51 protein-coding genes, 1 tRNA gene and 1 other RNA gene (2 of these 53 only partly in view) are annotated in these 55,430 nt (G+C 59.7%); 22 read left to right on the forward strand and 31 right to left on the reverse strand.

Annotation, left to right across the window (positions count from 1 at the left end):
• The 3 genes from GQF02_RS08180 to GQF02_RS08190 all read right to left on the reverse strand — a co-directional run.
• Nucleotides 1–248, reverse strand: the 5' portion of a protein-coding gene (locus GQF02_RS08180) for a methyltransferase family protein (protein WP_160796271.1). Its footprint begins 211 nt before the window's first position; 248 of the gene's 459 nt are visible here — the first part of the coding sequence; the start codon lies at nucleotides 246–248; its stop codon lies beyond the left edge, outside the window.
• A gap of 95 nt (nucleotides 249–343) precedes the next feature.
• Entirely contained in the window at nucleotides 344–1,075 is a 732-nt protein-coding gene (locus GQF02_RS08185; RefSeq protein WP_124735868.1) for a peptidylprolyl isomerase, read from the reverse strand.
• Nucleotides 1,076–1,254: 179 nt separating this feature from the next.
• Nucleotides 1,255–1,470: an alkylphosphonate utilization protein gene (locus GQF02_RS08190; RefSeq protein ID WP_160796273.1), complete on the reverse strand. Its 216-nt coding sequence runs from the start codon at nucleotides 1,468–1,470 to the stop codon at nucleotides 1,255–1,257.
• A 242-nt stretch (nucleotides 1,471–1,712) separates the two neighbouring features.
• Here GQF02_RS08190 and GQF02_RS08195 point away from each other — a divergent pair, with 242 nt between their 5' ends.
• The 4 genes from GQF02_RS08195 (at nucleotide 1,713) to GQF02_RS08210 (ending at nucleotide 4,425) form a co-directional block, all read left to right on the forward strand.
• Complete coding sequence (locus tag GQF02_RS08195) at nucleotides 1,713–2,348, forward strand: hypothetical protein (protein ID WP_235930114.1); 636 nt, start codon at nucleotides 1,713–1,715, stop codon at nucleotides 2,346–2,348.
• The gene (gene arfB / locus GQF02_RS08200; protein WP_124735871.1) at nucleotides 2,348–2,752 is read left to right on the forward strand and encodes an alternative ribosome rescue aminoacyl-tRNA hydrolase ArfB; all 405 of its coding nucleotides are present in this window, start codon (nucleotides 2,348–2,350) and stop codon (nucleotides 2,750–2,752) included. The genes GQF02_RS08195 and arfB overlap by 1 nt, the downstream gene beginning before the upstream one ends.
• Before the next feature lie 100 nt (nucleotides 2,753–2,852).
• The gene (gene rarD, locus GQF02_RS08205) at nucleotides 2,853–3,773 is read left to right on the forward strand and encodes an EamA family transporter RarD (protein WP_160796277.1); all 921 of its coding nucleotides are present in this window, start codon (nucleotides 2,853–2,855) and stop codon (nucleotides 3,771–3,773) included.
• 25 nt (nucleotides 3,774–3,798) lie between these two features.
• Complete coding sequence (locus GQF02_RS08210; protein WP_160796279.1) at nucleotides 3,799–4,425, forward strand: phosphoribosyltransferase; 627 nt, start codon at nucleotides 3,799–3,801, stop codon at nucleotides 4,423–4,425.
• On the opposite strand, the gene GQF02_RS08215 is transcribed toward GQF02_RS08210, so the two are convergent.
• From GQF02_RS08215 to GQF02_RS08235, 5 genes are all read right to left on the reverse strand, one after another.
• The gene (locus GQF02_RS08215) at nucleotides 4,422–5,387 is read right to left on the reverse strand and encodes a YcjF family protein (protein ID WP_160796281.1); all 966 of its coding nucleotides are present in this window, start codon (nucleotides 5,385–5,387) and stop codon (nucleotides 4,422–4,424) included. The genes GQF02_RS08210 and GQF02_RS08215 overlap by 4 nt on opposite strands.
• A 74-nt stretch (nucleotides 5,388–5,461) precedes the next feature.
• Nucleotides 5,462–5,743 (reverse strand): hypothetical protein, encoded by a 282-nt coding sequence (locus GQF02_RS08220; RefSeq protein ID WP_124735875.1) that lies wholly within the window; start codon nucleotides 5,741–5,743, stop codon nucleotides 5,462–5,464.
• 263 nt (nucleotides 5,744–6,006) lie between these two features.
• Nucleotides 6,007–7,785 carry an ABC transporter transmembrane domain-containing protein gene (locus GQF02_RS08225; protein WP_160796283.1) on the reverse strand — a complete coding sequence of 593 codons (1,779 nt, stop codon included), beginning with the start codon at nucleotides 7,783–7,785 and terminating at the stop codon, nucleotides 6,007–6,009.
• A 99-nt stretch (nucleotides 7,786–7,884) separates the two neighbouring features.
• Nucleotides 7,885–7,969: transfer RNA gene (locus tag GQF02_RS08230), tRNA-Tyr, on the reverse strand.
• 79 nt (nucleotides 7,970–8,048) lie between these two features.
• The gene (locus GQF02_RS08235) at nucleotides 8,049–8,363 is read right to left on the reverse strand and encodes a hypothetical protein (protein ID WP_160796287.1); all 315 of its coding nucleotides are present in this window, start codon (nucleotides 8,361–8,363) and stop codon (nucleotides 8,049–8,051) included.
• A 207-nt stretch (nucleotides 8,364–8,570) separates the two neighbouring features.
• Here GQF02_RS08235 and GQF02_RS08240 point away from each other — a divergent pair, with 207 nt between their 5' ends.
• Entirely contained in the window at nucleotides 8,571–8,966 is a 396-nt protein-coding gene (locus tag GQF02_RS08240; protein WP_160796289.1) for a hypothetical protein, read from the forward strand.
• A gap of 16 nt (nucleotides 8,967–8,982) precedes the next feature.
• Here GQF02_RS08240 and GQF02_RS08245 read toward each other — a convergent pair whose 3' ends face one another.
• Complete coding sequence (locus GQF02_RS08245; protein WP_124735879.1) at nucleotides 8,983–10,236, reverse strand: Hsp70 family protein; 1,254 nt, start codon at nucleotides 10,234–10,236, stop codon at nucleotides 8,983–8,985.
• Between the two features lie 210 nt (nucleotides 10,237–10,446).
• Between GQF02_RS08245 and GQF02_RS08250 the strand changes: the two genes are divergently transcribed.
• Entirely contained in the window at nucleotides 10,447–10,983 is a 537-nt protein-coding gene (locus tag GQF02_RS08250; protein ID WP_160796291.1) for a Dps family protein, read from the forward strand.
• A gap of 419 nt (nucleotides 10,984–11,402) precedes the next feature.
• Here the strand turns inward: GQF02_RS08250 and GQF02_RS08255 are convergent, their stop codons facing one another.
• On the reverse strand, nucleotides 11,403–11,900 hold the full coding sequence (locus GQF02_RS08255) for a hypothetical protein (protein WP_160796293.1): 498 nt from the start codon (nucleotides 11,898–11,900) through the stop codon (nucleotides 11,403–11,405).
• Between the two features lie 89 nt (nucleotides 11,901–11,989).
• Between GQF02_RS08255 and sbcD the strand changes: the two genes are divergently transcribed.
• Together sbcD and GQF02_RS08265 are read left to right on the forward strand one after the other, a co-directional pair.
• A complete protein-coding gene (sbcD, locus tag GQF02_RS08260) occupies nucleotides 11,990–13,204 on the forward strand; it encodes an exonuclease subunit SbcD (RefSeq protein WP_160796295.1) in 1,215 nt (404 codons plus the stop codon).
• Nucleotides 13,201–16,617 (forward strand): AAA family ATPase, encoded by a 3,417-nt coding sequence (locus GQF02_RS08265; protein ID WP_160796297.1) that lies wholly within the window; start codon nucleotides 13,201–13,203, stop codon nucleotides 16,615–16,617. Before sbcD ends, GQF02_RS08265 begins: the two co-directional genes overlap by 4 nt.
• Here the strand turns inward: GQF02_RS08265 and GQF02_RS08270 are convergent.
• The 3 genes from GQF02_RS08270 to rluD are packed head-to-tail and all read right to left on the reverse strand — an operon-like array spanning nucleotide 16,614 to nucleotide 18,757.
• Nucleotides 16,614–16,856 (reverse strand): hypothetical protein, encoded by a 243-nt coding sequence (locus GQF02_RS08270; RefSeq protein ID WP_160796299.1) that lies wholly within the window; start codon nucleotides 16,854–16,856, stop codon nucleotides 16,614–16,616. The two genes, GQF02_RS08265 and GQF02_RS08270, sit on opposite strands and share 4 nt — an antisense overlap.
• 58 nt (nucleotides 16,857–16,914) lie before the next feature.
• Entirely contained in the window at nucleotides 16,915–17,679 is a 765-nt protein-coding gene (gene pgeF, locus GQF02_RS08275) for a peptidoglycan editing factor PgeF (protein WP_160796301.1), read from the reverse strand.
• Nucleotides 17,666–18,757: a 23S rRNA pseudouridine(1911/1915/1917) synthase RluD gene (gene rluD / locus GQF02_RS08280; RefSeq protein ID WP_124735886.1), complete on the reverse strand. Its 1,092-nt coding sequence runs from the start codon at nucleotides 18,755–18,757 to the stop codon at nucleotides 17,666–17,668. The genes pgeF and rluD overlap by 14 nt, the downstream gene beginning before the upstream one ends.
• Here rluD and GQF02_RS08285 point away from each other — a divergent pair.
• Together GQF02_RS08285 and GQF02_RS08290 are read left to right on the forward strand one after the other, a co-directional pair.
• Nucleotides 18,756–19,547 (forward strand): outer membrane protein assembly factor BamD, encoded by a 792-nt coding sequence (locus tag GQF02_RS08285; protein WP_124735887.1) that lies wholly within the window; start codon nucleotides 18,756–18,758, stop codon nucleotides 19,545–19,547. The genes rluD and GQF02_RS08285 overlap by 2 nt on opposite strands.
• Nucleotides 19,548–19,630: 83 nt before the next feature.
• Nucleotides 19,631–20,623: a zinc-dependent alcohol dehydrogenase family protein gene (locus tag GQF02_RS08290; protein ID WP_160796303.1), complete on the forward strand. Its 993-nt coding sequence runs from the start codon at nucleotides 19,631–19,633 to the stop codon at nucleotides 20,621–20,623.
• A gap of 67 nt (nucleotides 20,624–20,690) precedes the next feature.
• Here the strand turns inward: GQF02_RS08290 and GQF02_RS08295 are convergent, their stop codons facing one another.
• Complete coding sequence (locus GQF02_RS08295; RefSeq protein ID WP_124735889.1) at nucleotides 20,691–21,029, reverse strand: P-II family nitrogen regulator; 339 nt, start codon at nucleotides 21,027–21,029, stop codon at nucleotides 20,691–20,693.
• A 145-nt stretch (nucleotides 21,030–21,174) separates the two neighbouring features.
• On the opposite strand from GQF02_RS08295, the gene purL reads away from it, so the two are divergent.
• The 3 genes from purL to GQF02_RS08310 all read left to right on the forward strand — a co-directional run bounded on the left by purL (nucleotide 21,175) and on the right by GQF02_RS08310 (nucleotide 28,009).
• Nucleotides 21,175–25,131: a phosphoribosylformylglycinamidine synthase gene (purL, locus tag GQF02_RS08300; RefSeq protein WP_160796305.1), complete on the forward strand. Its 3,957-nt coding sequence runs from the start codon at nucleotides 21,175–21,177 to the stop codon at nucleotides 25,129–25,131.
• Between the two features lie 219 nt (nucleotides 25,132–25,350).
• Entirely contained in the window at nucleotides 25,351–27,618 is a 2,268-nt protein-coding gene (locus tag GQF02_RS08305; protein WP_328698605.1) for an EAL domain-containing protein, read from the forward strand.
• Nucleotides 27,619–27,814: 196 nt separating this feature from the next.
• On the forward strand, nucleotides 27,815–28,009 hold the full coding sequence (locus tag GQF02_RS08310; protein WP_160796309.1) for a hypothetical protein: 195 nt from the start codon (nucleotides 27,815–27,817) through the stop codon (nucleotides 28,007–28,009).
• A 782-nt stretch (nucleotides 28,010–28,791) separates the two neighbouring features.
• Here GQF02_RS08310 and GQF02_RS15825 read toward each other — a convergent pair.
• Complete coding sequence (locus tag GQF02_RS15825) at nucleotides 28,792–29,121, reverse strand: hypothetical protein (RefSeq protein WP_220789388.1); 330 nt, start codon at nucleotides 29,119–29,121, stop codon at nucleotides 28,792–28,794.
• Between the two features lie 120 nt (nucleotides 29,122–29,241).
• On the opposite strand from GQF02_RS15825, the gene GQF02_RS08320 reads away from it, so the two are divergent.
• On the forward strand, nucleotides 29,242–30,513 hold the full coding sequence (locus GQF02_RS08320) for a Rid family detoxifying hydrolase (RefSeq protein ID WP_160796311.1): 1,272 nt from the start codon (nucleotides 29,242–29,244) through the stop codon (nucleotides 30,511–30,513).
• Between the two features lie 167 nt (nucleotides 30,514–30,680).
• Here the strand turns inward: GQF02_RS08320 and GQF02_RS08325 are convergent, their stop codons facing one another.
• The 4 genes from GQF02_RS08325 to ilvA all read right to left on the reverse strand — a co-directional run bounded on the left by GQF02_RS08325 (nucleotide 30,681) and on the right by ilvA (nucleotide 34,770).
• On the reverse strand, nucleotides 30,681–31,925 hold the full coding sequence (locus GQF02_RS08325) for a tyrosine-type recombinase/integrase (RefSeq protein WP_160796314.1): 1,245 nt from the start codon (nucleotides 31,923–31,925) through the stop codon (nucleotides 30,681–30,683).
• Between the two features lie 164 nt (nucleotides 31,926–32,089).
• Nucleotides 32,090–32,454: a transfer-messenger RNA gene (ssrA, locus tag GQF02_RS08330) on the reverse strand.
• A gap of 57 nt (nucleotides 32,455–32,511) precedes the next feature.
• Nucleotides 32,512–33,162, reverse strand: a complete 651-nt coding sequence (locus tag GQF02_RS08335; protein ID WP_124736113.1) for an HAD family hydrolase — start codon at nucleotides 33,160–33,162, stop codon at nucleotides 32,512–32,514.
• Nucleotides 33,163–33,237: 75 nt separating this feature from the next.
• Complete coding sequence (gene ilvA, locus GQF02_RS08340; protein ID WP_160796316.1) at nucleotides 33,238–34,770, reverse strand: threonine ammonia-lyase, biosynthetic; 1,533 nt, start codon at nucleotides 34,768–34,770, stop codon at nucleotides 33,238–33,240.
• Nucleotides 34,771–34,947: 177 nt separating this feature from the next.
• On the opposite strand from ilvA, the gene GQF02_RS08345 reads away from it, so the two are divergent.
• From GQF02_RS08345 to GQF02_RS08365, 5 genes are all read left to right on the forward strand, one after another.
• Nucleotides 34,948–36,084, forward strand: a complete 1,137-nt coding sequence (locus tag GQF02_RS08345) for a D-alanyl-D-alanine carboxypeptidase family protein (RefSeq protein ID WP_124736111.1) — start codon at nucleotides 34,948–34,950, stop codon at nucleotides 36,082–36,084.
• 68 nt (nucleotides 36,085–36,152) lie between these two features.
• Nucleotides 36,153–36,419 carry an HP0495 family protein gene (locus GQF02_RS08350; protein WP_124736110.1) on the forward strand — a complete coding sequence of 89 codons (267 nt, stop codon included), beginning with the start codon at nucleotides 36,153–36,155 and terminating at the stop codon, nucleotides 36,417–36,419.
• Between the two features lie 2 nt (nucleotides 36,420–36,421).
• Complete coding sequence (gene lipB / locus GQF02_RS08355; RefSeq protein ID WP_124736118.1) at nucleotides 36,422–37,051, forward strand: lipoyl(octanoyl) transferase LipB; 630 nt, start codon at nucleotides 36,422–36,424, stop codon at nucleotides 37,049–37,051.
• Between the two features lie 69 nt (nucleotides 37,052–37,120).
• Nucleotides 37,121–38,068 (forward strand): lipoyl synthase, encoded by a 948-nt coding sequence (gene lipA, locus GQF02_RS08360; protein ID WP_160796318.1) that lies wholly within the window; start codon nucleotides 37,121–37,123, stop codon nucleotides 38,066–38,068.
• Nucleotides 38,069–38,232: 164 nt separating this feature from the next.
• Nucleotides 38,233–38,808: a lysophospholipid acyltransferase family protein gene (locus GQF02_RS08365; RefSeq protein ID WP_160796320.1), complete on the forward strand. Its 576-nt coding sequence runs from the start codon at nucleotides 38,233–38,235 to the stop codon at nucleotides 38,806–38,808.
• A 63-nt stretch (nucleotides 38,809–38,871) separates the two neighbouring features.
• Here the strand turns inward: GQF02_RS08365 and GQF02_RS08370 are convergent, their stop codons facing one another.
• The 3 genes from GQF02_RS08370 to GQF02_RS08380 all read right to left on the reverse strand — a co-directional run bounded on the left by GQF02_RS08370 (nucleotide 38,872) and on the right by GQF02_RS08380 (nucleotide 41,765).
• Nucleotides 38,872–39,474, reverse strand: coding sequence for an HD domain-containing protein (locus tag GQF02_RS08370; protein ID WP_160796322.1), 603 nt, complete (start codon nucleotides 39,472–39,474; stop codon nucleotides 38,872–38,874).
• On the reverse strand, nucleotides 39,475–40,725 hold the full coding sequence (gene pepT / locus GQF02_RS08375; RefSeq protein ID WP_160796324.1) for a peptidase T: 1,251 nt from the start codon (nucleotides 40,723–40,725) through the stop codon (nucleotides 39,475–39,477).
• A 95-nt stretch (nucleotides 40,726–40,820) separates the two neighbouring features.
• Nucleotides 40,821–41,765, reverse strand: a complete 945-nt coding sequence (locus tag GQF02_RS08380) for a nucleoside hydrolase (protein WP_160796326.1) — start codon at nucleotides 41,763–41,765, stop codon at nucleotides 40,821–40,823.
• 180 nt (nucleotides 41,766–41,945) lie between these two features.
• Between GQF02_RS08380 and dbpA the strand changes: the two genes are divergently transcribed.
• Nucleotides 41,946–43,325, forward strand: coding sequence for an ATP-dependent RNA helicase DbpA (gene dbpA, locus GQF02_RS08385; protein ID WP_124736104.1), 1,380 nt, complete (start codon nucleotides 41,946–41,948; stop codon nucleotides 43,323–43,325).
• Nucleotides 43,326–43,385: 60 nt separating this feature from the next.
• Here the strand turns inward: dbpA and GQF02_RS08390 are convergent, their stop codons facing one another.
• The gene (locus GQF02_RS08390) at nucleotides 43,386–44,759 is read right to left on the reverse strand and encodes an MATE family efflux transporter (protein WP_160796328.1); all 1,374 of its coding nucleotides are present in this window, start codon (nucleotides 44,757–44,759) and stop codon (nucleotides 43,386–43,388) included.
• A 169-nt stretch (nucleotides 44,760–44,928) separates the two neighbouring features.
• On the opposite strand from GQF02_RS08390, the gene GQF02_RS08395 reads away from it, so the two are divergent.
• Entirely contained in the window at nucleotides 44,929–45,690 is a 762-nt protein-coding gene (locus tag GQF02_RS08395; protein ID WP_160796330.1) for a sulfite exporter TauE/SafE family protein, read from the forward strand.
• Between the two features lie 63 nt (nucleotides 45,691–45,753).
• On the opposite strand, the gene GQF02_RS08400 is transcribed toward GQF02_RS08395, so the two are convergent.
• The 5 genes from GQF02_RS08400 to GQF02_RS08420 are packed head-to-tail and all read right to left on the reverse strand — an operon-like array spanning nucleotide 45,754 to nucleotide 51,970.
• The gene (locus GQF02_RS08400) at nucleotides 45,754–47,295 is read right to left on the reverse strand and encodes an amino acid permease (RefSeq protein WP_220789390.1); all 1,542 of its coding nucleotides are present in this window, start codon (nucleotides 47,293–47,295) and stop codon (nucleotides 45,754–45,756) included.
• Nucleotides 47,292–48,056 carry a gamma-glutamyl-gamma-aminobutyrate hydrolase family protein gene (locus GQF02_RS08405; RefSeq protein ID WP_160796331.1) on the reverse strand — a complete coding sequence of 255 codons (765 nt, stop codon included), beginning with the start codon at nucleotides 48,054–48,056 and terminating at the stop codon, nucleotides 47,292–47,294. Before GQF02_RS08405 ends, GQF02_RS08400 begins: the two co-directional genes overlap by 4 nt.
• On the reverse strand, nucleotides 48,049–49,215 hold the full coding sequence (locus GQF02_RS08410; protein WP_160796332.1) for an iron-containing alcohol dehydrogenase: 1,167 nt from the start codon (nucleotides 49,213–49,215) through the stop codon (nucleotides 48,049–48,051). Before GQF02_RS08410 ends, GQF02_RS08405 begins: the two co-directional genes overlap by 8 nt.
• A gap of 2 nt (nucleotides 49,216–49,217) precedes the next feature.
• On the reverse strand, nucleotides 49,218–50,603 hold the full coding sequence (locus tag GQF02_RS08415) for an aldehyde dehydrogenase family protein (protein ID WP_160796333.1): 1,386 nt from the start codon (nucleotides 50,601–50,603) through the stop codon (nucleotides 49,218–49,220).
• Nucleotides 50,603–51,970: a glutamine synthetase family protein gene (locus tag GQF02_RS08420; protein ID WP_160796335.1), complete on the reverse strand. Its 1,368-nt coding sequence runs from the start codon at nucleotides 51,968–51,970 to the stop codon at nucleotides 50,603–50,605. The genes GQF02_RS08415 and GQF02_RS08420 overlap by 1 nt, the downstream gene beginning before the upstream one ends.
• A gap of 119 nt (nucleotides 51,971–52,089) precedes the next feature.
• On the opposite strand from GQF02_RS08420, the gene GQF02_RS08425 reads away from it, so the two are divergent.
• Entirely contained in the window at nucleotides 52,090–52,938 is an 849-nt protein-coding gene (locus GQF02_RS08425; RefSeq protein WP_160796337.1) for a MurR/RpiR family transcriptional regulator, read from the forward strand.
• A 36-nt stretch (nucleotides 52,939–52,974) separates the two neighbouring features.
• Here GQF02_RS08425 and GQF02_RS08430 read toward each other — a convergent pair whose 3' ends face one another.
• The 3 genes in view from GQF02_RS08430 to GQF02_RS08440 are tightly spaced (at most 39 nt apart) and all read right to left on the reverse strand, a layout consistent with a single transcriptional unit that may run on beyond the window.
• Nucleotides 52,975–53,637, reverse strand: a complete 663-nt coding sequence (locus tag GQF02_RS08430) for an MOSC domain-containing protein (RefSeq protein ID WP_160796339.1) — start codon at nucleotides 53,635–53,637, stop codon at nucleotides 52,975–52,977.
• A 39-nt stretch (nucleotides 53,638–53,676) separates the two neighbouring features.
• Nucleotides 53,677–54,909 (reverse strand): multifunctional CCA addition/repair protein, encoded by a 1,233-nt coding sequence (locus GQF02_RS08435; RefSeq protein ID WP_160796341.1) that lies wholly within the window; start codon nucleotides 54,907–54,909, stop codon nucleotides 53,677–53,679.
• Nucleotides 54,906–55,430: the 3' portion of a complex I NDUFA9 subunit family protein gene (locus GQF02_RS08440; RefSeq protein WP_160796343.1), read on the reverse strand. 408 nt of this gene lie beyond the right edge of the window; only the last 525 of its 933 coding nucleotides appear in the window; its start codon lies beyond the right edge, outside the window — the gene reads right to left on this strand; it ends in the stop codon at nucleotides 54,906–54,908. Before GQF02_RS08440 ends, GQF02_RS08435 begins: the two co-directional genes overlap by 4 nt.

Here is a 55,430-nt window from a genome sequence, read left to right on the forward strand (position 1 = left end):
TAGATGCCGCTGCTGACCAGCGCCGATGCGCCATCGGGTTTACGCGGGTCTATGCTGGTGCGTGCCCGGATAAAGGCGGCGACACCGGCAAGCAGCAACAGGCTGCCGGACAAGGTTAGCGCCGCCACCGGATAAACGCCGGCCTCTATCCCGCGTATATCGGGGGTGGCGCGGGCCAATAGCCACATCAGTCCCGCCAAAAGCAAAAATAGCAGTGGTGGCGGGATTTTGAGCTCGAGTCTATCCATGTCGCTGGCTCCCTGATCGTATGGGCAGACTGTTTGCCCCAGACCAAAAAAACCGGGCACGCGGCCCGGTTGTTGTGTGTGCTTGTGCGTCAGCCTTACAGGCCTGGCATGGCAAAGCCTTCGATCTTGGCATTGCCGACCAGCTTGGCCAGGTACTCGTGCATAACCTTGCGGCCGGCCATTTCGTTCAGGTATTGCTGCAACTGCTCTTTCACTTCTTCAAAGCTGACCTTGCCGCCGGTTTGGCGTTCGTTCACCTGGATGATGTGGTGGCCGAACTGGGTGGCGACCAGTTCCGGTGCGATCTGGCCGGCTTCGGTATTGAATACGACCTGCTCGAACTCGGGTACCATCTGGCCGCGGCCGAACTGGCCGAGGCTGCCGCCTTGCTGGCCGGACGGGCAGCTGGAGTGCTCGCGTGCCAGATCGGCAAAGCGTTCAGGATGGGCGATGAGATCGGCCAGCACGCCTTCGGCTTTGGCGCGGGTCAGGCTGTTGGCCAGCTCGTCGCCGGCCAGCGGGAACAGGATGTGGCTGGCAACAGCACTTTCGCCTTGCTGGAAACGCTCGGGGTAGGTGTTGTAGAACTCGAGGCAGGCCGCTTCGTCGACCGGGCTAAACTGCAAGGTCTTGTCCAGCAGCGCGCCGATGGCTTCGCCATCATTGGCGGTGTCGATACCATTTTCACGGGCTTCTTGCAGCAGCAGTTCGTGCAGAATCAGTTGCTGAACGGCCGCGTCGCGCGGGCTTGGCGTATCGGCGTGGTTTTCCTGCTCGGCCTGAATCATAGCTTCGGTAATTTCAACGCCGTTTACGGTGATAGCCATCAGAGGCTCCTGTTCTTGTCTTTAGGGTGGGTGCAGCCATGGTGCTTGCTGCGGATTATTTTCGATAATGGGGTCGTTTGTGCAGATCTCAATACACGCGTCTTGCAAATCATGTGCTTTCTTGCAGATAGACAAAAAGCGCGCCGAGTGCGCGCTTTTTGTCTGTCTGCAAGCCTGGATCAGGCTTTTTTCAGGAAGCAGGTCTTGAGCATCAGGCCCTTGATCTTGTCGTTACGGCATTCGACATGCTCATCGTCGTCTTCATCGACGCGGATGTTCTTGAATACGGTGCCGCGCTTGATCACGGTGGAGGAACCCTTGACCTTGAGATCCTTGATAACCGATACGGTGTCGCCGCTGGCAAGCAAAGTGCCGTTGCTGTCTCTTACGTCCATGATGTGATTTCCTTGATGGGGCCGGTTTTCAATCGGGCATTATAGTCTTTGGTGCGGTGTTCACCAAGGCATTGCTATTAATGGTTATAACGCGCCACTTTGTCTGCCCGGATGACGCTTTGCCAGTGTAGACGCCAGCGCTGGTGTTTTGCCGGCGGGCGCGGTCGCCGCACTGGCGGATTGCCGGTATCATGCGGGTTTTCGCCCGTCAGGGCGTCGCAAGGATTTGAGGGATGGGTAGCATGAGTCAACAGCAGAACAATGCCAACGAGGTGTGGCGCAAGGTCAAGGCGCTGGAGCAGGTATTGAATGCCCAGCTGCCGGAAGCGATCGCGGCCGCCAAGCTTGGCAAGCCGGGCAAGATGTTGAGCGAAGTACAGAAAACGGCGGGCGAGCGTAGTGCGCTGGCCTTGAGTTTTCCGATTTTACAGCGCGAAAACCGCAAGGATGTCGAGGTGGCGTGGATCAATATCCAGATCAGCCTGTCCGGCAACGGTGTGCCGCACGCCGCGGTGGACCATGCACCCTTGGGTGCCGTGATGCATGTGGCGCACTGGGCATGCGAGTTCAGCTTTGATTACGACGCCTATATCGGCTTTCCGGCTGATGGCTGGCAGCCGTGGCGCAACCGGGAAGGGCGCTTGTTGAGCTGGGACGAGTCCGAGTCGCCGTTCGGTGATGAGTGGCTGTACTCGTTGCAACTGGATGCGGTCGATAGCGAGGCGGGTCTGGTCGAGTGTGTGGTAGCGCCGGCCATCGCCCTGTTGCAGGGCAAGGCGCTGGATGAGGCATTGCCGGCTACTTTGCCCGGTTTGTTGCGTTATCAGGATATTGACCTGGCTGACGGCGCACGCGACTTGCGTATTGCGCAGGCGTGATGCAGCGCTATCTGCTGCTGGAAACCGAAGTCGAGTTTTCGGCCATGCGTGCGCAAGGCGCAGGCGGACAGAATGTCAACAAGGTTTCCAGTGCAGTACAACTGCGTTTTGATGTGATGGCTTCCAGCTTGCCAGAAGGCATCAAGCTGCGCCTGCTGGCGCGGGCCGATTCGCGTTTGAGCCGCGACGGCGTATTGGTGATCAAGGCGCAGCAGCATCGCAGCCAGCCATTGAACCGCGCCGATGCACTGGCGCGCTTGCAGGCGCTGATCGATGAAGCGGCCCATGTGCCCAAGCTGCGTCATGCGACGCGGCCGACGCTGGGTTCGCGCAAGCGGCGCCTGGAAGGCAAGGCCAAGCGCGGCGCCGTCAAGGCGCTGCGCGGCAAGGTCGCCGGCGAGTGAGTTCTGTTGTGCCCTGAGTCGCGCTTGCTGTGTGCTGTTTTTTCTCGTGATAGCGGTGTCTGCCGGGCTTGCGGCGCTTGTCTTTTTTCAGAGTTTTTCCATGAATCCTCCTATTGGCCTGTCCGGCAGCGGCGTAGCCCTTTCGGTGCTGGCCTCGCTGCTGTTTGCCGTGTTGTCCGGCTATACCACCTTGCTGTCACCCTTGTCCGGCGAGGCTGTTTTTGCCTGGCGCATCATCTGGACTTTGCCGGGCGCCTTTCTGTTGCTGGTTTTGCGCCGGCAATGGCCGGCGTTTTGCCAGTTGTTGCAGCGCTTGCGCAGCGAGCCTCGCCTGTTGCTGGCCATGCCCTTGCTGGCCGGCTTGTTTGGCGTGCAGCAGTGGCTGTTTATGTGGGCACCTATCAATGGCGAGGCCATGTCGGTGGCGATGGGCTATTTCTTGCTACCCCTGACCATGGTGTTGTTCGGGCGCTGGCTGTATGGCGAGCATCTGTACCGCATGCAGTGGCTGGCGGTAGGCTTTGCCTTGCTCGGGGTGCTGCATGAATTGTGGCTGACCCGTGCCATTGCCTGGCCCACCTTGCTGGTCGCGCTGGGTTATCCACCTTATTTCGTATTGCGGCGCTGGGCACGGCTGGAGGCGCTGACCGGTTTTGCGCTGGAGATGGCGTTCTTGTTTCCGGTCGCTATCCTGATGTTGTGCTATCTGGGGCCGGCAAGTTATGGTGTGCTGGACGAGGCGCGCTTCTGGTTGCTTTTGCCGGGTCTGGGCTTGATCAGTACCGCAGCCTTGCTGTGCTATCTGGCATCCAGCCGCCTGTTGCCTTTGGGGATGATGGGCTTGCTGGGTTATGTGGAGCCGGTATTGCTGTTTTTGCTGGCTATCACGCTGTTGGGCGAGCCTTTGAGTGCCAATCGCCTGCTCACTTACGGGCCGATCTGGCTGGCCGTCGCTTTGACTGGCTTGAATATTTCGATCCGTCAGTTCGGCCTGCGCCTGCCGTGGCGGGGGCGCAGATAAGCAAGGCTATTTGGCGGGAGGGTGTATGCGCTTTGATGACAGGCTGGATGCCGCCCGGCAGTTGGCGCAGGCCTTGCTGGTTTACCGTGGCCAGCATCCGCTGGTACTGGCCATTCCGCGTGGCGCGGTGCCGATGGGGCGCGAGCTGGCAGATTTGCTGCAAGGCGATCTGGATGTGGTGCTGGTGCGCAAGCTGCATGCGCCGGGGGATGCCGAGTTCGCCATCGGTGCGCTAAGCGAAACGGGGCAGGTGGTGTTGATGCCCTGGGCCGGACGGGCGGGTGCCGATGCGCAGTGGATTGCGCAGCTGCGCGAGCTTGAGTCGGCCAAAATACGGGCACGGCGCGCGCGTTATACGCCACTGCGCCCATCCTTGCCGGTTGCTGGGCGCATCGTGATTGTGGTGGACGATGGCTTGGCGACCGGTGCCACCATGCTGGTGGCACTGGGTGCGCTGCGCTTGCAAGGTCCGGCACGGCTGGTGTGTGCCGTGCCGGTGGCGTCGCCGGACGCTTGTGCGCGGGTACGTGCGCATTGCGACGAGTTGGTGTGTTTGAGTGCGCCCGCCCAGTTTGCCTCGGTCGGGCAGTTTTACCGCGACTTCACCCAGGTGGAAGACGCCGAGGTCGAGCGCGTTCTGGCTGCGTCTTAGCGCCCCTTCACCAGGTTCATGATTTCGGCTGCATCCAGCGTGCCGGCGCGCTGGCGGATTTGCGGCAGGTACTGGCTTTGCATCTCTTTGGCCGGTCCTAACATGCCCTGAAAACTCTGCTGCAGTAGCGCCGTGCTCATCTGGCGGCCGCCGGCGTAATAGCGCTTGGCGATCTGGCCCAGTGCATAGGTGCTGGCAAAAGAAAATGCCATGCCGGTGCCTGCGCCGCCCAGTGTTTTCCCCCATTTTCCTGCCGCTTTGCCAAATAGCCCGCCTATCAGCTTGCGCCCGAATTGTTCCAGATATTGTGACGTCAGTCCGATGCCGACGGTGGACAAAAATTCGCGGATATGGCCCTGATCCAGCTCATAGCCATAGCGTTTGCCTATGCCGTACACCATCTTGATCTGCAGCGGAATAATGGCGACCGAGGCCCAGGATTGCGGCAGCAGTTCCAGCGCACCATTCAGAATGGCGTAGTTGAGGATGGAGCGGTCAAGCTCGGCTTCGTCTTGCGCATTGCTGCTGGCAGTTGGCGCGGCTTGCTGTTTTGCAGCGGCTGCGGCTGGCGGTGCCGCATACTGGCCGGCATCGGCAATGGCGTCGGCCTCCTGCTGGAAGGCAAGGCTGTCTGCATCCGCCAACTGCAGGCGGGCTTTCAAGTCCGCCAGGAAGGCGCGTTCGGCCTCGCTGGTACGCCCGTCGGCATCGCAAACGCACACCGCCATCTCGAAGGCAAACTGGCGTGCAGCCTGATCGTCCAGCTTGGAGCAGGCATCCGCGAGCGTGATCCGCTTGAATAACACGTCCTGATACAAGCGGGTGAGATCCATGCCCGAGCCTTGCCCCAGGGATTCGGCTAGCGCGCGTATATGTTCGCGCTCGCGTTCGTCGTTATCGCCGTCGGCAAAGGCGGCCAGCAGGGCGATGCTCAGGATGGCTTGTTGTTGTGCGCTGTTCATGGGATGTTCGGCCTGATAAGTTGATATCGCTTTGGCAAGTTAATACGGTAGCAGTTCCCGGTTGGCTTAATTGTTTAGCCTTGTGTACGGCCATGCCAAGCCCAGAAGTCTTTGACCCGGTGCTGCATAAAGTCTTGTGCGGCGCTTAAGTCGGCGCTGTCTGTCTCGTCGGTGATACGGTATACATCGGACGTTTGATTGCCGTTTTCGACCTCCAGCGTAATGCCGGACATTTCGGCCTGTTCGGCCAGATAGCTCAGATAGTCATTGATGGCCTGAACAAATTCGTCGCCGCGTGCTTGTCCGTCCAGCAGGGATTTAACGAAATTGTGGCCGTTGATAATGATTTTGCTCATGGCTTGCTCCTGGAGTGGCGTGCGCTTTCGCTATGCCGGATGCCCTGATGCTAGCAGCCGGATTTTGTGTTGCGCTGACGGATTCAGATGTGGGAAAAGCGCGCGCCAGGGCTTGACCCGGCGGCTTGAATCTGCCTGTTTGATGTGCTGTGCAAATTTTAATCGCCACTTGCGGGTGCATTGATTTATAAGGATTTTCTTCTGGCTTTGCCCCGCTATAAGGCTGCTTTTCCACAGAATCTGTGGAAAATTCCGCAGTGTGTTTAGGCCGGTTCATCGGCCTGTGCACCGAATTGCAGGGCAGCCAGCCGCGCATACAGGGGCGAACTTTGCAGCAAGGTGCGATGCGTGCCTTCGGCGATGATGCGCCCCTGATCCATGACCAGAATTCGGTCGGCCTGGCGCACGGTGGCCAGACGATGGGCGATGACCAGCGTGGTGCGTTTGGCGGCAGCGCGTTCCAGCGCCTGCTGCACCAGTTGTTCGGACTCGGCATCCAGTGCGCTGGTGGCTTCATCCAAAAGCAGGATGGGCGGGTTTTTCAGAATGGCGCGGGCGATGGCGATGCGCTGGCGCTGGCCGCCGGACAGGCGTACGCCGCGTTCGCCCAGATGACTGGCGTAGCCTTGCGGCAGACGCTGGATAAACTCGTCTGCTGCCGCTTCGCGTGCGGCAGCAAAGACTTCCTGATCGCTGGCTTCGGGTTTGCCGTAGCGTATATTTTCCAGCGCGCTCGTGGCAAAAATAACCGTGTCCTGCAAGACCACGCCCAGATGCTGGCGCAAGTCATTCAGGGCCAGGGTGCGCAAGTTGACGCCTTGCAGCTTGATCTGGCCTTGATCCGGGTCGTAAAAGCGCAGCAATAGCTGGAACAGGGTGGTTTTGCCCGCGCCGGAGGGGCCGACCAGCGCGACGCGCTCGCCCGGGTGGATGTGCAGGTTTAGCTGGTGTAGTGCCGGCGTGTCCGGGCGGGACGGATAGGCGAAACTGACGTTTTCCAGCCGGATGCCGTCGCCTGTTGCCGCGAGCGCGTGTGGCCGCTCGGGCGTCTGCACCGGGCTGTCCAGTGCCAGCAACTCCATCAGCCTTTCGGTGGCTCCGGCCGCGCGCTGGATATCGCCCCACACTTCGGCGATCGCACCGATGGCACCGGCGGTGACCACCGCATAGAGAACGAATTGCCCCAGTTCGCCCGGTGTCAGGCTGCCGTCTATCACCGCATGTGCGCCCAGCCACAGCACAAACACAATGGCACCGAAAACCAGCAGGATGACGACGGCAGTGAGTAGCGAGCGCGCGCGTATGCGGGCGAGTGCACTGTCGAATGCATGTTCTACCGCGCCATCAAAGCGTTGCGCCTCGTGCGCTTGCTGATTGAAAGCCTGTACGGTCGGGATGGCGTTGAGGATTTCGCCGGCCATGGCGCTGGCGTCTGCGATGCGGTCCTGGCTTGCGCGCGAGAGCTGGCGCACGCGCCGGCCGAACAGCATGATGGGCAGAATGACGAATAGCAGTGTGGTCAGGATATAGCCGGTGAGGCTGCTGCTGGTAATGAACAGCATGACGAGGCCGCCGGCCATCAATAGCAGGTTGCGCAAGCCCATGGACAGGCTGGTGCCGATGACGGTTTGCACCAGTGTGGTGTCGGTGGTCAGGCGTGACAGCACTTCGCCGGTCTGTGTGGTCTCGAAGTAAGCCGGGCTCATCCGGATTACATGGCGATAGATGGCACTGCGCAAATCGCTGGTGACGCGCTCGCCCAGCCAGGACACCAGATAAAAGCGCGCAGCCGTAGCGGTGGCAAGGACAGCGGAAACCGCGAACAGGGCGATAAAAACCGAGTTGATATGCCCTGCGCTCGCCGCGCTAAAGCCGCGGTCTATCATGTAGCGAAAAGCGACAGGCAATGCCAGTGTCGCACTGGCTGCAACCGTGAGTGCCAGCAGGGCGAGTATGGCGCGCAGGCGATAAGGACGCAAAAAAGGCAGTAGCGCCAATAAAGGGCTGATGCGGACGAGAGTGGGCTTGGGCGATTCTGGCATAGCGCTACTTTAACGGTGAACGCATGGGCGTGCTGTTAATTTGTAGCTGGGTGTTGTGAAACGGGTAGAGCTAAAGGCGCCGTGGTGGCCGGGTGAAACTGGTGGGGGGAGAAGGATTCGAACCTTCGAAGGCTGAGCCGTCAGATTTACAGTCTGATCCCTTTGACCGCTCGGGAATCCCCCCACAAGAGGACGCGAATAATAAATGGGTTTATATCAAACGTCAAGCGAATGTCGGTGATTCATGCCGAAGTGCTGCGCACTTAGCCCAGTGACGCGGGCAGGCGGCGAATATCGGCGACGCGGATGCGCTTGAGTTGTTCGACGGTAATTAGATGCAGCAGGATTTTGACCACTTTTTGCTGCTTGTTGCCGGTAATGGCGCGGTGCAGACGGGCTTCCAGTTCTTTGGCGTCTTCGCGCTTGCTCACCGCTTCGGGTAGCAGCAAGCGGATGGCGTCGTCGTCAATGGCGCGTGCGCCCATCGGGCTGGCTGCGGCATCGTTCGAGGCAAGGAAAATCATGTACTTGCCTTTTTGCGTCAGGGCGGCGCCCAGCAGTTTTACCGTTTGATCCATCGTGTTGGTCTTTCAAGTCGAATTTTGGAGCGCTAGGGTACACCGGCAGCGCCGTGCATGAAACCTTTAGTTTAGCGGGTGTTAAGGCAGGTTCCTGGCGACAAGAATCGGCTGTGCCTGCTAAAACGAAGCAGCTCCGCACTTTTAGCACTCAGGCAAAAACGGGCAGGAGCGTGCAAGTTGGCACCCGTGCAGGAGGTGGCTGCCATGAAAAAGCTGGTGTGGATAGTGTTTGTCAGCGCCTGGTGCCATGCCGAAGCTGCACCGCGCTGGGTCTTGCTTGGCGAAACTGCAAGCGGTAACCAGATTACCTTTGATCTGGAGACCTTCAGAAGTGGTGCACTTCCCGAGTTATGGCTACAGGTCGATCAGGCCAGCTGTCCGCCCAAAGGCCGGCGTCAGGATTGCCTGTTGCAGCAGAAAATCAAGGTCAACTGCAATAGTCAGGAGTTTGCCGTTGTCCACACCCGGGTGCGCAATCATCAGGGTAGCTTGCGCCATGATAGCGGCTTGGTGGGGGCCAAGTTTGAATCGGCCCCGCAAGGATCGATTGCCGCGTCGGTGGTGGCGCTGGCCTGTCACGTCGAGGGTTTAGCCGGCTAAGCTCTCGCTGCCAGGCTTACGCGAAGCGGCGCGCGGCATCCAGTGCCAAACCGCTGCCTATGCTGCCGTGCAGGTCGCCCTCGACGGCTTTGGCTTTGGGCAAAAGGGCGGCGATACGCTGTCTGAGCAGGGGGACACCACTGGCACCACCCGTGAAAAATACAGTGTCTACCGCATCGGGCGCGACCTGAGCCTGTGTGAGCACCTGCTTGACGGTGTGTTCTATGCTGTCGATCTGGCGGGTAATCGACTCGTCAAACTGGGCGCGGCTCAGGCTCAGGTTCAGGCCGTTCTCTATTTCATCCAGCTGCAAAAGCGTCTGTTCCTGACTGGAGAGTGCAATTTTGGCGTCCTCCACCTGCATGGCCAGCCAGTGACCGGCGCGCTTGGCAATCAGGGTAAACAGCCGGTCAAGCTTGTTCTGCTCCAGTGCTTCGGAATACACGCTTTGCAAGGAAGACAGTGCCTTGCGTGTATAGGCAAAGTTGATGGTGTGCCAGGTCGACAGATTGAAGTAGGCACTGGATGGCATCTCGGCCTGGCTTTTGAGCTTGCTGCGCAGGCCCAGTAGCGGCATGGCCGTGGCCAGACTCAGCTGCTTGTCGAAATCGGTGCCGCCGATGTGGACGCCGCAATTGGCCAAAATGTCATCTTGACGATCCAGCTTCAAGGCGGATTGTGGCGACAGGCGGATCAGGGTGAAGTCGGAGGTGCCGCCACCGATGTCCACAACCAGTACCAGCTCTTCACGACTGATACGGCTTTCGTAGTCGAAAGCGGCCGCAATCGGCTCGAATTGGAACTCGATATCGCTAAACCCGGCCTGGCGTGCAATCTGCGCCAGCGTGTCTTGTGCCAGTGCATCGGCGCGTGCATCGTCGTCGACAAAATACACCGGCCGGCCAAACACCGCCTGTTGCAAGGGACGGCCGGCCGAGCGTTCGGCACGTTGCTTGAGCTGGTCGATATACATCTGCAGCAAGTCCATAAAGCGCAGCGTACGTCCATGCACTTCGGTCTGGCCATCCATCAAGCTGGTGCCAAGCAGGCTCTTGAGCGAGCGCATCAGCCGGCCCTCGTAGCCTTCCAGATATTCGGCAATGCCGGCTCGCCCGACCGCGACCGAGTCTTCCTCAGTATTGAAAAACACCACAGAAGGGAGCGTGGTCTTGCCATCTTCCAGTGCCAGCAAGGCGGGGACGCCGGGGCGGTGCCAGCCGACGGTCGAGTTGGACGTGCCAAAATCCACGCCACAAGCATTGGTCATCATGAATACGTTTATATCGGTGCAAAATTTCGAGGCGCGCGAGTATAGCCCAATTCAGCGTCAAGGTCTGGCGGCGGCAAACCATTTGCACCGCTGCTATACCTTAAGGCATGCATTTTTATGCAATTAACCGCAAAAGACTGCATCTGGACTTGCTGTGCGTATCTGTTGATGCACATGGCGCGTGAAGATTTTTACGAAGAGAGGTAAGCGATGTCAGTAGCCAAGGGGCAGGGCGAGCGCACACGAGTTGCGCCAATTTCCACACCAACCGATCTGGGTAGTGACGCGACGCGCGATATCAGCGCAGCGATGAACCTGATTCTGGCCGATGTTTTTGCTTTGTATCTGAAAACCAAGAATTTTCACTGGCATGTCAGCGGGCCGCATTTTCGCGACTACCACCTGATGCTGGATGAGCAGGGTGATGAACTATACGGTATGACCGACCCGATTGCCGAGCGTGTGCGCAAGGTTGGTGGTCGGACCATGACCTCTATCGGCCATATCGCCCGCATCCAGCGGGTGCTGGATAATGATGCCGACTATGTGCATCCGCTGGATATGCTGGCCGAACTGTGCGACGACAGCAAAAATCTGGCTGCGCGTTTGCGTGAAGTCCATAGCGTATGCGACAAATACAACGATACGGCAACGGCCAGCCTGATCGAAAACTGGATAGATGCCGCCGAGCGGCGCACCTGGTTTTTGTTTGAAGCCAGCCGCCGCGGTGACGGTACCGGTCACTAAGCCGTTTTCGGGTTTGGCCAAAAGCGATAGCGGATTGATTCCGCTATCGCTTTTTTATGGTGATGTCCCAATTGCAAGTTGGTATATACGTCCTGCGATGCACGCTATCCATGCATCAGCCACCATTCCCCGTTAGGCTCGCGCCGGTGAAAAAGACGCTGGCGAGGTCTTAAGCTGGCCTCTGTTTGAGCGATTCGACGCTAGCGAATCGCGAGTTGGCCAGCGCCTCGGCAGCGTCTTTTACGCCGGGGTTTCGCGAGACTTCGGGGGCGCCGGGGATGCAAGGGGCCGGGCGCGTCCGGCCCCTGCCCGCATGCCGCGCGGAAGCGGCAAGCTAAACAGGTCCGCGCAGCGGACTCAAAACCCACTCCCCATTTGTGCCAACTTGTAATTGGGACATCGCCTTTTTTATTGTGTGCTCAAGGCTGTGGAACCTGATCCAGCAACAATAGTGCCGCGCGTTGCCAAGAACCGGCGTGCTCTTCTTTACTGTCTACGGTTTGCTCTGCCTGCCATGGCATTTGCGTACTGCCGCTTTTGCTTACGCTTAGTGTCAGGGTGTTGAGCGTGCGCTCTGCATAGCTTGTGTAAGGTTGTTGTGGCCAGTCCCAGTCTGCCATGCCGCCCCAGCCTCCGCCATAGCGGCCATAGCCCACGCCGATGCCGCTCTGCCATTGCGTTTGCGGTGTCAGTACGGTGCGGGTGCTGGCGCGAAAGCAGAATTGCCACTGCCCGCCTTGCGCAAGTGGCGTATAGCCGTGTAGCGACAGCAGCAGTTCCAGCCGCGCCTTGGCATCAAAGCCCAGCTGCACCGGTGCGGGGCAGGACAAGGAGGCGGTGGCCACCGGGGGTGGCGGCATGGTGTCGGCCAGCCCCCATAAGGGGGTCAAACATGGCAACAGAGCAAGGTATTTCATGGCGGGGCTCTTTATTGGTTTGTGTGCCCTGCAAGCATAGTGCCGATCCGGCCGTATAATCGATCCGACTATGAGTAAACGGGCGCGTAATGAAAATACTGCATACCTCGGACTGGCATCTGGGCCAGCATTTTATCGGCAAGACACGCCAGGCTGAGCATCAGGCGTTTCTTGCCTGGTTGCTGGAGCAAGTCAAGCTTTGCGCTGTCGATGTCGTGCTGGTCGCTGGCGATGTGTTTGATACCGGCGCGCCCCCTAGCTATGCGCGCGAGCTGTACAACGAATTCGTTGTTGGCCTGCATGCGAGTGGCGCCACGCTGGTGGTGCTGGGTGGCAACCACGACTCGGTGGCTACGCTGGGCGAGAGCAGATCGCTGTTGGCGCATCTGTCCACCCGGGTGGTTGCGGCAGTGGATATCGAGCGGCAGGTGCTGGTGTTGAACGGGCGTAATGGCCAGCCCGGCGCCGTTTTATGCGCCATCCCATTTATCCGTGCGCGCGATGTATTGCAAAGCCTGCCCGGGCAAAGTTCAGCGGACAAGCAGTTGTCCTTGCAGCAGGCGATACAGCGGCATTATCAGGCCGTGTATGCACTGGCCGTGGCGCAGCGACAGGTGCTGGGGCTGGATCTGCCTGTTATCGCCAGCGGCCATCTGACTACGGTGGGCGCGAGCGCCAGCGAGTCGGTGCGCGAAATCTATGTGGGCGCGCTGGAGGCATTTCCGACCAGTGCTTTTCCGCCAGCCGATTATATTGCGCTAGGCCATATCCACCGCCCGCAAAAAGTGGGTGGCTTCGAGCATATCCGCTATTGCGGCTCCCCCATTGCCCTGAGTTTTGACGAGGCGCACCAGCAAAAAGAAGTGCTGCTGGTTGAGCTGGATGCCAAGGGCTTGCAGTCGGTGACGCCTTTGGCTGTGCCGTGTTTTCAAGCCCTGTGTGCCGTTGCGGGGTCGCTGGAGAGTTTGCCTCACCAGATTGCCGCTGCTGCAACAAAGGCTACAGAAGGACAGACGGTGTGGCTGGAGGTCATGGTGCGTAGCGATGACTATCTGGCCGATTTGCATGGCCGCATCCAGAGCATGTGCGAAGGCTTGCCGGTGGACGTGTTGCGCATCCGGCGCGAGCGTGGCCAGAGTGCTTTAGCCTTGCAGCAGCAAGCGCGGGAGACGCTGGACGAACTCAGCCCGTCTGAGGTGTTCGAGCGGCGTCTGGCGCAGGAAGAGTTGCCGGATGCGCTCAAGGTCAGCCTGCAGGCGCGCTATGCGCTGCTTCTGGCCGAGCTGGCAGGGGAAGACGCATGAAGATACTTTCCTTGCGCCTGAAAAACCTTAATTCGCTGAAGGGGGAATGGAAGGTCGACTTTAACGCGCCCCCTTTCAAGGGTAACAGCCTGTTTGCCATTACCGGCCCGACCGGCGCCGGCAAAACCACCTTGCTGGATGCGATCTGTCTGGCGCTGTATCACGAAACGCCGCGCCTCAAGACACTGTCGGCCAGTGCCAACGAGCTGATGACGCGCCACACGGGTGATTGTCTGGCCGAGGTCGAGTTTGAAGTACAGGGCGAGGGTTATCGGGCATTCTGGAGCCAGCGTCGCGCGCGCGACAAGGCCAGAGGCGCGCTGCAGGCGCCAAAGGTCGAGCTTGCACGCGCCGACGGTACGATCTTGTCTACCCAAGTGGGTGACAAGCTGCGGCAGATTGTGGCCATCACCGGGCTGGATTTTGCCCGTTTTACCCGTTCCATGCTGTTGGCGCAGGGCGGTTTTGCCGCTTTTCTCAATGCCAGTGCCAACGAGCGTGCCGAACTGCTGGAAGAGCTGACCGGCAGTGAAATTTACGGCCGCATTTCCGAGCGCGCATTTGCACGCGCCCGTGATGCCAGGCTTGCGTTGGAGCAGTTAAAGCGCGATGCGGGTGCCGCCGATTTGCTGGATGAGAATGCGCGCAGTGTGCTGGAAGCCGAGGTCACGGCGCTGGTGCAGGAGGAAGCGGCGCTAGCGGCGGAGGCGGCCAGGCTGGATGCACAGCGCCAATGGCGCTTGCGTGTGACTCAGGCCGAGGCGGAAGAAGCCAGCGCCTTGCAGGGCTTGGACGAGGCGGATACGCAGGCAAGGCTTGCCGCGCCGGCGCTGGAGCGCCTGAGCCTGGGCGAGCCGGCCGAGGCGCTACGCCCGCTTTATCAGTCAATGACTCAGGCGCAAGCCGCCTGGCAGGCATTGACCGGCACGCAGGCGGAACTGGGCGAGCAGCAACTTGCGGCGCGTCATGCGTCTTTGCGCCTGCATGGTGAAGCATGGGCCCTGGCCGGAGCGCAGGCGGCGGCCGAGGCTGAGGCGCTGGCAGCACTGGCGCAAGACAGGCAGGCGCTGGAAGCGCAGATGGCCTTGAATGCAGTACATGCGCAATTGGGCGAGCTGATCCCCGTCTGGCGCGGCCTGTTTGCCGAGGGGCAAAGGCTGGAGGGTGAGCAAGTCAGCAAAAACACCGAACTGCAGCGCTTGCAGCAGCAAAGCCATGTGGCCAGAGCACAGCGCCAGACCTTGGTCGGGGCCCTTGCCCGCGCCGAAGATCAATATACGCAAGCCTTGGCGCAGGAGCAGGCGGCAGCCTTGCTGCGGGAAAGCCTGGGCGCGGATGCCGCACAATTGCGCGCCGCCTGGCAGGAAAGTCAGGCAGATGCGCTGGCAGCGCTACGCCTGGACGAAGAGGGGGCGCGCTTGCGTATGCAGGCGGCCGAGCTCACGCACTGGCAGGCACAAAAACAGCCGCTGGCGCATGAGGTGGCGACACTGGCGGACGAGCGTACGCATTTACGCAGTCTGTTTAGCGCACTCAAAATTGAAGAAGCAGACAAGGCAAGGCTAATCGAGCTGGAATTGCGCATCCAGAGTCTGGAGGCGCAGCGCGCCCATTTGCGCCCGGGAGAGGCTTGCCCCTTATGCGGCGCATGTGAACATCCGGCGCTAGAGGCTTATCGCCAGCTGGATCCTTCGCAGAGTGAGCAGGCATTGGTCGCAGTCAGGGCAAGACTGGCCGAAGTGCAACTGGAGGGGGAGGCGTTGGCGGCTGCGCTGGCGCGCAAAACGGCAGAAGCGCAGCAGCTGGAACAGCGCCTGCTTGAAGGCATGGCGCAGCATCAGGCGCAGCAAGTGCGCTGGCAGAATGCGGCCTCAGTGTATGCCCTGGCGGGGGAGGCCTGGCGTGACGAGTCTGTACTCGCCCGCTTGCGTCAGAAGCTGGAAGCCGCACGGGACAGGGCGGCTGCCGCTTTGGCCGCTTTCGAGGCCGCCGAGCTGTCATGGCATGCGGCACAGGCTGTCAGCGCTGATGCGGATAAGCATCTGGCCGATGTGCGTCATCAGTCGGCACTGCTTGAACAGCACGAGGCAACGCTGGCGCAGGGGTTGAGCGAGGGGCAGCGCGCATTGGCTGCATTGCAGTTGGCGCAAGACAAGCACAACCAGGCGCTATGCCTGGCGCTCGCGCCTTTTGCCCAGAGCTTGCCGGCACAGCCCTCTGCGTGGCTGGCCGAGCGTGCGATCCAGTGGCAGGCCTGGCAGCTGGCAGAGCAAACTGCCCGGCAACTGGCACAGGATGCGCTACGCGTACAGGCGCGGCTCTTTGCTGCCAACCAGCTGCGGGATAGCTGGCAGCAAAGAGCCGGATGCGTGGGGCTGGATGGCATGCCGACAGCGCCTGCCGTGGATGACAGGGCGGCTGCTTTGGCCGGGCTTCAGCAAGAAGCCGACGCGGTGACAAACACGCTGGCGCAACTGGAAGGGCGGCAGACGCAGCTGGCCGCAAACTTGCGGGAGCGTGCCAGCGAGCAGGATGCGGCCCGGCGTGTCTGGCTGGATGCGCTGGCGGAGAGTACGTTTGCCGACGATACGGCCTTTCTGGCCGCGCTCTTGCCCGAAGCCGAGCGCCTGCGCTTGCAGGCGCTGCGTGAAAATCTTACGCAGGCGCGGCGGCAGGCGCTGACCTTGCTGGAGGCGGTACAGGCGACGCTTTCCGGCTTGCGTGCATCGCCGCTGACTGACTTGCCTTTGGCCGAGCTTACGGCACAGCTCTCGACGCTTGGCGCCAGACGGCAGGCGCTGGCAAAAGCGCAAGGAGGTCTGGCCGGGCGTCTGGCCGAAGACGATGCGCGCAAGGCGAAGCAGCAGCGCTTGCTGGGACAGATCGCGGCGCAGGCGGCCGATGCCGAGCTGTGGCAGCATCTGGACGGGCTGATAGGCTCGGCCAAGGGGGATAAATTCCGCAAGTTTGCCCAGGGTTTGACGCTGGATCATCTGATTTATCTGGCCAATCGCCAGTTGCAGACGCTGCATGGGCGCTATGTGTTGCAGCGCCGGGGTACGGGCGAGCTGGAGCTGGAAATTGTCGACACCTGGCAAGGCGATGCGGCGCGTGATACGCGTACGCTGTCCGGAGGTGAAAGCTTTCTTGTGAGTCTCGCGCTGGCACTGGCCTTGTCTGATCTGGTCAGTCACAAAACCTCGATCGACTCCCTGTTTCTGGATGAAGGCTTCGGCACGCTGGATGCCGACACGCTGGAGTTGGCGCTGGATGCGCTGGATAGCCTGAATGCCTCGGGCAAGATGATAGGCGTGATCAGCCATGTAGAGGCGATGAAGGAACGCATCCCGCTGCAGATAAGGGTGGGCAAGGCTAGCGGTATCGGCTTTTCAACCCTGCAAATTGTGGCTTAAAGCGGACGTAGCTTGCCGTCTACGCAAATGAGCGCGTCCAGGCGGATCTGGCTGCCGTCGTCCAGCACAATGAATTCCTGCGCATCCCGGGTGATGATGTCGCGGATGATGCTGTGGCAATGGCTTTGCGTGCCATCGGCTGCTAGGTAAGTCATATTGCAGGGTTTGCGTTGCAGTGCCAGCCATTCCAGCTCGCTGTGATAGTCGCAACTGATCGGGGAGTAGGGCTGTTCGGGCATGATTTTGCCTGCGAATAAAAAACGGCCGGCCATCTGTATGACGGCCGGCCGTGTAGGCTCAGGATGTCTGCGCTGACGCGGCTTCCGGACATTCCAGCCAGATCAGGCTGGCCATGCGCCCGCTGACGCCGTCGCGCCGGTAGGAATAAAAACGGTCGCGGTCGATAACGGTGCAAAAATCCCCGCCATAAACGGCAGTAACGCCGCATTCAGCCAGGCGCTGGCGGGCCAGCAGGTAAATATCGGCCAGAAACTTGCCGTCGCCGATGTCCTTGAAGGCCGCATCGGCTTCGCCGGCATGGGCGAGAAATACGCTGCGTACTTCCGCACCGACTTCAAATGCGTCCGGCCCGATCGCCGGCCCCATCCAGGCCAGAATTTCATCCGGCGCCACTTTCATGGCCGCGACCGTCGCTTCGAGTACGCCGTCCGCCAGCCCCCGCCAGCCGGCATGGGCCGAGGCCACCACGCTGCCGGCGCGGTCACAGAACAGCACCGGCAGGCAGTCGGCGGTCATCACCACGCTGGCCTTGCCGCACTGGTAAGCAACACTGGCGTCGGCTTCCGGCGGGTTTTCACCCAAAGAAGCGACATCCACCACGACCGTGCCGTGCACCTGATTGAGCCAGGCCGGCTCGCATGGCAGGAAACGGCGCAGAATCTCGCGGTTTTCCGCCACATGTTCAGGCGTATCTCCGACATGGGCGGCCAGGTTAAAACTGGTGTAAGGCGCGACGCTGACACCGCCGGAGCGGGTGGTGACCAGGGTGCGGACATGGGCCGGTGCCGGCCAGTTCGCGCTAAGCCAGTCAGTCGCGAACATACATCACCTCGACACCCTCGTCGTCGCTCTCATCCCAGTCATCGTCCAGATCGTCTTCGTCCAGATTGGCCAGCATCAGTTCCTGCGCTTCGCCGCGCATAATGGCCAGCAGGGCGCGCATATCATCGGGGATGCGTGCGGTCCAGGTCTTGGTTTCGCCGGTAGCCGGATGTTGCAGGCTGAGGCGGAAGGCGTGCAGCGCCTGACGCGCCAGCCCTTTGACGGCGCGCGCGACATCCTCGCCCATTTTGTGGCGCGGATCGCCATACACCGGGTCACCGGCCAGCGGGTGCCTGGCTTCGCGCATATGCACGCGGATCTGGTGGGTGCGGCCGGTTTCCAGGCGGCACTCGATATAACTATGGTCGGCAAAGCGTTCCAGCACCCGCACATGGGTGATAGCCTGCTTGCCGCCGAACTTCACACAGGCCATTTTCAGGCGGTTGTGCGGGTCGCGGCCGATATTGCTATTGATGGTGCCATCGAACGGCACCACGCCATCGGCCACGGCGCGATAAAGACGCTTGACGGTACGCGCCTGCATCTGGCGCACCAGATTGGTTTGTGCCGCCAGCGTCTTGGCTACCACCATCAGGCCGCTGGTGTCCTTGTCCAGACGGTGCACAATACCGGCGCGCGGCACTTGGGCAATATCCGGGAAGTGGAACAAGAGGGCATTGAGCAAGGTGCCGGACCAGTTGCCCGAAGCCGGGTGCACCACCATGCCGGCGGGCTTGTTGACGACCAGAATGTGTTCATCCTGATAAATGATGTCCAGCGGCAGGTCTTCCGGCAGGTAGGCGCGGTTTTCCGCCGTTTCTACCGGTTCGACCGACAGGACTTCATCGCCCATTACTTTGGTTTTGCCAGCAACGACGGCGCCGTTGAGGGTGACATGGCCGTCCTTGATCCATTGGGTCAGGCGGCTGCGCGAGTGTTCCGGCATCAGCTTGGCGATGGCGCTGTCCAGCCTTTCGCCTGCCAGTGAAAGCGGAATATGCATGATGCGGGGCGCCGACATCTCGTTTTCTTCCGAGATGTCGTTATAATCGTCGGCATCGAAATAAGGATTGGTCATGAAAAGATATCTTGCTGCGATGTTGGTGGTTGCGGGCCTCGCCGGTTGCGCTTCAACTAGCGAGCCTAACGATGAAACGCGTGGCTGGACGGTCGAAAAGATCTATGGCGAGGCGAAAGACGAGCTTAATAGCGGCAATTATACGCGCGCGATCAAGCTCTATGAAACTTTACAAGCACGTTACCCCTATGGCCGTTATGCGCAGCAGGCGCTGATGGACCAGGCCTACACCCATTACAAGGATGCAGAACCCGAGTTGGCCATTGCCGCTGCCAACCGTTTTGTGCGTCTGTATCCGGCGCATCCCAACCTCGATTACATGTACTACCTCAAGGGTCTGGTCTACTACAACGACGATAGCACGTCGCTGGCCAAGTGGACGGGGCAGGACATGAGCGAGCGCGACCCCAAGGCGGCCAGCGAGGCTTTTAACGCTTTTCGCGACCTGACCACCCGCTTTCCTGACAGTCCGTACAGCAAGGATGCTGCCGAAAAAATGCAGCGCCTGGTTGACGCGCTGGGCGGACACCAGATGCATGTGGCCCGTTACTATATGAAGCGTGGCGCCTGGCTGGCTGCGGCCAACCGCGCACAGGATGTAGTGCGCGAGTACAGTAACACAGCTTATCGTGAAGAAGCGCTGGCCATCATGGTGGTGGCTTATGATCAGCTGCAGATGAAGCAGTTGTCTGATGATGCCCGCCGTGTGCTGGTACTGAATTATCCGCAAAGCGCCTATCTGGCCAAGCCATGGCAGGTCAAGGAAACCTCGTGGTGGAAGTTCTGGTAAGCCTTGCTTGCCTGACTGCTGACATCAAGACATGAAACAAGAGCCGCATTGCGGCTCTTGTCTTAGCCGGGAAAGGTCAATACATGAAAGCCATGATTATCCGCCAGTGCGGTGCGTCCTCCGAGTTCGAGCTGGCCGAGCTGCCCTTGCCCGAGCCGCAGGCCGGGCAGGTGCGCATCAAGGTGATGGCTACCGGGGTCAATCCCATTGATTGCAAGATACGCTCGGGTGCTGTGCCATTGGCACCTGCTTTTCCCGCCATATTGCAAGGCGATGTGGCCGGCGTGGTCGATGCGCTGGGGTTCGGGGTGACGGATTTTGCCGTGGGCGATGCCGTGTTCGGCTTTATCGGCGGCCTGAAAACCCATTCGGGCGCTTTGGCCGAGTTTGCGCTGGCTGATGTACGCCTGCTGGCGCATAAGCCAGCGGCGCTGGATTTTGCCAGTGCCGCGGCTTTGCCTGTTGTCGGCATGACTGCATGGGAGGGTTTGATCGAGCGCGCTGCTTTGGTGCCCGGGCAATCGGTGCTGGTACAGGGCGGGGCTGGCGGGGTGGGGCATATTGCCGTGCAGCTGGCGCATGCGGCGGGTTGCCGCGTGGTGGCGACCGTGTCGGGCAAAGATAAAGGCAAGCTTGCCAGGCAGCTGGGTGCGGACGAGGTGGTGTATTACCGTGATGAGGCGGTGGCCGATTATGTAGCGCGCCTGACCGGCGGGCGCGGTTTTGATGTGGTATTCGACAGTGTCGGCGGCGTGTCGCTGGATGCATCCTTGCAGGCGGCTGCAGTCGGGGGGCGGGTTATTGCCATCGCGGCGCGCTCGACCCATGATTTGTCGCCCATGCACAGCAAGGGGCTGGACTTGTCGGTGGTGTTTTCCCTGTCGTCCTTGGTGTACGGGCGCGGTTTCGAACGCATAGGCCAGCGTTTGCGTCAGCTGGCGCAGCTGGCTGAAGCCGGCAAGCTGCGCGTGCTCTTGGATGCACGGGTGTTTACCTTGCAGGCGGTGGGGGCGGCGCATGCACTGGTCGAGTCTGGCGGTGCGCACGGCAAAGTAGTGTTGCGTGTGGCGGACTGAGCCCACACGAGTGGTAATTAAGGCGGCGGAATCAGACCCTGCCGCCTTTTTTCATGGCCAAGCCGCTTTAGATGGCTTCTTCATTGGTTTCGCCGGTGCGTATACGCACGACCTGCTCGACGGCAGTGACGAAAATCTTGCCATCGCCGATTTTGCCAGTGCGGGCAACGGCAACGATAGATTCGATGGCGCGTTCGACCAGATCATCGGCCAGAACCAGCTCGATCTTGACCTTGGGCAGGAAGTCGACCACATATTCTGCGCCGCGGTACAGTTCGGTATGGCCTTTTTGCCGGCCGAAGCCTTTGACCTCGGTCACAGTCAGGCCGTTGATGCCGATTTCGGACAAGGCTTCACGTACTTCATCCAGCTTGAACGGCTTGATAATGGCTTCGATTTTCTTCATATGATCTCCGTGCCGGTTATGCGTTCGACAAATATAGTCATTGTGACAACCCCGATATTATTACATCGTTGACCGGTATTGCTTATAAAAAACCCTATTATCCTGTATTATTCACCGCTTCCCTGGTATTTGTTGCGGGTGTCGAATGTCCTATATTCTCAAGCTGCGGGGTGGTGCTGCCCTGTCTTCTTTCCGTCTGGAAAAATTACTTGATGCAGCCCTTGATGCCGGTTTGCCCAAGTTGGCGATATCCGCCGAATTCTGGCACTTTGCTGACAGCAGCGAAGCGCTAACTGAACAAGAGCAGGCTGTGCTGGCACAGCTGCTGACTTATGGTGCGCCGCTGCTCTCTGCGCCAGCCGCCGGTGAACTGTTTCTGGTGACGCCGCGTCTGGGAACGCTGTCGCCATGGGCCTCCAAGGCTAGCGATATTGCCAGCCATTGCGGGCTTGAAAAAATCCGCCGTATCGAGCGTGGCGTTGCTTTTTATATTGATGGCGCGGCTGCGCTGGACGAAGCGGCACGCCATACCTTGCTGGCGCTGCTGCACGACCGCATGACGGAAACGGTGCTCTTTAGCCTGGATGAGGCTGAGCGCCTGTTTACCCATTTCGATCCACAGCCGATGAGCTCGGTCGATATCCTGGCCGGTGGGCGCGATGCCTTGCTGCTGGCCAATGGCGAACTGGGTCTGGCCTTGTCCGATGATGAAGTCGACTATCTGGTCGACAACTTCACGCGTATGGGGCGTAATCCTACTGACGTCGAATTGATGATGTTCGCACAGGCCAACTCCGAACATTGCCGTCACAAGATCTTCAATGCCGACTTTATCGTCGATGGCGAGCAAAAGGCCAAATCGCTGTTCCGCATGATACGCGACACGCATGATGCGCATCCTGAAGGTACGCTGGTTGCCTATAGCGATAACTCCTCGGTGATCGAAGGCGGCTTTATCGAGCGCTTTTATCCTGCGGCCGATTCGCATCAATATGGCTTTACCCAAGAGCCGACCGCCATTCTGATGAAGGTGGAAACGCATAACCACCCGACGGCCATTTCGCCATTTGCCGGTGCGGCAACCGGTAACGGTGGCGAAATTCGCGACGAAGGTGCAACCGGTCGCGGCTCGCGCCCGAAAGCCGGACTGACCGGTTTCTCCGTGTCCAACCTGAATATTCCCGGCTTCAAGCAGCCGTGGGAAGCGTACAGCGAAACGCAGGCCGAATACGGCAAGCCCGGGCGTATTGCGTCCGCGCTGGACATCATGCTGGAAGGGCCGATTGGTGGTGCTGCCTTCAATAACGAATTCGGCCGCCCGAATCTGGCCGGCTACTTCCGTACTTTTGAAGAAGAAGTGCAAGGCGAGATGCGCGGCTACCACAAGCCGATCATGATCGCCGGTGGCGCCGGCAATATCCAGAACCAGCAGATCCATAAAAACATCATTCCGGAAGGCGCCTTGCTGATCCAGTTAGGTGGTCCTAGCCTGTTGATCGGTCTGGGTGGTGGTGCTGCTTCGTCGATGGATACCGGTGCCAATAGCGAAAACCTGGATTTCGATTCGGTACAGCGCGGCAACCCCGAAATCGAGCGCCGTTGCCAGGAGGTGATTGATCGCTGCTGGCAGCGCGGTACGGCCAACCCTATCGAGTCGATACATGATGTCGGAGCGGGTGGCCTGTCCAATGCCTTCCCCGAGCTGGTGAATGATGCCGGTCGCGGTGCTATTTTCGAGCTGCGCAAAGTGCATCTGGAAGAGTCGGGCATGAGCCCGATGCAGATCTGGTCGAACGAATCGCAAGAGCGCTATGTGCTGGCCATCATGCCGGATGCGCTGGATGTGTTTACCGCTATTTGCGAGCGCGAGCGTTGCCCGTTTGCCGTGCTGGGTGTGGCAACTGATGACGGACATCTGCAGGTGCGCGACGATGTGTTCGGCAATAAGCCGGTTGATATGCCGCTTAATGTGCTCTTGGGCAAGCCGCCGCGCATGACGCGCGATGTGTCCAGCGTTGTGCAGCCGGAGCAGGTGTTTGATGCTTCGCGTTTCCCGCTTAAGGAAACCGCCTATCGCATCTTGCGTCTGCCAAGCGTGGCCGACAAGAGCTTTTTGATCACGATTGGTGACCGCACCGTGGGCGGCATGACGGCGCGTGACCAGATGGTAGGCCGCTGGCAGGTGCCGGTAGCCGACGTGGCCGTCACGACCATGGGTTTCAACAGTATCCGTGGTGAAGCTATGGCCATGGGTGAGCGTACGCCTACCGCACTCTTTAACGCGCCGGCCTCAGGGCGTCTGGCGGTTGGGGAAGCGCTGACCAATATTGCCGCCAGCTTTGTCGGCAATATTGGCAACGTCAAACTGTCGGCCAACTGGATGGCCGCTGCCGGCCATCCGGGAGAAGACGCCAATCTGTACCGCACGGTCGAAGCTGTTTCTAATATGTGCCAGCAAGTCGGCGTCAGCATTCCGGTTGGCAAGGATTCGCTGTCGATGAAGACGGTATGGTCGGATGCAGAGGGCAAAAAATCGGTGACGGCGCCGCTGTCGCTGGTGGTCTCTGCCTTCTCGCCGGTCGAGGATGTCAGAAAGACGGTGACGCCGGAGATCAAGGCCGATAAGGATACCGACATCATCCTGATCGATCTGGGCTATGGCCGCTGCCGTCTGGGCGGTTCGGCTTATGCTCAGGTATGGAAGGCGATGGAAGGGCGGGCTCCGGACGTGGAAAGTCCGATGCAGCTGGCCAGCTTCTTCAATACTATCCAGTCGCTGCTGCGCGACGACATGCTGTTGGCCTATCATGACCGCTCCGATGGCGGCCTGTTTGCCACCTTGTCCGAAATGATGTTTGCCAGTCGTACCGGTTTGTCCATCGATTTGCAGGAGCTGGTAATCGAGCGGCGCAATACCCAGCGCTATATTGCCGATTTCGTACAGCCGACACCGGAAGCCGCAACCCATGGCCGCATTATGCGTGTCCTGTTCAATGAAGAACTGGGTGCGGTGCTGCAGGTCAAGAAGGGTCACACCTCCGAAGTGATCTCGCGCTTTATGAAGGCGGGTATCGGGCGCGAGCTGTTCGTGCTGGGCAAGATTAACAGCAAGGATCGCCTGATCATCAAGCATCGTGGCGAAGAGCTGCTGAACGAAAGCCGTACCGATTTGCAGCGTGCCTGGAGCGAGACCAGCTACCGTATGCAGCGTCTGCGCGACAATCCGGCCTGCGCCGACAGCGAACATCTGCTTTTGTCCGATAACAAGGCGCGTGGCCTGTTTGCCGAGCTATCGTTCAATCCGCACGACAATCCGGCAGCGCCATTTATTGCCACCGGCAAGCGTCCGCGCATGGCGGTATTGCGCGAGCAGGGTGTCAACGGCCAGATCGAGATGGCAGCGGCGTTTGACCGTGCCGGCTTCGAAGCGGTCGACGTGCATATGAGCGACATTATTGCCGGACGTGTTTCTCTGGCCGACTTCAAGGGCCTGGCCGCTTGTGGTGGTTTCAGTTATGGCGATGTGTTGGGAGCAGGGGAAGGTTGGGCCAAGAGCATCCTCTTTAACGCGCGGGCGCGTGACGAGTTCAGTGCTTTCTTTGCGCGCCATGACAGCTTTGCTCTGGGCGTGTGCAACGGTTGCCAGATGATGTCCAATTTGTCGGCTATCATTCCGGGTGCTGAAGCCTGGCCCAAGTTCCAGCGTAATGCGTCCGAGCAGTTTGAGGCGCGCTTTGCCATGGTGGAAGTACCGGCTTCGCCATCCATTTTCCTGAGCGATATGGTGGGCAGCCAGTTGCCGGTCGTGGTCAGCCACGGCGAAGGCCGTGCGGTGTTTGCGCCCGGCAAGGAAAATGATGCCGCAATTGCTTTGCGCTACATCGATTTTGCAGGCCGTCCGACTGAGACCTATCCGATGAACCCGAACGGTTCGCCAGGCGGCATCACCGGTGTGACAACAGCCGATGGCCGCTTCACCATCATGATGCCGCACCCTGAGCGCGTATTCCGCACCGTGCAGAACAGCTGGCATCCGGAGTCCTGGGGCGAGAACGGCGGCTGGTTCCGCATGTTTGCCTCTGCGCGGCGTTGGGTGGCGTAAAGCAAGTGTAGCGTGTGGTAACAAGTTGAAACGGGTGCCCTATGGCACCCGTTTTTTTTGCGCCTGCCACTATTTGATCAAAATTGCATTGGGCATCTTTACAGTAAACTGTGTAAACACATAACATGTTATCTATTATCCGCTGCAACCATGTATTGCAGCGGGCTAGCGTAGGACCGCTTGAGGCGGTTATTGCCGGGGGTATGACAATTGGACCGAGTGATTCGCGATGCGGTGTTACCTGCCCGTTTCGGGCAGGTTGAAGGGCTAGAGGAAATATGCCGGCTGGTCGGCTATGACCATGTGCAACAAGCGTTACTGGCAAAGTATGCGGGTGCCTTGACAGGGCTGACCCAGGGTTTTGGTCAGCGCTATTTCGGGCAGTTGCTTGAATCCCATCAGGCCGCTCAGGCATTGCTGCCGCATCTGGGATCCCGCTTGTGCCTGCTGACCGATCAACAGCAAAAACATCACCATGATCTTTTGTGTTTGCCGCTGGACGAGGCTCAAGCCCTGCGTGCACGGCAGCTAGGAGAGATGCATGCCCGTATCGGCATGGATCCGTCTTATCTGGCAGGGCTGGGGGAGCTGCATATCCAGGCTTTTTCTGCCGCCATCGCTTGCCTGTCGCTGGATGCTTCACAGCAGGCACTGTTGCTGCAGTGCGTGCGCAAACGGGTGGGCGCCGACATGGTGTTGCAATTGTCTGGTGCGCTGGAGTTGCCGTCGCCTTTGCGTGTTCAGTCAGCGGATTTATTTCAGGTCGAGCAATTTTCCCGCCTGCTCTCCGAGCTAAGCAATCGGGAAGCCTCTTCATTAGCGGCGAGCACCTTGCCGCAATATCTGATCGAACTTTGTGGGCAGCATGGCTTTCCTGCCGCCAGCCTGTACGGCTTACCCAACGGGCAGTTGCTGGCGGGTAAGCGCAGTGCGCCAGTCGATGCGGCGTTGTCACATATCATTCTGGAGACGCTGGCTGGCAGTCATCAGCCCTGCGCCTGTAGCACCTGCTATCCGGCACTGATCACGGTGCCGCTCATCGGCTCCGGCAAGCCGCTTGCCTTGCTGGTTTTGGCTACGGAAGAAGCGGGCAGTCTGCAGCCGTCTGTACACGGCATACTCGCTGCGATAGGGCGCGAGGCCGCACGCTTGTTGCTCGCCGCAGTCGGGCAAGCAACGCTGACGCCTGCAGAGCAGGAGCTGGCCTATTTATCCCATTACGATAGCCTGACCGGTTTATCCAATCGCACCCACTTGCTGGCACTACTGGATGGCATGCCCTCTGGCGAGCGCTGGGTAGCGGTACTGGCAATTGATGGTTTTCACGAAATCAATGCACGGCTTGGACATGATTTCGGCGATCGGGTATTGCTCAGCTGCGCCAGCCGGATCACGCCAATGCTGCCCCCCGGGAGCGGCGTGGGACGGGTAGGTGCGGCGCGCTTTTTGTTGTATGGCCATGGTGCCGAGGTGCAGCTGGACAGTCTGATCGCGTCCATTGTGCATGTGCTTGAGCAGCCTATTGATCTGGGTAGCGAGCATGTCCAGATCAAGCTCAGCGGCGGTGTGGTGATGGATAAAAGCGGGGGCTGTCAGGGGGCAACCTTGCTGCGTCGTGCCGATCTGGCGCTAATCCGGGCCCGGCATAAAGGCAATAGCCACTGGCATTATTACGATGCTGCGATGGACGAGGAAATCCGTCAGTTACACTGTCTGCGTACCGAGTTCTCCCAAGCACTGGCACGGGACGAGTTGGTATTATTTTTCCAGCCCAAGATTAATTTGCATACACATGCCGTAATTGGTGTCGAGGTTCTGGTGCGCTGGCGAAAAGACGGACGCTATATCGCGCCGGGCCAGTTTTTCCCTGCAATTGAAGCGACAGACCTGATGCGCCTGCTCGATAGCTGGGTGTTAAGAGAGACCCTGCGCCATCTCGCGAACTGGCAGCGTCAGTTTCGGGCGTTACCTGTCAGTGTCAATCTCTCAGCCATGAGCCTCAAGCATGATGATTTTCTGCCCATGGTTGAGCGCCTGCTGGCGCAGTATCCACAAGTCGCCTGCTTGCTTGAGATCGAGGTGCTGGAAACCCTGTCGCAGCAGGAAGCCATGCAAATCGCACACAAGCTTGAGCATTGCCGTGCCTTGGGTATTCGTATCGCACTGGACGACTTTGGTACCGGCGCGTCATCGCTGGTTCATCTTCAGCAATTGCCGTTTGACACTATCAAGATCGACCAGCGTTTCGTACGTCAGATGATAGAGTTTCCCGATAACGAGGCTATTATCCGCAGCATGGTTTCTTATGCCAGTCATAGCGGACGCCGTCTGGTAGCCGAGGGTATCGAGAGTCAGCCCATCTGGCAGCGCCTGCTTGAACTGGGTTGTGAAGAGGGGCAGGGCTACGAGATTTCGCCTCCCATGTCGGAAGAGACACTCGCTTTATGGCTGATGGAGTGGCATGCCGGTGCGGCCATGCCGGCTTGAATTTAGCCGTTTCATGGCTCATGACGCGAATATTTGGCATCTGGCGCATTAAAAAGTGTATTTCCTCGGATGTGTTCACTTGAGATAGTTTGTGCTTTTACTTTACGCTCTCTGAAAAGATTGCAATAACAATCGTCCATACTTTGGAAAAAGTATAAATAAAGTCTCGCAACACCGGCAGGATGTGGCGCAGGAGATGGGCAGGACCGCATGGGCGGGTTTTGTGCTGGGCTTGTTCCTGCTCGCTGCAACCTTGATTACTTCTCTGCCGGACGGCATGCCGATCGGGGTTTGGCGCTGTGTCGGCCTAGCGCTGTTGATGGAGACCACCTTGTTGCCTATTCTGATGTTCCCGCGATTAGGCTTGGGCATCATCGGCGCCTTACGCTAACCCAACCATCTTTCTTTTCCTTGGCGGCTTTATCCTCGGTCAGGTGCTGGAGCGCTGGAATTTGCCCAAGCGTATCGCGTTGTTGACGCTGCGCGTCGTGGGTTAGCAGTCGCGTCTCCAGATTGCCGGCTTCATGCCGGCGACTGCCTCCTAAGATATTCCCTCCTATGTAGCGCATAGTCCAGTGATGCTGTGCGATGGGGCAACTGTTTGAGCACTTGTTCGCGGTAGCGCTCCTCATAGTAGTCAACACCCGGATCGGCATAGTTCATGCCATAGTGCTGCTTTCGCATGACAAGCAATGCGGCCGCAATTCGGCGCGTAGCTTTCTGGTGTGGCACGGGTGCTTACTAAATGCATAGACACCGCTACCAGCCAAGTGATCCGCGCAGGCAGAAGCGTTGCTGTCGCAGACAGTCCACGACTAACAATAGGTAATATTTAAAATATATGGCATATGCGGTAGTCGCCATGTTTATCGGCACACCCGTGCACAAGGTGGTGCTGTGGTGGTCGCTGCTTTGGAGTAGTAAGCAGTGAAAAGGCGTTGCCGAATCAGGGACGGTGTGCAAAGTCACATTAGCGACTGTGCAAGATTTTGAGTTAGTGGTGTGAGAAAAGCATGCTGATGATCATCGACACAGTTTGATCGAAAAGGCCATGCCGCGCTTTAAGCTACAGAGCAGGGTAACTATTGAATTGCCTAGCGTTGTACCTGATGAAAAACGCCTGTTTTGAGTACCTCAAATCGGCTGTGAATGCCGCTCATGGTGGCACGTATCTTAAAGTTCGCGGGAGTTGGGAGAGGCTAGATCTATTGTGGCGTTATTTGATTTAGGTGATGATAAATAAATATATAGGGTAGAAGTTTTTAACCATATGGTATTTATTTTCATTATTTCCGCTGAGGAAAATATATTATCGACATTGATTGATATATTACATATTACTATTATATTTATGTCATATTCCGCCAAGAAAATAATTTCCGCCTGCTTCCGAGTGTTGACTTGCACATTGCTCGGGTTTATATTTAATTTCACTTGCTTAATGGTTTGAATAAAGCTTGGATTTTTTAAAGTAATATATTCCGGGTGTTCAGGCGTCTGCATTTATGTAGGCTGCTATACATTTAGTATTCCGGATTAGGTCGTGGCAGCTGCCGATATAGAAGTGGATTATATGCTTGCCACGCAACACTCTTAAATACAGCAAAAAGGTTTGGTACTATTATGAGTAGCTATAACGCGGTATTAGCAAGAAATACAGAAAATGCACCTAAAGCTATTGGGCTGTATTCGCAGACTGTAGCTTTTTCTCATTATAATAATCTTTCCGCCCAGTTACCGGTCGATCCAAAAACTGGTAAATTGGTCGCTGGTGATGTTAAAGAGCAGGCTGGGCAGTGCTTCAATAATATCAAGGCAGTTGTGGAAAGTATCGACCACGCCATGGACGATGTTGTTAGGATTACAATCTTCCTAAAGAACATTTCTGATCTTGATGCCGTGAACGAAGTTTACGCATCTTTCTTCTCCGGCTATATGCCAACGCTGACAACTGTTGCAGTATCCGCTTTGCCTATGGATGCTCTGGTGCAAGTTGAAGCACTTGTCTCGAATGGTGTGGGTACTATTCCTGGTGCACCGCAGGCTGGCGATCTTATTAAGACTGCCCGGAATACGGAAAATGCACCGGTTAGCGCACTGTCTACGCAAACGGTTGCATTCTCTCACTACAATAACATTTCGGCTCAATTGCCTATCGACGCTAAGACTGGAAAATTGGTGGCGGGTGGAGTGAAAGAGCAAGCAGGTCAGTGCCTGAAGAATGTGAAGGCGATTCTTGAGGGAATCGACGTACCTTTTGACGATATTGTTAAGGTAAATATCTTCCTCAAAAACTTATCGGATATTGATGCCGTAAACGAAGTTTATACGACATTCTTCCCTGATTCGGCTATCGCTAGAACAGTAGCCTATGTTCCTGCACGTACTGTTATTGCCGCAGCTGCTTTGCCTCTGGATGCTTTGGTGCAAGTCGAAGTGGTTGTATCGCACGGTGATGGCACACCTCCGCAAGCGGTTGAGGATAGACATGGTCTCATTATCTGGGCTAACAATACCGACAATGCACCGAAAAATGCACTGTCTACTCAAACTGTAGCCTTTTCACACTACAACCATATTTCGGCGCAATTGCCTTTGAATCCTAAGACGGGCAAAATGGTGGCGGGCGGTGTTAAGGAGCAGGCTGATCAGTGCCTGAAAAACATCAAGGCTATTGTCGAGAGTATTGGGCATGTGCTGGGTGACGTGGTTAAGGTTAACATCTTCCTGAAAAACATCGAAGATATGGGGGCTGTAGACGAGGTTTACACCACGTTCTTCCCTGGTGGTGTGCCTGCACGCAGGACGGTGGGTGTGTCGATGTTGCCTCATGATGCCCTTATCCAGATTGATGTTGTAGTATCGAATGCAGAAGGTACGCCACCTAAGGCATAACAGCTTTTGTTGGCAAACACGGAAACTATCATGATTTCGTGTTGATGTTGGGGGCGCGCAAGTCGCATCTCCACCCATAAATGAGGAAGCCGGAATCTATAGGCTTCCTCTTTTTTATGGGCCGCTTTTATTGAACTGACCTGTCCCGCGCCGCCCGAGGCGCACTCCTAGGTGCGTTGTGTCAGCGGGTCGTATATTCGAGTGCGCTCGCCAACTCTCGGGTGAGAAGCGATCCTGACACTTCCTAGGTAATCTGCCCACGCCTGCATCATGCGGCGGCGCTCGGGCAGGTACTCGGCATAGTTGTAGGTGGCGCGAATGCTGTTGCGTTCTGCATGCGCCATCTGGCGCTCGATGGCATCGCGGTTCCAGCCTTGTTCATTCAGCAGCGTGGACGCCATATGCCGGAAGCCGTGCCCGGTCATGGTGTCCTTGTCGTAGCCAAGGCGGCGCAAGGCTGCGTTGACCGTGTTTTCAGACATCGGGCGGCCATTGGTGCGGGCGCCGGGGAAAACGTACTGGCCATGGCCGGTGAGTGCCTGCAATTCCCGCAGTACCGTGACCGCCTGATGTGAAAGCGGAACGATATGCTTTTCCCTTGCTTTCATGCGCTCGGCCGGGATGACCCACTGGGCGGCATCGAGGTCGATTTCTTGCCATTCCGCTTTGCGCAGTTCGCCGGGGCGCACAAATGTCAGCGGTGCCAGTTTTAGTGCGCATTGCGTCACGAACGACCCCTGATAGCCGTCGAGGGCGTGCAGTAACTCGGCGATCAGGGCAGGGCTGGTGATGGTGGGGAATGACTTGGAGATAACGGGGGCCAGTGCGCCGGCCAGATCTGCGGCTGGGTTGCGCTGGGCGCGACCGGAGGCAATCGCGTAGCGGAATACCTGGCCGCAGGTTTGCAGGGCGCGGTGTGCCGTTTCTATGGCGCCGCGATGCTCAATACGGCGCAAGGCGGCTAAAAGCTCTGGTGCTTCGATCTGCGCAATGGGGCGCTTGCCTATCCATGGGAAAATGTCGCGCTCGAAACGGCGCATGGTCTTGTCTGCGTGGCCTGCCGTCCAGGTTGGCAGGTATTTGGAAAACCATTCGCGGGCGATAACTTCGAAGCTGTTTTCGGCTTGCTGTGCCTTGGTGGCTTTTTGTACCTTGCGGTTTACGCCGGGGTCGATGCCTTCGGCAAGCAGGCGGCGGGCTTCGTCCCGGCGGTTGCGCGCATCTTTCAGGCTGATTTCTGGATAAATACCAAGTGCCAGTGTCTTCTGTTTGCCATCGAAGCGGTAAGAGAGCCGCCAGTATTTCCCGATACCATTAACGAGCAGGTGCATGCCTTTTTCGTCGGTTAGCTTGGCTGGCTTTCCGTTGTCGTTGGGCTTGGCGTTCTTGCAGGCAGTGTCGGTCAGAGGCATTTGTTGCTACCCGTGATCTGTTGGTACGTGGCACCAACAGGAATACCAACACCAGCGTTGGCATGTCTAGATATGTTATGGCACATCGTGAGACATAAAAAAACCCCGAGAGGCTTATTTCTCGGGGTTCTTGGTGTTTCATGACACGTCATGAAACGGTAGTTTGGTGGAGGCGGCGGGAATCGAACCCGCGTCCGGAAATCCTACACAGTGAGTTCTACATACTTAGTCGTGTCATTTGGATTTAACCTCGACCACGCCGACGGACAGGCTGGGTTCTGGCGAGTTACCTATTGTTTCGCACTGAGCCAAGTAACCCGACACAGCACTAGCAGATGTAGAGTGACACTACAGGGTTTTGACGCCCCCGGCCCATCTGCGAACCGTTGTAGTGTCTAGCCGGCCGTTAGGCTGCTAGAGCGTAAGTTTCGTCGTTTGCGACTAAAAAAATTCAGTGTTTTACGGGATGACTGAAATCCCGGTATGCCCTCATCCGCTTCGCAACCCCCGTCGAAACCAGGTCGCCCCCAGATTTGGTAGCGCGAGTATACCGCGTTGGCTGCATGTCTGCCAGCCTTGTGTCGCTTTATAGATGCTTGAGCAGGTCCAGCGGGTGGTCGATGGCAATATCGGCCGCCCATTCCTCGGGCTTGTCGCTGTCGGCGATATAGCCCCAGTTGGCCAGCACTGTTTTCATGCCGACCACGCGGCCGGCCTGGATGTCGCGTTCGGCATCGCCCACATACAGGCAGTGTGCCGGCTGGATGCCGATGTGGCTGGCGGCGTGCAGCATGGGCTTGGGGTCGGGCTTGGCCACGCCGACGGTGTCGCCGCTGACCACGACCGCCGGCGCGAGCACAAAGGGCAGGGCGGGGACGAGGCGGTCGGTGAAGCGCATCGGCTTGTTGGTGATGATGCCCCAGGTCAGGCCGCGTGCAGCCAGTGCCGCAATCATGTCGTTGACGCCGTCAAACAGACAGGTCTCGTTGGCAAAGCCGTGTTCGTACTGTTCGAGAAAACGCAGGCGGTACTCTTCGAAACGCGGGTGTTCTTGTGTGATGCCAAAGCCCAGACTGACCAGTCCGCGCGCGCCGTGGCTGGCGATCGGACGAATGGCGGCATAGGGCTGGGCGGGCAGGCCTTCTTCCGCCAGCAGGCGGTTAAGTGCACCGCCAAGGTCGCGGGCGGTATCGGCAAGGGTGCCGTCGAGGTCGAACAAGACTGCCTGAATGGTCATGGTGGGTGTGGCTGCAAGTCGTGGGAAAGATATTGTCCCTGCGATCGGGCGCAGGGACAAGTTAAGGTACGGTTTTTAGCGCAGGGTCTTGCCCAGGAACAGCTTATAGGCCGGGTTGTCGGTTTCTTCGTTGCAGGGATAGCCCAGCGTGTCGATAAAGTGCTGGAAGGCCTCATTATCGGCGGCGGGCACCTGAATGCCGACCAGTACCCGGCCGTAGTCGGCGCCGTGGTTGCGGTAGTGAAATAGCGAGATGTTCCACTCGGTGCGCATGGCGTCGAGGAAGCGCTTGAGTGCGCCCGGGCGCTCGGGGAATTCGAAGCGCAGTACGCGCTCGTCCTGCAACTGCGGTGCATGGCCGCCGACCAGATGGCGGATGTGCAGCTTGGCCATTTCATTGTCGGTCAGGTCTATGCCTTCCAGGTCTTCGGTTTTGAGTGCATCGATGATGCGCTCAACATCCTCGCGGCCGCTGATCTGGATGCCGACAAATACATGGGCGAGTTTAGGGTCGGCAAAGCGGTAGTTGAATTCGGTGATATTGCGCTGGCCGATGATATTGCAGAATTTCTTGAAGCTGCCCGGCGTTTCCGGAATGGAGACGGCGATAATCGCCTCGCGCCGCTCACCCAGTTCCGAGCGTTCGGAGACGTGGCGTAAACGGTCGAAGTTCATATTGGCGCCGCAATTGATGGCGACAAGGGTCCGCCCCTCGCAATGCTCACGCTCGGCATAGGCTTTGGCGCCGGCCACAGCCAGCGCGCCGGCCGGCTCGGTGATGGCGCGCGTGTCCTCGAAGATGTCCTTGATCGCCGCGCAGATGGCATCGGTGTCGACCAGGATGATTTCGTCCAGCAGTTCGCGACACAGGCGGAAGGTCTCTTCACCCACCAGCTTGACGGCGACGCCGTCGGCAAACAGTCCGACATCTTTCAGTTCGACCCGGTGCCCGGCCGCGATAGACTGGCGCATGGCGTCCGAGTCGACCGGCTGCACGCCGATCACCTTGATTTCCGGCTTCAGGCGCTTGATATAACTGGCGACGCCGGCTGCCAGGCCACCGCCTCCGATGGCGACGAAAACCGCATCGATAGGGTCGGGGTGCTGACGCAGGATTTCCATGGCGATGGTGCCCTGGCCTGCGATTACATCCGGGTCGTCGAAGGGAGGGATATATACCTTGCCGCTGGTGGCAACCAGCTCCATCGCATGCTGGTAGGCATCGCTATAGGATTCACCAAACAACACCACCTTGCCGCCGCGGCTGAGGACACCGTCTATCTTGACCTGCGGCGTGGTGACCGGCATCACAATGGTGGCTTCGCATCCTATCTTGCTGGCCGACAAGGCCACCCCTTGGGCGTGATTGCCGGCACTGGCGGTAATCACCCCTTGTTGTCTTTGTTCGGGCGTGAGCTTGGACATCTTGTTGTAAGCGCCGCGCAGCTTGAAGGAAAACACCGGCTGCAGGTCTTCGCGCTTGAGCAAAATGGTGTTGCGGGTGCGGCGCGACAGATTGGGAGCGATATCAAGAGGAGACTCGATCGCCACGTCGTAGACGCGCGAAGTCAGGATGCGTTCAAGGTAGTCGGTCGGAGGGGTGGGCATGCGCTATTCGTCCTTTGATGCATATGTCTTGTCCGTTCAGGCTATCAGGAAATGGCGGAGGGGGGAACGGCTTGTCGCGGCTGTTTTCCGCTGCCGCGTGTGCAGCGCAGGCGTGTATAATCGCCCGCTGATTCTATGCGGACCTATTGCGTCTGCCCTTATGCCTGAAACTAAACGATGAAAAAACTGACGTCCCTGATTGTTGCCGCCGCCTTTTCGCTGCCGGTGATTGCCAATACCGTATTCGTGCCGCCAGTGCCCGCCATTGCCGGCAAGGCCTATTATCTGACCGATTTCCATAGTGGCGAGACGATTGCCTCGCTGAATCCGGATCAGCGTATCGAGCCTGCTTCCCTGACCAAGCTGATGACGGCCTATCTGACCTTCAAGGCTCTGAAGGAAAAGCGCCTGACGCTTGACCAGACCTTGACTGTGTCGCAGCAGGGCTGGAAAACCGAAGGCTCGCGCATGTTCCTCGACCCGAAAGTGCCCGCCAAGGTCGATGACCTGATCAAGGGCATGATCGTGCAGTCGGGTAATGATGCCTGCGTGACGCTGTCCGAAGCGATAGCAGGCAGCGAAGAAGTTTTTGCCCAACTGATGACGGCCGAAGCCAAGCGCCTGGGCATGAAGGACACCAATTTCCAGAATTCGACCGGTCTGCCGGGCGATGCGCACTACACCACGGCGCATGACTTGGGGGTTCTGGCGACGTCCATCATTCGTGACTTCCCGCAGTTCTATCAGATCTATTCGATGAAGTCGTTTACCTATAACGGCATCACCCAGCCCAACCGCAACCTGCTGCTGTATCGCGACCCGAACGTAGACGGCATGAAAACCGGCTTTACCAATTCGGCAGGCTACAACCTGATCGCATCCAGCCATCGCGACGGCCGTCGTGTCGTGTCTGTCGTGGTGGGCACCGCCAGTCCGGAAGCGCGCGCGGTGGAAAGCTCTAAGCTGCTGAACTACGGCTTGCAGTTCTTTGAAACGCCCAAACTGTATGAAGCCGATAAGGCCGTATCCGAGGTCAGTGTTTACAAGGGTGAAGACAGTAAATTGGCCATCGGTTTCAACCATAACGTCTATGCCACCGTAGCCAAGGGGCAGACCAGCAAACTCAAGGCTGACCTGACCACCATGCAGCCAGTGATTGCACCGATCAAAAAAGGGCAGACAGTCGGCAAGCTGGTGGTGTCGCTGGATGGCAAGGTTGTGCATGAAGAGCCGGTTGTTGCCCTGAAAGACGTGGCCGAAGGCGGTTTCTTCAGCCGGCTGTGGGACAGCATCAAGCTGATGCTGGGCTGGTAAACGGCGGGCAGGGTCTTGCCCGCCTGAGCGAGGCCGGCCTTGCCGCCGTAAAAATGGAAGGAAAGAGCATGAGCGAGCAAAAAGATGTATTCGAATTCCCTTGCCGTTTTCCGGTCAAGGTCATGGGCGAGCGCCATGAAGAACTGACTGCAACCGTGATTGAAGTGGTGCGGGTGCATGCGCCGGATCTGGATGAAGTGGATGTGGTGGTGCGCGAAAGCAGTAGTGGCAAGTATCTGTCGCTGACTGTGACGGTGAATGCGCATAGCCGCGCCCAGCTGGATCAGATCTATCTGGCGCTGACTAGTCACGCCATGGTCAAGATTGTTCTGTGAGCATGGAACGCCTTGTCAAGCAGCTGGGGCTGGCCGATTACGAACCGGTCTGGCGCAATATGCAGGCTTTTACCGATGCGCGCACGGCTGACACGGCCGATGAGCTGTGGGTGGTCGAGCATCCGCCGGTATATACGCTGGGTCTGGCCGGCAAGCCTGAACACTTGCTGTGCCAGACCGATATCCCGCTGGTACGCACCGATCGCGGCGGGCAGGTGACCTATCACGGCCCCGGCCAGCTGGTTGTCTATCTGCTGATTGATTTCAAGCGTCTGGGCCTAGGGGTGCGCGAACTGGTGCGGCGCATTGAAAACGCCATTATCGCCATGCTGGCCGAGTGCGGCATCGAGGCCGCCGGGGATGTGAATGCGCCGGGTGTCTATGTGCAAGGTGAAAAAATCGCCTCGCTCGGGCTGCGCATCCGCAACGGTGCGGTCTATCACGGCCTGTCACTCAATGTAGACATGGATCTGGCACCGTTTAACTGGATCAATCCTTGTGGTTATCAAGGCTTGAAAGTGACCCGGCTCAAAGACTTGGGTGTGCCGCTAACGGTGGCCGAAGCGGCCGCGCACTTATTGCCGCATCTGGCCCGCGAACTGGACATCCAGGCGCAGAGCCAGCCAGCGTAAGCAAATGTCAGAACCGCAACAATACAAGACTGGCACCGTCAAGGTGCAGAAAAACGGCAAGGAGTCCGCATGAAGCTGGAAAACGACGCAGGCGTCAAACATAAAGGTGCGGCCAAGACCGCGCGTATCCCGATCAAGGTGGTGCCGCTGGATGAAAAGCTGAAAAAGCCGGAGTGGATCCGTGCAAAGCTGCCATCGGGGCAGCGCTTTGGCGAGATCAAGGACATTCTGCGCGCGCAGAAGCTGCATACCGTGTGTGAAGAAGCAACCTGCCCGAATATCGGCGAGTGCTTCAGCAAAGGTACGGCGACCTTTATGATCATGGGCGACATCTGCACCCGCCGCTGCCCGTTCTGCGATGTCGGTCATGGCCGGCCCAACCCGCTTGACCCCAACGAGCCGAAACACCTGGCCGAGACCGTGGCCGCGCTGAAGCTGCGTTATGTGGTGATCACCTCGGTGGATCGCGATGATTTGCGCGACGGCGGGGCGCAGCACTTTGCCGACTGCATCAGCGAGATCCGCAAGCTGTCGCCGGACACCCAGATCGAAGTGCTGGTGCCGGATTTCCGCGGCCGTCTCGAGATCGCGCTGGATATTCTGGCCGCCACGCCGCCGGACGTCATGAACCACAACCTGGAAACCGCGCCGCGTCTGTACAAGCAGGCGCGCCCTGGGGCGGACTATGTACATTCGCTCGAACTGCTCAAGCAGTACAAGGCTTTGCGTCCGGAAGTGCGTACCAAGTCCGGCATTATGGTCGGTCTGGGTGAAACCGATGAAGAAGTGCGCGCGGTGATGGCCGATATGCGCCGCTACGATATCGATATGTTGACTGTAGGCCAGTATCTGCAGCCAACCGATGGCCATTTGCCGGTGCTGCGCTATGTGCACCCCGACCAGTTCAAGGCATTTGAAACCGAGGCTTACGCTATGGGCTTCAAGCATGCCGCGGTCGGTGCCATGGTGCGATCCAGCTATCACGCAGACCAGCAGGCGCATCAGGCCGGCGTGTAAAACCCTCGGCATTGCTGTGCGGGATAAAAGCCGGTCGCCTGAGGTGGCCGGCTTTTATCTTGTGGCGTGGCGGAATGTCGTTTGTCCGGCACCGGCTTTTGCGTTAGAGTGCCGGCTCTTTTATATGCCCCCAGGGCAAATCCCTCGCCATTAAAAAATACCTCATGCATAACACTATTTTCACCACACCCGTGATCCGCACCCTGATGGCCTGGCTGTCCATTCTGCTGCTTAAACTGAGCGGCTGGAAGATAAACGGCAATTTCCCGGCTATTCCCAAGTACGTGATGATCGCCGCGCCGCACACCAGTAACTGGGATTTCCCGCTGACGCTGGCAGTATGCTTTGCCAAGGGGGCGCAGATTTACTGGATGGGCAAGCATTCGCTATTCAAGGGGCCGATGGGGCCGGTGATGCGCTGGCTGGGCGGGATTCCGGTTAACCGCAATCGCAATAACTCGCTGGTGCAGCAGATCGTCGATGTTTACAAAGAGTCGGACAAACTGGTGGTGATCATCCCGCCGGAGGGTACGCGCGCCAAGGTGACCGAATGGAAGACCGGCTTTTATCATATTGCCAAGGGTGCTGGTGTGCCGGTGGTGCCGGCCTATCTTGATTTCAGCCATAAACAGGCCGGGATTATGGAGCCGTTTTATCTGGGTGAGGATCTGGATACGGATATGGCGAAGATCCGCGGCCTGTTTGATGGTATCAGCGGCAAGCGCCCAGACAGTTTCTAAGCCTGAAATGGCGGGGGCCAGGCGTGCTTCACACAAGAAGCGCACCTGGCCCCCGTTTTTGCATCAGTGCGGCGTAAACCAGCCCTGCTGCTCGGCCTCTGTCAGCGCATTGGTCAGCCAGTCTGCAGCCAGCGGACAGCCGGCAGCGACCTGGCTGACCGCCTTTTCCTGTACCTGCTGGCGGCTAACCCCGTTTTCGCGCCAGCTTTGCCCCTGACGGTTAAGGTTAAGCAGGATGGGCATCATCCGGTCCATGGCATGGGCAAAGCGGGCTTCTACACTTTGTCCCGCGTCGAATTCCAGCCAGTAATCCAGTAGTTGCTCGGACTGGGCGGCAGGCAGCAAGCCGAAAATGCGTTTGATGGCCTCCAGTTCTGCCGCCTTGCGTTCCGCCAAGCCTTCTTCGGCATAGAAAATCGTGTCGCCGGTGTCGATTTCGCCAATGTCGTGCACCAGCAGCAGGCGAATCACCCGTTCGATGTTGATGCTTTCTGTGGCATGCGGTGCCATCGCCAGTGCCAGCATGGCGACCTGCCAGCTGTGTTCTGCCGAGTTTTCATGGCGTTCCAGCGTCACCGGCTTGTTTTTTCTTAGCACAGCCTTGAGTTTGTCTATTTCGATAATGAAGGCGACGCGCGCCTGCAGCTCATGGTATGGGGTGTGCATCTATTCAGGTGCTTCCTGTGTTATTTGGTGTTCTGCCGTGCGCCGGGCAATAGCTATCAGCACTTCGACAGCCTTGTGCATGGCCTGAATGCTGACACATTCGTGCTTGCCGTGGAAATTAAAGCCGCCGGTAAAGAGATTAGGGCAGGGCAGGCCCATAAACGACAGGCGCGAGCCATCGGTGCCGCCGCGTATTGCCTTGATCTTGGGTTTGATGCCGGCGTCGCGCATGGCTGCGCGGGCAATATCGACAATATGCGGATGCGGCTCTATCTTGCGGCGCATATTGAAATAGCTGTCGTTTACCATCAGTGACAGGCGCGGCTGATCCAGCTCGCGATTAAAGGCCGCCACCCGCTCGGCAAGGAAGGCTTTGCGCCGGGCAAAGCCCTCGTCGACAAAATCGCGTACCAGATAGTGCAGCTCGGCGGCTTCGACATTGCCAGCCATATGATGCAGATGGAAAAACCCTTCAAGTCCTTGTGTCTCCTCCGGAGTCTCATGCTGCGGCATGCCGCTATGGAACACGCTGGCCAGCGTCAGCGCATTGACTAGCGTGCCATAGGCCGTACCCGGGTGGACATTGTTGCCCTGTATTTTGATGCAGGCCGAGGCGGCATTGAAGTTTTCGTATTCCAGCTCACCCATCTCGCCGCCATCCACGGTATAGGCCCACTGTGCCGGAAAACGCGCAAGCGGAAACAGGTCGGCTCCACGGCCGATTTCCTCGTCCGGGGTAAACGCCAGCCAGATATCGCCATGCATGATGTCGGGCGTAGCGAGCAAGGTTTCCACGGCAGTGACAATTTCGGCGATGCCGGCCTTGTCGTCGGCACCGAGCAAGGTGCGGCCATCGGTGGTAATCAGGTCATGGCCACGACAGCTGCGCAGCGCCGGAAACGCCTTGAGCGAAATGCGCTCGCCGCTGTCGCCAAGGGCGATGTCCTTGCCCTTCCATGCCGGGACGAACTGCGGCTGCAGTGGCTGGGCGGCAAAATCGGGCGAGGTATCCAGATGGGCAATCCAGCCGATGGCCGGCGCGTTGCAGCCTGGGCTGGCCGGCAAACAGGCGGTCAGGTAGCCGTTTTCATCCAGCGTCACATCCGACAAGCCTAGCGTGCGCAGTTCAGCGGCCAGCTCTTGTGCCAAGATGCGCTGCCCGGTTGTGCTGGGGCAGCTTGGGCTGGCCGGGTCGGAGCGGGTGTCGATGCGGGCGTAACGCAAGAAGCGTTGAGTGAGCGGGCTTTGCATGGTGAGGTCTCATTCAAGCGTAGTCTGCTCACTATGCGCCGCACCGCATGTAATTTCCTTGCTTTAGCACAGACACTTTCAAAAAAGCGCCGCTTTCAGGGCAGTTTGGCGATGGCTTGTGCCATGCGCCCGAACATCGCGTCGGCATCTACTTCGGTCAGATAAAGCGCGTTGCTTGAGCGGCCTGTCGTGCCCCACCAGTCAACTGCACAATGGCCCTGTGTTAGCGGGCTATCCGTTTCGACTTCGATATTGACCTCGCGCCCGCTAAACAAGCCGGGTGCGAGCAGCCAGGCGATGGCGCACGGGTCGTGTAGCGGCGCACCCATCTGGCCGTATTTCTGCACATCATGGCGCTCGAAGCTGGTCAGCAGCGACGCAGCCAGCGGGCCGCAATAGTTGGATAGCGACGACAGGGCGGCAACGCGTGACGCCGAGGTGCAGGCTTTGTGGGTCACATCCAGCGGCAGCATCACCAGCGGGATGCCGGCATGCAGCACCTGCTGCGCCGAGTGCGGGTCGACATAGAAATTGAATTCGGCCGAGGGGGTGACGTTGCCGCCTTCGAAATAGGCACCGCCCATCAGTACGATCTGCTTGATGCGCGCAGCAATGTCCGGTGCCTTCAATAGCGCCAGCGCAATATTGGTCAGCGGGCCGACCGGGCATAGCGTCACCGTGCCGGCAGGTTCGCGCCGCAAAGTGTCGATAATGAAGTCGACCGCATGCGCTTCTTGCAAGGGCATGGCTGGCTCGTGCATGGGGGCGCCTTCCATGCCGGTCTTGCCGTGCACACGCTCGGCCGTGACCAGATGGCGTATCAGCGGGCGCTCAGCACCGGCGTAGACTTTGATATCGCTGCGACCGGCCCATTCGCACACCATGCGCGCGTTGCGGCTGACGGCTTCTATGCCGACATTGCCGGCCACGCAGGTGATGCCCAGCAAGTCGATCTCGTCACGTGCTCCCAGAAGAAAGAGCAGGGCGATGGCATCGTCCAGCCCGGGGTCGGTATCAAAAATGACCGGTAGTTTGTGCATGGTGTGTCCTTTGGCGCTATGAAATGATGCCGAGTAATGCCAATGTATCGTTACCGTTTTTAACTTGATTTGATTTGACTATGGTAGCTTTGCATTTGCCCGTCAACGGACATGCAATTGGTCAGAACGGCGCCATCCTGCTACACTCTGCGACCTTTCTATGTAGCGCGCCAAGTCATTGTGAACAAAACGGAATTTTCATCGCTGGGGCTGTCGGCCCCCTTGCTCTCCAATCTCGACGGTCTGGGTTACCACCAGATGACGCCTATCCAGGCACGCGCCTTGCCGGTGATCCTGTCCGGCGGCGACCTGATCGCGCAGGCCAAGACCGGCAGCGGCAAGACCGCGGCCTTCGGCCTGGGTTTGTTGTCGCGTATTAATCCGCGCTGGTTTGCCGTACAGGCGCTGGTGCTGTGCCCGACCCGCGAGCTGGCAGACCAGGTGGCGCGCGAGATTCGCCGTCTGGCGCGCGCTATCGACAATATCAAGGTCGTGACCCTGACCGGCGGTACGCCCATGGGCCCACAGATCGGCTCCTTGTCCCACGGTGCCCATATCGTGGTTGGCACACCGGGCCGTCTGCATGACCATCTGTTCCGCGAAACGCTGGACCTGTCCAAGGTCGAGACGCTGGTGCTGGACGAGGCCGACCGCATGGTCGACATGGGTTTTTACGAAGAAATCACCGGCATCGTCGACGCTTGTGCCAAGAAACGCCAGACCCTGCTGTTCTCGGCGACTTATCCGGACAATATCCGCAAGCTGGCTGCCCGTTTCCTGAAAAACCCCGAGCAGATCCGTCTGGAATCGCTGAATGATACCTCGCGTATCGAACAGCGCTTTTACAAGGTCAGTCCCGAGGCGCGCATTTCGACGGTTGCTGCGGCGCTGGCCCACTTCCGTCCGGCTTCTACCCTGGTGTTTTGCAACACCAAGGAGCAGGTCAAGAATATGGCGCGTGACCTGACCGCCCAGGGCTTTTCCTCGCTGGCGCTGTATGGCGATCTGGAGCAGCGTGACCGCGACGAGATTCTGCTGCAGTTTGCCGCCGGTTGCGCCAGCGTGCTGGTGGCAACCGATGTAGCGGCACGTGGTCTGGATATCACTACGCTGGCCTGTGTCGTCAATGCCGACCTTGCACATGACCCGGAAATCCATATTCACCGTATCGGCCGTACCGGCCGCGGCCACGACAAGGGGCTGGCACTCAGTCTGGTCGTGCCTAGCGATGGCAAGCGTCTGGCCCAGATCGAAGTGCAGCAGCAAGGCCCGGCCAACTGGCGCGACGTCAAAGAGCTGGTGGCACAAGCTGCACCCGCCGCAGCGCCTGCCATGGCACTGATCTGCATGACCGGCGGCAAGAAAGACAAGATCCGCCCCGGGGACATTCTGGGCGCACTGACCGGCGACGCCGGTTTGCCGGGTGCAGCCATCGGCAAGATCAGCGTCAGCGACAATATCAGTTATGTCGCCATCGAGCGCTCGCGCGCCAAGGAAGCGCTGGCGCATCTGGACGGCGGCCGCGTCAAGGGCCGCAATGTGAAGGCGCGCCTGATTTAAGCTGAAAAGGCAGGCTGTAGTCATAAGGGAAGGTGCCTGGCACCTTCCCTTTTTTGCATCTCAGACGGTTTGCAGGGCCGGCTCTGTGCCGGCCAGTATTTGCATCTGGCGCCATAGCACGATGCCGACCCAGCAGGCCACGAGCAGGTTGACAACAGGCATGGCCAGCCAGACACCGTTAAGCCCCCACCATAAAGGCAGGCTGTAGAGTGCCGGCAGCAGCAGTACGGTTTTTGCCAGCGTGGCCAGTAGTGCCGGCCGTGTCAGCGCCATCGCCTGCAAGGCAATGATGCCCAGAATCACCAGGCCGTCAAAAGGCAGTGCCAAAAGGTGCAGGCGCAGCGCATGGCTGCCGGCGGCCAGCAAGACAGGGTCGCTCGCGGCAAACAAGCCGGCGATGGCATCGGCCCATAGCTGGATGATCAGCCAGACGGCGATGCCGCCTCCGACCACAACGGTGAGCGCATAGCGCAAAATGGCATGAGCCTGGCGCGGCTGTGCTGCGCCTATGGCCTGCCCCAGCAGGGGCTGGATGCCGACGGCCAGCCCATGGGCGAGCAGGGTGAATACCGTTTCGGTGTAACCGGCTACCGCATAGGCCGCCACGCCCGTGTCGGCATCGTAAATCAGTAGTTGCCAGTTGTGCAGCAATAACACCAGCGCCAGATTCAGCTCCATCAGCAGGCTGGACAGCCCGAGTCTGGCCATATCGGCCAAGTGCCATCCAAGGCGGACGACCCTGAGCGTAGTCAGGCGCAGCCGTGCATAGGGCGAGAAGAAATAGGCGAGGGTAAAGCCCAGCATCAGGCTCTGAGAAATCAGCGTCGCCTGGGCCGAGCCGGCCAGACCATGGCCCAGTACGCCGACAAAGAGATAGTCCAGCGTGATGTTGCTGAGGGTTGCCAGCACCAGTAGCGTGGTGGCCAGGCGCGGGCGGCCATCGTTGCGCAGCAGGTAGCTGGCCAGAATCTGGCCGCATACCAGCACGCTGCCGCCCAGCATCCACTGCAGATAGTCATGGGTCTGGCGGTATAGCTCGGCTTCGCCTGCCGCCCCCAGTGCACGCAGCAGCGGTTCGAGCAAGTAGAGGCCGGTGCAGGACAAAACAAGACCCAGCAGTGCCAGCATCCACAAGGCGGCAGCCAGTACCTGGGCGGCCTCGCCATGCTTGCCTGCACCTTGCAAAATGGCAATGCGCGTGGCCGCACCCATGCTCAGCATGGCACCCAGACCGATTTGTACCATTACCAGCGGATAAGCCAGATTGATGGCTGCCAAGCCGACGCTGCCTACATAGTGACCGACAAAAATGCCGTCCACGACCACATACAGGCCGGTCACCAGCATGGCCAGTATCGAAGGCAGGGCATAAGTCCAGAAGCGGCGTGCCAGTGTGGCATCGCGCGGCATTTCGGCTAGCGTCGGATCGGGCATTGCGGATTGTTATCGAAAAAAAGCGAGCGCATTTTATAGCGCGTATGGCCGGTGCCCGCCTTGTGTTAGCGCAAAGCCTGAATGCACATGCTTAATGCCGTATTGATTAAAACCAAGCAATATTAAACTCAATTACATACAATGCGGGCTCGGTTCATGGGAGTTTCATGTGTTTACCCTTGCATTTTTATGTGTATTTGCCTTTATGGCAGGTCTGATCGATGCCGCAGTCGGCGGTGGCGGCCTGATCCAGATTCCGGCGCTGTTCAATATCCTGCCCAATACCTCGGCCGCCACACTGTTCGGTACCAATAAGTTTGCCTCGGCGGTGGGCACGCTGTCGGCGGCACGCAGCTACCTCAAGCGCGTCAAGCTGCCATGGCGTCTGGTGCTGCCGGCCGCTTGCGCCGCCTTTGCCATGTCGTTTGCCGGTGCGGCGACGGTCAGCTTTTTGCCTAAAGACATCTTGCGGCCCATGGTGCTGCTGCTGCTGATCGTGATGGCGGTATATACGCTATGGAAAAAGGATTTCGGCCAGTTGCACAAGCCGGTGACAATAGGGCGGCGCGAGATGCTGGTCGGCCTGCTGATTGGCGGCGCCATCGGCTTTTACGATGGCCTGTTCGGGCCGGGTACCGGCAGCTTTCTGATGTTCCTGTTTATCCGCTTTTTTGCCTTTGATTTTCTGCACGCTTCGGCCGCGGCCAAGGTGGTCAATCTGTCGACCAATGCGGCGGCCTTGCTGTTTTTCATCCCCAGCGGCAATGTGCTGTTCGGTTTTGCGCTGCCTATGGCCGTCTGCAATATGGCCGGTGCCATGGTCGGTACTCATATTGCGCTGAAAAAAGGTGCCGGTTTTGTGCGTATCCTGTTTCTGATCCTGACCAGCGTGCTGATCAGCAAACTGGGCTGGGATACTTTTAATTCCTAGTGCGCTTGGCCGCAGAACGCTTTCGTGCCCTCAGGGCACGAAAGCGTTCCATGCTGCGCAAGTTCAGGGCCGTTCCAGCTCCTTTTCAATCTCGCGTATATGCGCCTGATGCTGCGCAATGCGGGCACCAACCGGCGGGCCCTTGAAGCGATTTCTGACTCCCAGTACAAACCAGAAAAATCCCAGAACAATCAGCAGGGCTACGGTGATGTAGAGCACTTTCTCGTTTGGCGGCTGGATGCCGACAAAAGCCAGCACCACGCCGCCTATGGTGGCCAGTACGGCGACCGGGCGTGACCAGCTATAGAGATTGAACGGGCCCTTATGCGCCCAGTGCTTGCCTTCTGCAAAAAATCCGGCGGCGATCGGCAACACATAGGAGATATACAGCAGCACGGCGCTGGCGGTAGACAGCACGATAAAGGCGTCACCATACAAGGTGGCGGCGATGGCCAGCACGGCGCTGACCCAGATCGCGGCGCCCGGCGTGCGATGCTGGGGATGCACTTGTTTGAGCTGGTGCGAGAAGGGCAGGCCGCCATCGCGCGCAAAAGCGTAGACCATGCGCGAGGTCGAGGTCAGGCAGGCCAGACCGCAGATATAGTTGACGACAAACACGCCTATGCCCAGCGCCACCTGCAACCCTCTGGGTAGCAGCGACAGCAAGGCCGAGAACACCCCCATCCCCTGTTTGACGCCATCGGCGATATTCGGCAGCGCCAGCACGAACACCGACACCAGGATGTAGCCGAACAGCGCCGACCACAGTACCGCCAGCATGATGCCCTTGGGTACATTGATGGCGGCGTGGCGGGTTTCTTCCGAGGTATGCGCCGAGGCGTCGTAGCCGGTCAGTGTATACACGGTCAGCAGCAATCCGGACAGGAACACCAGCAAGGGGCTGCTGTTTTGCGGCCACAGGCTGCCTTCGGCGCCGGTGAAATTGGTGAAGGTAAACAGTCGGGTGAAATCCAGCGGCCCGGGTGCATAGATCAGCAGCGAGACCGTCAGCACCAGCGACACGAAAAATATCAAATAACCGGACAGGTCGGTCAGGCGGGTGGTGGCCTTGATGCCCTGATGGTTGAGCCAGGCCTGCGACAGGGTGATGGCCGCGATGAACAGGGTCTGGTGTGTCCAGGTCAGGCTGGCTGGGTCTATGCCCAAAAGCGGGGCGATCAGCGTCTTGAAGAAGGGGTCGTAGACGCCGAAGTTGACCGAGGCGACCACGAAGATCAGGCCCAAGAGGTTGAACCATGCCGTGGTCCAGCCATAGCCGCGTCCGCCGAGAATCGAGCTCCAGTGATAGAGGCCGCCGGCGGTCGGATAGGCCGAGGCGATCTGTGCCATGGCAGCTGCGACCAGCAGCACGAACATCGAGCCGACGATCCAGCCGATGCCGACCGAGGCGCCACCGCCGGCCGACAGCGCGGCCGGGAAGGCGGTGATGCCGCCGGCGAGGATGCAGATAATGGAAAACGAAATCGCGAAATTGGAAAATCCGCTCATGCGCCGCGCCAGTTCCTGCGCGTAACCCATGCTGTGCAGCAACTTCTCGTCCTCGTTTAACGGCGTTGTGGTGTCGTGTCCGGCTTGATGTTTCATGGGTGTTCTCCGTGAGCGCTGTCGGCGCAGCCGCCGGCACGATGCCGGCGCTGTTTGCCCAATCGCACGATTTCGTCAAACAGGGCCTGCTGGCGTGCGTCCGTGCCGGCCGTCAGTTCGGGGTGCCATTGCACCGCAAGCAGTTCGGGACAATCTGTCATGATCAGCGCCTCGACCACCCCGTCGTCCGCCCAGGCAATGGCCTGCAAGCCCTGCCCCAGAGTCGCGGCCGCTTGGTGGTGCCAGGAGTGCGCGTGAATGCGGGTCTCGCCTAGCAGTGCCGCCAGCGCACTGTCTGGCGCGACGTTGATCGGGTGCGGTGTCGCGCTGCGCTCGGCGCTGCGGTGGGCGACAAGCTCGCCGACCACGTCGGGCAGGTGCGGATGGAGTGTGCCGCCATGCGCGACATTGAGTAGCTGCAGGCCGCGGCAGATCGCCAGGGTCGGGCAGTGCAGGGCCACGGCTGCGCGCGCCAGCGCCAGTTCTGTGCGGTCGCGTGCCGGATTGATGCCATACAGCGTGTCGTGGGTCAGACCGGTGTGTTCGGGGGCGATGTCGCCGCCACCGATTAGCACCAGCGCGTCCAGACGCTGAATCCAGCCCTGTGCCCAGCGTCCGGCGTCATCCGCCGCCGTATGCGGCAGCAGCACCGGCACTCCGCCGGCACGTGCCACCGCATCGATGTATTCGGACGGGGTGTGCGGCCCGTGGCCGGCAGCGGCCGGATAGGTGGTCAGCCCGACCAGCACCGGCTCAGTCATGGAGTCGCCCCGCGATGGCATGGCGGAACAGGGCGCTGTAGTCGCCGGGGGTGAGCGGGCATGGATTGCCGCCATCGCTGGGGTCGGCCTTGGCCATGGAGCCGATTTCCCCGGCGCGCGCCTCGTTCAGGCCGATATCGCCAAGGCTGTGCGGAATGCCGGCTTCGCGGCGCAGCGTCAGCACCCATTGCAGCACGGCATCGTAGCCGCTGCCCGGCAGGTCCAATATGCGAGCCAGATGCAGCATCTTGTCTTCGATCGCGGGGCGGTTGCGCTGCATCACATAGGGCAGCAGGATGGCATTGGCCAGGCCGTGATGGATGTCGAACACCGCACCTATCGGATGCGCCAGCGCATGCACCGCGCCCAGTCCCTTCTGGAAGGCGGTCGCCCCCATCATCGAGGCGGCCAGCATCTGGCTGCGCGCCTCGATATCGCTGCCATCCCTGACCGCGCGCAGCAAGAAGCCGTGTACCAGACGCATGCCTTCCAGCGCGATGCCGTCGGCCATCGGGTGGTAGCCTGGCGCGCAGTAGGCTTCGAAATTGTGCACCAGCGCGTCGATGCCGGTGGCGGCAGTCAGGCGCGGGGGCAGGCCGGTGGTCAGCTCCGGGTCGGCCAGCACCCGGGATGGCAGCATTGCCGGATGGAAGATGATGACCTTGCGCTGTGCCGCCTCGTCTATGATCAGCGCGGCGCGCCCGACTTCGGAGCCGGTGCCGGCAGTGGTCGGGATGGCAATCACCGGCAGCATGGCCGCCGTGTCGACGCGTTTCCAGTTGTCTCCTACATCCTCGAAGTCCCACAGCGGGCGGGTCTGCCCCGCCATCAGCGCCACCGTCTTGCCCACGTCCAGCGCGCTGCCGCCACCGATGGCGATCACGCCGTCGTGCGCGCCGGCTTTGAGTGCCGCCACGCCGGCATCCACATCGCGCAGGGCCGGGTTGGGATGCAGTTCGTGAAACAGCGCGTGCGCGATCCCGGCTGCGGCCAGCACCTCCACCAGCTTTTGCACCGGTGGCAAGGCGGCAAGCCCAGCGTCGGTGACAAGTAGCGGCCTGTGCATGCCAAGTTCGGCGCACAGGATGGGCAGTTCGCTGATGCGCCCGGCACCAAAGCGGATGGTGGTCGGGTAGTTCCAGTTGCCGGCAAGCGTCATCGTCAGCCTTTCAGATGGAAGGATTTAATGCGGGTCAGCTGCGCGTAGCCTAAGCAGGACAGCGAGATGCCGCGCCCGCTGTCCTTGACCCCGGTCCACGCCAGTGCCGGGTCCAGATAGTCGCAGCGGTTCATGAACACGGTGCCGGTTTCCAGTTGCGTGCCCAGACGGATGGCCGCGTCCTCGTCGCGGGTCCACAGCGAGGCAGTCAGGCCGTAGCGGCTGTCGTTCATCAGTTGTAGCGCTTCGGCGTCATCCGCCACCGGCATGATGCCGACCACCGGGCCGAAGCTCTCTTCATGCATCACCCGCATGCTGTGGTTCACATCGACCAAAACCTGTGGCGCGAGATAGGCGCTGCCGGGTGCATCGGCAGAAAAAAGAGCAGGGTCTATTAGCGCGCGCGCGCCTTGCGCGACAGCTTCGCGTATCTGCTCGCGCACGAATTCTGCCGCTGATGCGCGCACCATCGGGCCCAGCGTGGTCTCCGTCTCCAGGGGGTTTCCCAGCCGGTATTGCAGGGACTGCGCGACAAAGCCGTCGACAAAACGCGGGTAGAGTGCGGCTTCTACATAAATGCGCTCGATGCCGCAACACGACTGGCCGGCATTAAAAAAGGCGCCGTCGACCAGATTCTCCACTGCAGCATCCAGATCGGCATCGGCACGCACATAGGCTGCATCCTTGCCGCCCAGCTCCAGCCCTGTGCCGATAAAGCGTCCGGCGGCAGCGCGCTCGATGGCGCGGCCACCCTCGACCGAGCCGGTAAAAGCGACAAAATCCACCCCCGCATCGGCCACGAGCGCCAGAGTGGACGCATGGTCCAGATGCAGATACTGGAATGCCCCCTCGGGCAGGCCGGCCGCGGCAAAGGCATCGGCCAGAATTTCGGCCGCCAGCGGCGTCTGGCTGGAGTGCTTGAGCAGCACCGTGTTGCCGGCGGCCAGCGCCGGAATCAGGCTGTTGAGCGCAGTCAGAAACGGGTAATTCCACGGTGCCAGTATCAGCACGGTACCCAGCGCCTCGCGCCGCATGAAATGGATCAGGCCGGACACCGGCTCGGGACGAATGTCGGCCAGCGCCTCGCGGGCGATGGCCAGCATATGGCGGGCGCGCTCGGCCAGACCGCGCACCTCGAAGGGCGAGTGCGCGATCGGGCGTCCGATCTGGCGGGTGATGGAGTCGGCAATGCGCGCCTTGTCCGCCACCAGCGCATCCACGGCGCGCCCTAGCAGCGCCAGCCTTTCCTCCAGTGGCAAACAGGCCCATGCACGGCGGGCGGCACGGGCTGACACCAGCGCCTGCCTGATCTGTGCCGCGCTGGCGTAGTCTCGCGTCAGCAGCACCTTGCCGTCTATTGGCGAGATAACATCAAAATGCGTTTTCATCAGATGGCCTCGAAATAGCGTTGCAATTCCCAGTCGGTCACGTAGCGCTGGAACTCGCGCTCTTCCCACTCGCGGGTGGCGGCATAGTGCTCGACAAAATCGTCACCCAGCCAGTCACGGGCGACGGCGGATGCGCGCAGGGCCTGTGCCGCATCGCGCAAGGTATGCGGCAGCTGCAGGTGGGCCGGCGCCTCGAACTGGTAGCCGTTGGCGCTGATCGGTGCCTCCGGCTCGGTCTGGGCGGCGATGCCGGCAAAACCGGCGGCCAGGGCCCCGGCCAGCGCGAGGTAGGGGTTGGCATCGGCACCGGGCAGGCGGTATTCGACGCGCTGGCTCTTGGCTGAGCCGGGAATGGCGCGCAGGGCAACAGTGCGGTTGTCCACGCCCCACAGCGCCTGGGTGGGCGCCCAGTAACCGGGCACCAGACGGCGGAAGCTGTTGATGGTGGGGGCGGCGGTGGCGGTGATGTCGCGCATATGGCGCTGCAGGCCGCCGATGAAATGGCGTTGCAGCTGGCTGATGCCATGCGGCAGTGCCGGATCGAAGAAAGCATTGCTGCCATCTTTGTGCAGCAGCGAAATATGGATATGCCCGCCCTGGCCTGCGTGGTTTTCGTTCCACTTGGCCATGAACGACACCATGCGCCCCTGTTTCTGTGCCATCACCTTGGCAAAGGTCTTGAACAGGGCAGCATTGTCGGCTGCCGCGAGCGCCTCGCTGCAGCACAGTGCCGCCTCGAGTGCACCGGGGCCGGTTTCCTCGTGCAGGCCTTCGATCGGCATGTTCATCTCGTCGCACAGCGTGAGCAGGCCGCGGTAAAACTCGGTATTGACCGAGTTGCGCAGCACCGAATATCCGGCAGCACCGCTGCCCAGGGGTCTGGGGTCGCGGTAGCGTTTGGCCTGCAGTGCGGCGTGGTCTTCATCGGCGACGAGGAATTCGTACTCGAAACCGGCCTTGACCGAAAAGCCCAGTGCCGCCACCCGCTGCAGCAGGCGGCGCAGCACGCCGCGCGGGCACAGGCATTCGAGGCGGCCGCTGACCTCGCCCTGCACCAGAATCATATTGTCTTCCAGCGGCATTTCGCGCCACGACGCGGGCAGCAGGCGGATGTCGGCATCACCGTAGCCCTTGCCCCAGCCGGTGAGGCGGGTGTTGTCGTACAGTTTGTCGGCGAGGTCCCAGCCGAATACCACATCACAGAAACCGAAACCGCCATCCAGCGCAGCCAGGAATTTGTCGCGCGCCATGTATTTGCCGACCATGGCGCCATCGATGTCGAACAAGCCGACCTTGATCTGCTTCAAGCCGCGCACCTCGATCAGTGCCTTGAGTGCTTCGATACTGCCGCTATGCGTGCTGTCCATGACTGTCATCCTGAGGCAAGGGTTTATCTACCCTGATGGGATTAGTCGTAGAAATTAATTTCTGCAGTTTCAAGAGAAATCTGTAATAAAAAAAACAGGCGGACAGGCAGGAGGGCGGCATGGACAGTGTGCAGACAGTACTCGAACGGCTGAATGCCGGTTTTGACAGTCTGACGCCGACCGAACGCAAGGTCGCGCGCCGGCTGCTGGGAGATTCGCCGATGGATGGACTGAAGACCATCGCGCAACTGGCCAGCGAAGCGGGCGTCAGCGGACCGACCGTGCTGCGTCTGGTTGCCAAGCTGGGTTTTGACAGCTACGCGGGCTTTCAGGCGGCCTTGCGCGAGGAGTTGGGGCAGCGTCTGCAGTCGCCGCTGGCGCGGCAAAAGCCGGTGCAGCCCGGAAAAACGCCGCCGGATTTTCTCGGCAGCTTCCTGCTATCGGCGCAATTGCAGCTGGAGCAGACCGCCAGACAGTTGCCGGTGGCCGATCTGGAGGCCTGTGTGGCCATGCTGTCTGATCCTGGGCGGCGTGTTGCGCTGGCAGGCGGGCGTCTGAGCGCGCCGCTGGCGGCGTATCTGGCTCAGCACCTGAAGGCGATGCGCCCGGGAGTGTGTTTGCTGGACGGCGGCACCGACAGCTGGGCTGATGCGCTGGTGGACATGGGGCGGCATGATGTTCTGCTGCTGCTGGACATCCGCCGCTACAACAGCGAGCTGATGGCGCTGGCGCAGCGTGCTGCCAGCCACAAGCTGGATCTGATCCTGCTGACCGACCAGTGGCTGTCGCCAATCTCGCAACTGGCACGGGTCACGCTGGTCGGCGTAGCCGGTGGCGCCTCCGGCTGGGACAGCAACCTGTCGCTGTTTTTGCTGCTGGATGCGCTGATCGCAGCCATCATGCAAAGACAGACACCGGCCTGCCTTGCCCGGCTGGCCGCGCTGGAGGGCTGGCGTACGGCTGGCTAGGCGCCATGCCCGAGCCAGCGTTTTGCTGATTGCCACTCACGCCTGTAAGGCGAGTTTTGCCAGCCAGTCGCAGCGTGCGCTCAGCTTTTGCTGCCAGGCAGGGTCCAGGCCTGGCGCATTGGCGGCAGTGCGCAATTCGGCCACCGGTGGGCGGTGGCAGGTGGCCAGACGCCAGAAGGCATGCAGCGGGATGTCCGAGATGCGCTCGACCAGTGTCAGGCTGTCACCGGCACGGACTGTTCCTTCGCTGAGCACGCGAGCGTACCAGCCGGTTCTGGCCTGATCGCTGATCCACTGCGAGGCACCGGTCACATCAAGGCGATGGTTGATCTTCCAGCACGGGCTGCGCGGGCTGCAAAGCTGAATCCGTGCCTTGCCCAGTTCGAACACGTCGCCGATATGGACGCTATGCTCGTCCATTTTGTAGGCCGACAGGTTTTCACCCAGACAGCCCGGTGCCAGCACCGCGGCCGCAGCGGGGAAGGCCTGTGCCAGTGCGTCGTAGTGCTCGGCGGGGTAAAGGTGGACGGCTTTCTCGCGCCCGCCGTGAAAGCGCCGGTCGGCCTGCTCATCACCGGTAAAGCCTTCCACCCCCAGCCAGGCTTCATCCACCCGCTGCTTGAAAATGCCGCTGCTCTGGCCGTCAGGTGGCAGTGTTCTGGCTTGTCCGATAAAAAGGCCGTTCAGCGGCGAGTGCATGCGGGATTCTCCGGTGTGGCCCGTGACCGCTGACGGCTGTCAGGCGCGGTTGCCGGGGTTGTTTAGGTTTATGGTGTGGTTTATGGCGTGGACGCGGGCGGCATCGACGGCATGGGCAATATCGTGCTTGTGCTCGCATTGGCGGGCGATGGTGCCGGCGTCGACAAGACGGGCGGCATCCAGTAGTGCCGTCAGGTAGGCTGCCTGCGGATAGCTGCTGTGTTCGAAACCCAGACGGCCACGCGCATCGGCAACGCAGGCCGACAACATCTCGTGAAAACGCTCGGGGCGGCGCAGCGCATCGCAATCACGGAACAGACGCAGCACAGTGTCGGCGCGCATTTCGGGCGCGATATGTACTTTGGTGTGGTAAAGCACGGTGATGCGCGCCAGATCCCGGCATTCGGCCGGCACGCGCAGGCGTTCGCACAGCGCAAGCAGCGGCTTTTCGCCGCGCGCCTCGTGGCCGATATGGCGCGGCAGAATATCGGCCGGGGTCAGCGCCTTGCCTAAGTCATGGGTCAGGCAGGCGAAACGTACGGCCAGCGGTGCGCCACTTTGCGCGGCGGTATCGATGACGCGCATTACATGGTCGCCGGTATCGATTTCAGGGTGATAGTCGGCGCGTTGCGGCACACCGAACAGCGCATCCACTTCGGGCAGAACGCGCGCCAGCGCGCCGCACTCGCGCAGGACCTTGAACATGCGCGAGGGGGCATCTTCCATCAGGCCGCGCGCGACTTCCTGCCACACCCGCTCCGGTACCAGTGCATCCACTTCGCCGTTGTCCACCATCTGGCGCATCAGGCCCAGGGTCTCGGGCGCAACGGCAAAGCCGAAGCGGGCGGCAAAACGTGCCAGACGCAGGATGCGTACCGGGTCTTCGGCAAAGGCGGCGCTGACATGGCGCAATACGCCGGCGGCAAGGTCGGCCTGTCCGCCATAGGGGTCGGTCAGACGGCCGTCTTCGTCTTCGGCGATGGCGTTGATGGTCAGGTCGCGCCGTGCCAGATCCTGTTCCAGTGTGACATCTGGTGCGGCGTGAAACACAAAGCCGTGATAACCGGCGCCCGTTTTGCGTTCGGTGCGCGCCAGTGCATATTCCTCGTGCGTAGCCGGATGCAGGAATACCGGAAAATCGCGTCCGACCGGACGGAAGCCTTGTGCCAGCATCTCAGCAGCACTACTGCCGACTACCACCCAGTCGCGGTCTACCACCGCGCGGCCCAATAAGCGGTCGCGTACCGCGCCGCCTACGACATACAGCTTCATTCCCGTTCTCTCCAGCGCGCCAGGCGCGTATTGCGTTCGTCTTCGCCCAGCCATTGCTGTGCGACCGCTTCCAGTGCGCTCGGGCAGAAACCCAGCAGCGCGCTCGGGAAGGGCTCCAGGCTGACATTGTCGACACGCAGCGATTTTACATTGTCGCGGCTGATCAGGGCGGGGCCGGGCAAGCATTCCATTACGCCGGCTTGCAGCATGGCCAGGCTGTCCGGCAGGCCTATCAGGGTGCGCGGGTGGCCGGTGAGCTCGCCTACATAAGCCACCAGCTCGCGCAAACGGTAGCGGTGCGGCCCTGTCAGCTCCAATGTCTGGCCTATGCTGGCTGGCCTGTCCAGACAGGCCGCGACGGCGCGTGCCACATCATCGGCCCATACCGGGGCGAAATAAGTGTCGGCACCGGCTAACGGCAGCACCGGCAAAACAGCGAGCAGGCGGGCAAACATATTGAGAAAGGCATCGTCGTGGGCGAACACTACCGAAGGACGCAGGATTGTCCACGCCAGATGGCT

It is taken from the genome of Craterilacuibacter sinensis, assembly GCF_009831765.1.
In the GTDB taxonomy this organism is placed as follows: Bacteria; Pseudomonadota; Gammaproteobacteria; order Burkholderiales; family Chromobacteriaceae; genus Craterilacuibacter; species Craterilacuibacter sinensis.

What these genes read in the sequence shown, in the direction of transcription:
- GQF02_RS08400 (WP_220789390.1), bottom strand. Translation starts at nt 47,295, where the DNA reads ATGAAACATCAAGCCGGACACGACACCACAACGCCGTTAAACGAGGAC.
- rarD (WP_160796277.1), top strand. Translation starts at nt 2,853, where the DNA reads ATGAATCCTCCTATTGGCCTGTCCGGCAGCGGCGTAGCCCTTTCGGTG.
- GQF02_RS08380 (WP_160796326.1), bottom strand. Translation starts at nt 41,765, where the DNA reads ATGCACAAACTACCGGTCATTTTTGATACCGACCCCGGGCTGGACGAT.
- GQF02_RS08370 (WP_160796322.1), bottom strand. Translation starts at nt 39,474, where the DNA reads ATGCACACCCCATACCATGAGCTGCAGGCGCGCGTCGCCTTCATTATC.
- GQF02_RS08420 (WP_160796335.1), bottom strand. Translation starts at nt 51,970, where the DNA reads ATGGACAGCACGCATAGCGGCAGTATCGAAGCACTCAAGGCACTGATC.
- lipA (WP_160796318.1), top strand. Translation starts at nt 37,121, where the DNA reads ATGAAGCTGGAAAACGACGCAGGCGTCAAACATAAAGGTGCGGCCAAG.
- GQF02_RS08255 (WP_160796293.1), bottom strand. Translation starts at nt 11,900, where the DNA reads ATGAAATACCTTGCTCTGTTGCCATGTTTGACCCCCTTATGGGGGCTG.
- rluD (WP_124735886.1), bottom strand. Translation starts at nt 18,757, where the DNA reads ATGACCAATCCTTATTTCGATGCCGACGATTATAACGACATCTCGGAA.
- GQF02_RS08325 (WP_160796314.1), bottom strand. Translation starts at nt 31,925, where the DNA reads ATGCCTCTGACCGACACTGCCTGCAAGAACGCCAAGCCCAACGACAAC.
- GQF02_RS08220 (WP_124735875.1), bottom strand. Translation starts at nt 5,743, where the DNA reads ATGAGCAAAATCATTATCAACGGCCACAATTTCGTTAAATCCCTGCTG.
- GQF02_RS08430 (WP_160796339.1), bottom strand. Translation starts at nt 53,637, where the DNA reads ATGCACTCGCCGCTGAACGGCCTTTTTATCGGACAAGCCAGAACACTG.
- pepT (WP_160796324.1), bottom strand. Translation starts at nt 40,725, where the DNA reads ATGCAAAGCCCGCTCACTCAACGCTTCTTGCGTTACGCCCGCATCGAC.
- GQF02_RS08295 (WP_124735889.1), bottom strand. Translation starts at nt 21,029, where the DNA reads ATGAAGAAAATCGAAGCCATTATCAAGCCGTTCAAGCTGGATGAAGTA.
- GQF02_RS08265 (WP_160796297.1), top strand. Translation starts at nt 13,201, where the DNA reads ATGAAGATACTTTCCTTGCGCCTGAAAAACCTTAATTCGCTGAAGGGG.
- GQF02_RS08210 (WP_160796279.1), top strand. Translation starts at nt 3,799, where the DNA reads ATGCGCTTTGATGACAGGCTGGATGCCGCCCGGCAGTTGGCGCAGGCC.
- GQF02_RS08350 (WP_124736110.1), top strand. Translation starts at nt 36,153, where the DNA reads ATGAGCGAGCAAAAAGATGTATTCGAATTCCCTTGCCGTTTTCCGGTC.
- GQF02_RS08240 (WP_160796289.1), top strand. Translation starts at nt 8,571, where the DNA reads ATGAAAAAGCTGGTGTGGATAGTGTTTGTCAGCGCCTGGTGCCATGCC.
- GQF02_RS08415 (WP_160796333.1), bottom strand. Translation starts at nt 50,603, where the DNA reads ATGAAAACGCATTTTGATGTTATCTCGCCAATAGACGGCAAGGTGCTG.
- GQF02_RS08235 (WP_160796287.1), bottom strand. Translation starts at nt 8,363, where the DNA reads ATGGATCAAACGGTAAAACTGCTGGGCGCCGCCCTGACGCAAAAAGGC.
- GQF02_RS08410 (WP_160796332.1), bottom strand. Translation starts at nt 49,215, where the DNA reads ATGACGCTTGCCGGCAACTGGAACTACCCGACCACCATCCGCTTTGGT.
- GQF02_RS08190 (WP_160796273.1), bottom strand. Translation starts at nt 1,470, where the DNA reads ATGGACGTAAGAGACAGCAACGGCACTTTGCTTGCCAGCGGCGACACC.
- GQF02_RS15825 (WP_220789388.1), bottom strand. Translation starts at nt 29,121, where the DNA reads ATGCAGACGCCTGAACACCCGGAATATATTACTTTAAAAAATCCAAGC.
- GQF02_RS08250 (WP_160796291.1), top strand. Translation starts at nt 10,447, where the DNA reads ATGTCAGTAGCCAAGGGGCAGGGCGAGCGCACACGAGTTGCGCCAATT.
- GQF02_RS08365 (WP_160796320.1), top strand. Translation starts at nt 38,233, where the DNA reads ATGCATAACACTATTTTCACCACACCCGTGATCCGCACCCTGATGGCC.
- GQF02_RS08405 (WP_160796331.1), bottom strand. Translation starts at nt 48,056, where the DNA reads ATGACTGAGCCGGTGCTGGTCGGGCTGACCACCTATCCGGCCGCTGCC.
- GQF02_RS08245 (WP_124735879.1), bottom strand. Translation starts at nt 10,236, where the DNA reads ATGATGACCAATGCTTGTGGCGTGGATTTTGGCACGTCCAACTCGACC.
- GQF02_RS08320 (WP_160796311.1), top strand. Translation starts at nt 29,242, where the DNA reads ATGAGTAGCTATAACGCGGTATTAGCAAGAAATACAGAAAATGCACCT.
- ilvA (WP_160796316.1), bottom strand. Translation starts at nt 34,770, where the DNA reads ATGCCCACCCCTCCGACCGACTACCTTGAACGCATCCTGACTTCGCGC.
- pgeF (WP_160796301.1), bottom strand. Translation starts at nt 17,679, where the DNA reads ATGTTCGCGACTGACTGGCTTAGCGCGAACTGGCCGGCACCGGCCCAT.
- GQF02_RS08335 (WP_124736113.1), bottom strand. Translation starts at nt 33,162, where the DNA reads ATGACCATTCAGGCAGTCTTGTTCGACCTCGACGGCACCCTTGCCGAT.
- purL (WP_160796305.1), top strand. Translation starts at nt 21,175, where the DNA reads ATGTCCTATATTCTCAAGCTGCGGGGTGGTGCTGCCCTGTCTTCTTTC.
- GQF02_RS08310 (WP_160796309.1), top strand. Translation starts at nt 27,815, where the DNA reads ATGGGCAGGACCGCATGGGCGGGTTTTGTGCTGGGCTTGTTCCTGCTC.
- GQF02_RS08425 (WP_160796337.1), top strand. Translation starts at nt 52,090, where the DNA reads ATGGACAGTGTGCAGACAGTACTCGAACGGCTGAATGCCGGTTTTGAC.
- GQF02_RS08285 (WP_124735887.1), top strand. Translation starts at nt 18,756, where the DNA reads ATGAAAAGATATCTTGCTGCGATGTTGGTGGTTGCGGGCCTCGCCGGT.
- sbcD (WP_160796295.1), top strand. Translation starts at nt 11,990, where the DNA reads ATGAAAATACTGCATACCTCGGACTGGCATCTGGGCCAGCATTTTATC.
- lipB (WP_124736118.1), top strand. Translation starts at nt 36,422, where the DNA reads ATGGAACGCCTTGTCAAGCAGCTGGGGCTGGCCGATTACGAACCGGTC.
- arfB (WP_124735871.1), top strand. Translation starts at nt 2,348, where the DNA reads ATGCAGCGCTATCTGCTGCTGGAAACCGAAGTCGAGTTTTCGGCCATG.
- GQF02_RS08225 (WP_160796283.1), bottom strand. Translation starts at nt 7,785, where the DNA reads ATGCCAGAATCGCCCAAGCCCACTCTCGTCCGCATCAGCCCTTTATTG.
- GQF02_RS08215 (WP_160796281.1), bottom strand. Translation starts at nt 5,387, where the DNA reads ATGAACAGCGCACAACAACAAGCCATCCTGAGCATCGCCCTGCTGGCC.
- GQF02_RS08185 (WP_124735868.1), bottom strand. Translation starts at nt 1,075, where the DNA reads ATGGCTATCACCGTAAACGGCGTTGAAATTACCGAAGCTATGATTCAG.
- GQF02_RS08345 (WP_124736111.1), top strand. Translation starts at nt 34,948, where the DNA reads ATGAAAAAACTGACGTCCCTGATTGTTGCCGCCGCCTTTTCGCTGCCG.
- GQF02_RS08390 (WP_160796328.1), bottom strand. Translation starts at nt 44,759, where the DNA reads ATGCCCGATCCGACGCTAGCCGAAATGCCGCGCGATGCCACACTGGCA.
- GQF02_RS08270 (WP_160796299.1), bottom strand. Translation starts at nt 16,856, where the DNA reads ATGCCCGAACAGCCCTACTCCCCGATCAGTTGCGACTATCACAGCGAG.
- GQF02_RS08290 (WP_160796303.1), top strand. Translation starts at nt 19,631, where the DNA reads ATGAAAGCCATGATTATCCGCCAGTGCGGTGCGTCCTCCGAGTTCGAG.
- GQF02_RS08195 (WP_235930114.1), top strand. Translation starts at nt 1,713, where the DNA reads ATGAGTCAACAGCAGAACAATGCCAACGAGGTGTGGCGCAAGGTCAAG.
- GQF02_RS08435 (WP_160796341.1), bottom strand. Translation starts at nt 54,909, where the DNA reads ATGAAGCTGTATGTCGTAGGCGGCGCGGTACGCGACCGCTTATTGGGC.